Below are 57,671 nucleotides of genomic sequence, written 5' to 3' on the forward strand. Positions count from 1 at the left end.
CCTGAAAAAACTGGCGACATGGCACTGGAGGAACACCAAACCGACAGTGCCATCGCCGGAAAACCATACGAAAAATACAAAAACGGCTTTGAGAGTCATATCTCAAAGCCGTTTTGTCTACGGTCTGAGAAAAGCCGCACAGCGGCTTTTCTTAATATCGTCGTTACGTAAATTTACTTATACCTACTTTGATTTAACTCAATTTCTTATTTTACCCCTTATCCTTCTTTGTAAGAGGCTCCTTTTTCTACACGGATTTGTTCATTTAATTTGTGAATAACCTCTAATACCGCTTCTATAACAACTGTACCTGGATGAAAAATTGTTGTTACCCCCAACTTATTCAAATATGGAACATCTTCATCAGGTATAACTCCACCGACGATCATAAGCATATCCTTTTTCCCTATCTTATTTAAGTGATGAACGAATTGCTGTATCAACTCCCGGTGGCCACCAGCAAGTGTACTCACACCGACACAATCAACATTCTCCCCCACACATAGTTGTGCTGCCTCTTGAGGTGTTTGAAACAATTGCCCCATACGAACATCGAAACCAAAATCAGCAAATCCAGCTGCAATCACTTTGATGCCTCGATCATGGCCGTCCTGACCAAGCTTTGTTAACAAGATTGATGGCTTTTTCCCCACCCTTTCCTTATAATTCTTAATCTCAGTCTCAACCTGTTCCCGTTCATGCTTATACATCCATTCCATTTTATAGATGCCTCTCACATACGAAAGAGTGTCAGTATGTCTGCCCACAACTTGTTCAAGCGCATTAGAAATCTCCCCTAGAGTCGCACGAGCTCTAGCCGCTTCAACCGCCAGCTCAAGTAAGTTGTTCCTTTTTTGTTTCATTTCATTCGTAATCGCTGCTAACCTTGCTTGAACGACCTGATCATCTCTCCCTTTTTTTACAGCTGCAAGCTTCATCATTTGTCGCTCACGAATGTGTTTATTACCTAAATACAGCAGTTTTTCATCTGTTCTTTCTCTATGACTCGTATGCTTATTTAATCCAATGATAGCCTCTTGCTTCGTATCAATCGCTGCCTGACGCTCTGTAGCAGCTAACGCAATCTTTTTTTGCGGAATTCCTGTCAAAATAGCTTTAACCATCCCACCATTACGCTCTATTTCAGAAATATGCTTCCACGCTTTGTTATATAACTGTGTGGTCAATGATTCAACGTAATAAGAACCACCAAATGGATCAATCACATCTGTTAATCCTGTTTCATCAAGTAAAAATTGCTGCGTTTGTCGAGCTAGTTTAGCTGAGTAACGACTTGGCAAAGCTAACGCCTCATCATATGCATTCGTATGAAGTGACTGCGTATGTCCAATAACAGCAGCCATTGCCTCTATTGTTGTTCGGACTAAATTATTATAAGGAGCTTGAGCAGTTAAGCTCCATCCGGATGTTTGTGAATGAGCTCGCAACCGAAATGAATGCTCATTTGTCGGTTGAAATCGCTCCATTACGTTTGACCATAACAATCGCGCTGCTCTGAGCTTTGCAATCTCTTCAAAGAAATTCATGCCAATGCCCCAGAAAAAAGATAGCCGGGGTGCAAATTGATCGACATTTAATCCTGCACCAATTCCAGCCTTCACATATTCCATCCCATTACAAATCGTATAAGCAAGCTCAAGCTCTGCAGGGGCACCTGCTTCTTGCATATGATAGCCTGATACACTTACACTATTGAAGAAAGGGACGTGATGGGCTAAATAGGACATAATATTAGTTGAGATATCCATCGATGCTTTTGGTGGATAAATATACGTATTACGCACAAGGTATTCTTTCAGTATATCGTTTTGAATGGTTCCTTTTAACTTTTTCTTATCCACACCATACTTTTCAGCTGCAACGATGAAAAACGCCATTATCGGCAATACTGCACCATTCATTGTCATGGATACACTTATTTGATCAAGTGGAATGCCCGCAAATAGCTCGATCATATCTTCAACGGTGTCTATCGCTACTCCAGCTTTACCAACATCACTTACAACAGCAGGGTGGTCAGAATCATAACCACGATGTGTAGCTAAATCAAATGCGATTGATAATCCCGTTTGACCATCCTTTAAGCATTCACGATAGAAACGATTGCTATCTGCTACAGTCGAGAAACCGCCATATTGCCTAATTGTCCACGGCTTTTTTTTATACATCGTTGGATAAGGTCCTCGTACAAATGGACGATTCCCAGGATAAGATTCAAGGTGTAGGCAAGCCTCACTTTCGCGATAAAAAAAGGATGTTTCCTCCTGATGAAGCTCCTGCTTATACAGTCGTTCAATTTTCGAAAAAGGTGTCCGTTGAAACGCCTTTCTTATCACCTCAGTCCCTCCCACCACTTCTCTCTTTTAACCTTGGTCACATCATCACATATGCTTTCAACCAACCATTCCTTCTCGCTCGTTCTACCCCGCCTTGTTGCTCGATTCCAATAAATCTTTTCCAAGCCTTTTCCGCTATTTGCTCCGTTAACGATTCAATATAGTAAGAGCCTCCAATACTATCAATAGGAAAATGGAGGAATGCTTCATCTCTCAAGATCATCATAGCGTGACGGGCAAGTCTGTCATTTAAATGCGTATTCGATTCATTCTCGTCAAACGGTCGAACCGATAATTGTTGCACTCCTGATAAAATCGCAGCAATAGCACTTACAGTTACTTTTACTATTGACAGATGTGGATCACCTTTTACTTGTAACAAAGGATCTGCTCTTGCTTCGATCCAGGCCTTTTGAGCAATTGTTTCTGCACAATACTCCTTCATAACGACCGCCCATAATGCGCGAAATGCCCGAATTTTAGCTATTTCTATGCTTAAATAGCTACCCACCGAGAAAGAAAATACCATCGATTTACCGATCACACTTGGTTGAATACGTCCCCTAGCAATTCCTTCAATGTATTCAACTCCGATCGCTAGTGCTAGTGCAACTTCGGTTATCACATTCGCACCTAATTGACGATAACCACCCGTATTAATACCGATCAGACGTATATTCGTAAAAGGAGAATGACGGATAAGCTTAGCTATCGTTTCATACTGTTGACTCTGCTGTTCATACGTCAATTTCTCCTCCATGAATAGCCAAAACGGATCTGCTGTTATGGCACCTTGAATATGCCTCTTTTCATCTTCAGTTGTAAGACTAGCTAATAAATCAATGAAAGCCTGCTGTAATTTTCCTGCTTTTATATGTAACTCTGTTTTTGTAAGTGGTAATACCTTTAGCAATTCTTCTAGCTTATATATGCCATCTTTCTTCCCTGCTTGTGATTCCGAAAATGATAACAAGAGTTCAATGCCATCGACTTCTTCCTCAAGCGCTTCCTTCATACGAGCTTCCGTTACTTCCTTTTCCCTCATTGGAATTGATTGGATAATAAGTGGCTTTGTCAAATTTGCTGTATGTCCCCTCATAAAGGGAAATTGTCCTGGTTCATGGTAAGGGATAGCTTGATTGATATGCGAGACCTTATGATATAAAAGATCGAGAACAATGTCCTCGTCGATCATTGTTTTTTGCTCCTTTGGCGTCAAAATTTGATCCACCGCTCGTTTCCACTTATTATAATTCTCCATAAAGGCTCCTCCATTTTTTATTACTTTATTATCAATGGAGGTACGTTATTCGTCTTTTCTTTAAAGCGATTTCCCCTAAGCTTCGAGCATTGCTGAAAGCGATGATTGCCCAATTTCCATTTGATCAAAGCAAAAGGCAACTGAAAAAGGTTCCATCTTTTTCAGCTGCCTTCTAAACTCCTATAGTTTCTATTCTTCAAATGGTAAGTATACTTGGAACCCATCCTCACTAATTGTTTTTCCTTCCACATGCGCAGCAAGCAACTCTTTATATTCTTTTGAGAAACGTTGAAAGCTGTCTTCATTTCGCTCTACTAATGCTTGATCTATAGCTGCTTCTAATTGCTCTTTTTTATAATGATACATAGAATATTCAAGAATCGCTTGTGCGTAGAGAGAATGAACAGTCCTTTGCGAACGACTTTGTAATGAACTAATTAACTTCAATTGTTTAATCACCTTTTTATCTAATGCATATTGTTTGTCCATTTTCCTTTCCCTCCCTCGCATTTCTATTCTACTAATACCCGATATCCCCTAATTGAAACCTTTTTTACATATCGACATCTTGATTTCAAAAATTAAACGAATCAGCTAGTTGAGAAGGCAACCACTAGTGACTACTGTCTCAATTGAAATAGTTATTTAAAGAGAATGATGTCTTGAAGGATACAATAAGCCTTCAAGACTTTTTTCTTTTTTAGAGAGGTTCGTTGTATTTACAGTAAAATCGGAGTATAATAAGAACATTAGTTCCCTTGAGAGGTGAGAATATTGAAGCTAACAACAGAAGACCAACGCATGATTCGACTATTCATTCTCCTATCTATATCACGGAAAGCATTGGAAAATGATTGGACACAACTAGAAAAAGCTTCTTTACGTTTACAAGCTCCCTATTTAGAGTTAACCCGCTCCACGTTAGATCAAATTAGTAAAGAAATGGCGACCGTTAAACAATATATGTTTCGCCATCATCTGAAAGTAGAAACATACAAAAATGATGGACTATTTACCGAATACCGTTACACATGTCGTGGATATGAAGGTAGCATGAAAATCCTAAATTCCCACTTAAAAAGCCAAGTGTTTGATTACATTACTTCAAGCTTCCTGACAATCAAGCATCCTTCTTAGTGCGTCATTAATGGATTGGACGGTCAATCTTGATTGGTCACCTTCCACCATCACATTTAGTATAGAGCCGAATTTTATAAATTCTAACAACAAGAAAAAACTGGTTGATCAAGCACGAACGCTTAATCAACCAGTTTTCCTTTCGGATTCTTATCCCAACACTTTATTAATTGCATCAAGTACTCGATCTGCCTGGAACGGCTTAACGATAAAGTCTTTTGCGCCTGACTGAATCGCATCAATAACCATTGATTGTTGTCCCATCGCCGAACACATAATCACTTTCGCACCTGAATCGATTTCTCTAATGGCCTTGAGCGCTTGAATACCATCCATTTCAGGCATTGTAATGTCCATTGTTACTAAATCAGGGCTTAATTCCTTAAACTTCTCAACTGCTTCAGCCCCATTTGCTGCTTCACCAGCAATATCAAACCCATTCTTTGATAAAATATCTTTAATCATCATTCGCATAAATGCTGCATCATCTACGATAAGAACAGATGCCATTTCCATCACCTCATTAATCTTTAACAATTATGTTCCTTCAATAACTTTTTCTAAATTTAACAATGTAAATAAACGATTTTCGATTTTTACAACTCCACGTAAATAATCAGCTTCTACACCACCGACGACTTCTGGAGTTGGTTCGATTTTCTCAAATGGAATGTCAATGACATCATTTGCCCCATCGACAATAAAGCCCATCTCCATCTCATCCTTTTGAATGACGAGAATGCGAGTAGATTCATCATATTCCTTCTCAGCCAAATCAAAACGAGCTCGTAAATTTATAATGGGTGTAATCACACCACGTAAATTCATAACACCTGTTACAAATGGAAATGTACGTGGAATCCTCGTGACAGGCTGCATGCGTTCGATTGATTGAATATAATCAACCTCAATCGCATACTCCTCATCTCCTAATTGAAATACAATTAATTTCAAATCTGCTTTAATCGCCGTTTCATACGACAAAAGGATCACCTCCCCTTTCGTTTCTTATTTAATTAACGCATTCGTATCAACGATCAGTGCGACTTGTCCATTTCCTAAAATCGTTGCACCCGAAATGGCAAATACATCTTTCAGATAATTTCCTAGTGATTTTAATACGATATCATGCTGACCAATTAACGAATCGACAACTAAACCTGCCACTTTCTCGCCTTTATGTACAATGACAAGTGAGCAGAAATCATCTTCAATTGTTTCACCAGGTACTTCAAATACGTCCTTCAAATAAACGAGTGGTACAACTTTGCCTCTAAAGTCAATGACCTTTTGTCCATGTGCACTATAAATATCAGATTTATTCACAATTGCAGTTTCAACAATCGAGGATAACGGAACTGCGTATGTCTCCTTTCGCACTTCAACAAGCATTACATCAATAATTGAAAGTGTAAGTGGTAATTGAATAGAGAACACAGATCCTTTCCCTAGCTCCGAATTCACTGTCACAACTCCACCTAATGACTCAAACGTGCTTCTTACGACGTCTAAGCCCACACCTCGGCCTGAAATATCGGTAATTTTTTCCGCTGTGCTAAAGCCAGAAGAGAACAGCAATCCATAGATTTGTTGATCTGTCATCTTTTCAATATCTTCTTCTTTAATCACACCATTTGCGAGAGCACGTTTGATCACTTTTTCTCGATCAATTCCTGCTCCATCGTCCTCAATTTCGATAAAGACATTATTACCTGAGTGATAGGCTTTTAAAACAACCGTACCTTCTTCCGGTTTGCCATTAGCAATACGGACATCAGGGGTTTCAATTCCATGATCAATCGAATTACGTAATAAATGGACAAGCGGGTCACCAATTTCATCAATGATCGTTCGATCTAGCTCCGTTTCCGCACCAATAATTTCTAAATTGACCTTTTTATTAAGGTCCTTCGAAAGACTACGAATCATTCGAGGGAAACGATTAAACACTTGCTCGACTGGCATCATTCTCATGTTCAAGATAATTTCTTGAAGGTCACCAGAAATTCGTGACATACGCTCAACGGTTTCATTAAGTTCTGAGTTTCGCAAGTCTGAAGCTATTTGCTCTAGACGCCCTCGATCAATAACGAGCTCTTCAAATAAGTTCATTAACACATCTAAACGTTCAATATTAACACGAATCGTTTTACTTGCCTCTGCACGCTTCGGTGTATCAGCTGACTTTTCTTGTTTCACATTATTTGCTGCTTTACCTTTAGTTGCAACCGCAGATGCTGCTACTTGTTCGGAAGCCTGCTGTTGCTCTTTGATAGCAGTTGCCGAAGCCTTCAAGTCAACTTTCTGAATATCAACGGCTTCAATTTCCGAAACTTTGAGAATACGATTTTTGACATCCTCGCCGGTTGACTTCGAAATAACGATTAACGTGAATGACTGATCGAATTTCTCTTCCTCCAAGTCCTCAGCAGCAGGATTCGTTTTAATCACTTCACCTATTTGTTCGACGACATCTAACACCATGAAAACGCGAGCAGCCTTCAACATCGCCCTTTCATCTAATGTCACTCTTAACTGATAAGCTTCAAACCCTTGTTCCGCTGACTGTTCAAGAACCGTTCGTTCAAATTCATCAAACGTTTCGATCTCCAATGAAGTTGTGTTTGAATGAGTAGTCTTTGGAGCAGATTCTTGACTTGGTGCTTCACCTTTATCAATTTGTTCCAATTGTGAAACAACTTCGCGAACATCTCGCTTTCCATCGCCACCACTAGCAATATCTTGAACCATTGCTTCCAAATCATCGACAGCAAGGAAAACAACATCCAGCACACCTGAAGTTGCGTCTAGCTTTGATTGACGAATCTTATCCAACACATTTTCCATATTATGAGTCAAGTGGGCAAGATCTTCAAAGCCCATTGTTGCAGCCATACCTTTTAAAGTATGGGCAGAACGAAATACTTCTCCTACAATAGATAAATCTCCAGGTGCTTGCTCTAGCTTTAATAAATTGTCGTTAATCGCTTGGAGATGCTCCTGACTTTCATCTAAAAAGACATCTAAGTACTCTGAATTTACCAAGACTTTATCACCTCGATGTGTTCTAAATAACCGATGAGGTTCACTTAAGAAACGTAAACGACATACGGAGCTTTTGTATCATCATAGCATATTTTAAAGTAAAAAAAGTAGATTATAACTAGTAAAATAGAAATAGTTTTTAAATAAGACCCTTCCATATTTAACAGAAATGATGACCACAAAGTGATTTTTGCTTACATACGATTCTCTCAACATGAAAATAGACCTACAAAAAAAATGAAAGCACAGAATTTTTCAATTGCTATTTCAACTAGGTATGTAGTCATATACTAGTATACCATTTTCTTTCACTCATACAACAAGACAAATAAAAGAAATAAGTAATTTTTCCTATTCTATTAGAAATTCACGTGACTTGGATGAAAAATTCTCAAATCCTCGCCAATCATTTATTAATTCCTTGTAAGTTATGTAAACACCTTGTTAATTATTTGTAAAAAATTCCAATTTTCGTTGATTTGAGACATGCTATCATGCAAAATCACAAATGTACGACACATACTTACATAAAATTAAAAAGGGGTTGAACGAATTGAAAAAATTATTACCTTGGTTACTCGTTCTTATGCTAGCAGTTGTCATGGTAGCTTGCGGAACAGAAGACGCTAATGAAGATGCTGATGACAATTCAGGTACAGAAGAGACAGAAGAAACAAACAATAATGAAGAAAATGACACGAATGAGGCTGATGAAACTGAAGCAGATGTAACAGAGGATCTTCCTAGTGAAATCGTAATGGGCTTTGTACCTTCACAAGATTCGGCGAATATTGCGAGTACAGTTGAGCCACTTGCTGAACGCCTGACAGAAGAGCTTGGTGTAACAGTACGTGGAGAAGTTATGACAAACTATACAGCTCTCGTTGAGGCAATGGGAAATGACCAAGTACACATTGGGTTCATCCCTGCATTCGGTTATGTCCTTGCTACTGACCGTTATGACAACATTGAAGCCATTTTGAAATCAATTCGTCACGGAAGCTCAACATATAAAGCACAATACACGGTTCGTACGGACTCTGATATTGAATCAATTGAAGATTTAGAAGGAAAGATTTGGGCATTCCCAGACCTTGCATCAACGAGTGGTTACTTATATCCAGCAGCACAATTAATGGATGACTATGGTGTGGAGCGTGCTGAGGAATATTTCTCTGATATGATTCAGGCTGGTTCACATGACAATGCTCTTATTACCGTTCTTGAAGGCGATGCAGATGTCTCTACAACATTTGATGATGCTCGTACGGCCATAGAAGAGGATTACCCAGAAGCAATGGATGATTTAAAAGTTTTAGGTTACACAGACGAAATTCCAAATGACACGATCTCCATTAATACGTCACTTCCTCAAAGCTTTATCGATCAAGTGATTTCTGTATTCATGTCATTTAACGATGATGAAGAAATGATCACTATTATGGATGAAGTGTATAACTGGACAGGGATTGACAATGCAAGTGACAGCGATTATGACGTTGTACGTAGTGTTGCTGAGAAGTTTTCAGATGAAGTTACTTTAGACTAAGAAGCGCGCTTTAGGAGGGAGAAAGTTCTTTCTCCCTCCTCTTATGTTTTTTTACGCTAAAAAGCATAAGAGGAGGATGAAACCTTTCTACATTTACACAAAAGAGAAATGAGGGGAATAGCATGATTGAATTTAAGGATATATCACTTACATATCCAAATGGAACGAAGGGATTAAAGAACGTTAACCTTTCGATAAATAAAGGGGAATTTGTTGTCATTGTTGGTTTATCTGGAGCAGGAAAATCAACCTTAATTCGTAGTATGAACCGACTTGTAACTCCTACAGGTGGACAACTTCTTATAAATGATGAAAATATTTTAACGTATAATCAACGAAAGCTCCGGCATTTACGTACAAAAATCGGAATGATCTTTCAAAATTATAATCTTGTCAAGCGTTCCACCGTCATGAAAAATGTTTTGTCAGGTCGGCTAGGACATACCGGAACCATTGCAAGTATTTTAAACCTTTTTCCAAAAGAAACTGTTTCACTCGCTTATCGTAGCTTACAGCGTGTGAACATTGCAGAAAAGGTGCACCAAAGAGCTGATCAATTAAGCGGCGGTCAACAGCAACGTGTTGCGATTGCTCGTGTATTAACACAGCAGCCCGACATCATTTTAGCTGATGAACCTGTTGCTAGCTTAGATCCTCCAACGTCTCATCAAGTTATGACCTATTTACGCAAGATTAATAAGGAAGATCATATTACGACGGTCGTTAACCTGCACTTTATCGATATGGCGATGGAATATGCCGATCGTATTATCGGCATGCGTGCAGGTGAAGTTGTCTTTGATGGCCCTGCAAGTGATGTGTCAAAGGAAACATTTGAAGAAATTTATGGTCGAAAAATTCGAGAGGATGACCTTGTAGGAGGTCAAGAAGATGAGTAATACACCAGACAGCATAACAATCATCCCTTCGAAAACAAAACTGAAAATAACACTTATTTTTCTATTGATCGTTGGAATTTACGCTTATACATCGTGGGCAACTCGCTCCACACCCCTTGACATTATTCGTGGTTGGGGTGGTATTCAGAATATTGCCGTTCATTTATTTCCACCTAATTGGAGCTACGCGCCACAAGTATGGGATAAGTTAATCGAAACGATTCAAATGGCCATTATTGCGACAACCTTTGCTGCTATTGTCAGTGTGCCAATCTTTTTATTATCAGCAGCAAACTTATTTCCGCAGCCTTGGATTCATCAACCTGTCCGATTTTTTATGAACGTATTACGAACCATTCCGGACATTTTGTTAGCGATTATCTTTGTCGGAATCTTTGGAGTTGGTGTATTTCCTGGAATCGTAGCTTTATTTATTTTTTCACTAGGCATATTAGCGAAATTAATGTATGAAACGATCGAATCAATCGATATGAACCCGCTTGAAGCTATTCGTTCATCAGGAGGTAATACCCTTCAAGTCATCTGGTATGCTGTCTTACCACAAGTGCTACCACAATTTGTATCATTTGGCTTATATGTATTTGAAGTAAATGTCCGTGCCTCAACCGTACTAGGTTTTGTTGGAGCAGGGGGGATTGGATTACTATTGCAACAGCAAATTAGCTTCTTTAACTATCCACGAGTCATGACCATTATTATTATTATCTTTATTGCTGTTGTCTTAATCGATTATGCAAGCAATAAAATAAGGGAGAGAATTGTGTAATGGAATTAATGATGCCACCTAAAAGAGAACGATCCACCCTTATCTTAATAAGAAATATCATCATTATTGTTGCGCTAATTACACTATACGTTTGGACTTTTACAACAATTGATGTAAAGTGGGAACGTATTTTTAGTGAACGAACCGTCACAAATTTTGGACGTGTGATCCCCCAACTTTTTTCTCCTGATTGGGGAGCCTTTCAAAATGTTATGTCATTAATGTGGCAAACATTACAAATGGCTTATACCGGGACATTATTAGCGTCCATTTTAGCGATACCATTTGGCTTTGTTGCTGCTAGTAATATGGTTAGAAATAAATGGTTAAATACATTATCAAAATGGATTCTCGATGCCATTCGTGCTTTTCCAGAGCTTGTATTAGCACTTATGTTTGTAGCCGCAATCGGACCACGACCTTTTGCTGGTGTTTTGGCGATCGCTATTGGATCAATCGGAATGCTCGGCAAATTATATTGTGAAGTCATTGAATCAATTGATATGCATGTCGTTGAATCATTGGAAGCAAATGGAGCAAACAAAATTCAAATCTTATTTTACGGAATTATCCCACAAATCATTCCAGAATTTCTTTCTTACGCTATTTACCGTTTCGAAATTGACGTTCGAGCTTCAACCATTCTTGGAATCATCGGAGCGGGTGGAATCGGGACCTTAATTACGATCTCAATCCAGAATCGTAATTGGGATGAAGTCGGTATGATCCTTCTTGTGATCATTGTCGTCGTCACGATCATCGACGTCATTAGCGCCCAAATTAGAAAACGGATTGTATAAGAAAAAACGTGATAGCATCTTTTCTTCAATTGATCGCACGGAGTCCGAATCACTTTCCAAAGCCACAAAAAATATCAGACCGTGGACAAAACCCTCCTCTGAAATGAAAAGCCGGTGAGATTTTACTTGACGTAAAATCTCACCGGCTTCCATTATTTAGGGATCTCCTCACATTTCACGGAATATGTAGCTGCCAAAGGTTCGTTCCATTGCGCTCCAGCCACTCGCTTTCGAGGCCACTGAAAAAGTTTGGTTTTAACTTTTTCAGTGACTTTGAAGTAATGTGCGTAGCCGTTGCCCGATTTTGAAAGCCTTGCAATGAGTGGGCAATGAGTGGGTTTCTCATAGCAAGGCGCGCAACGAGCGGAGCCATTACTCTTCCTTGAGTTACTTGAAAGGGAGCTTTGCCCTCGCTCCCGGGATGGGGGGCACGCTTTCCGCAGGCGGGCATTGAACTAACCGGCTGCGCCGGTGGATTTCAACCTGCCCTTCCCTCCTGCAGGAGTCGGCCCTCCCATCCCGTCCGCTTTGTTGAGAGGTAAGATAGACATTCCCTACTCTTCGACGATAAAAAGAAAATAAGAGAAATAGTCTAAAAAGTTGAGAAATGAGACTCAAAGGCCTTTTATCTACAGTTTGAAGTTTCATTTTATCGAACACTTCCCTGTCATTTTATTTTATCATTTAGGTAGTACATAGATGCAGGTGAATCGAATGATATCAAATAAAGAAACAATAACACTCAGTCCGGCAAAAACAAATAACATGAACCTTGTTTCCAATGGGAACAGCAAAAAGAATATGTAAGAGCGATGCTTTCAGAAGAGAAAATGGGTGCCATCTATCGAAAACGTAAAAACGACGTGAAACCAGTTTTTGGATATTTAAATGCTTCTTTGCGTTTCACTCGATTTTCTGTACGAGGAAAATCGAAGGTAGAAAACGAGAGAAGATAAAAGAATCTACACCCAAAATAGAGAAAGGTGAATTTGAGTTCGCTCAAATTCACTTTTCTTACTATTTGACGCTAGTTATGTCCCGGCCTCTTTTACGTTATTTCCTCTATTTTCTGTCTGAGTGGCCGTTCTCTGAACAGCCACTTCTACTATTTCATTTCACTCATCCGAGCATACTCTTCTCGTCCAGCACCTCTTTGTCTCAGAACAATTAAATTCCTTAGTGCTCTGAATATCTCTTTCTCTTCCTTGTCATGAGGAATCAAAGGGTGAATCGGTTCAACTTCATCTTTGAAAATATAAAGTGAGGCTGTAGCCACTTTTTCGTTCGTTTCCTTTTCATAAGCATATCGATACAAATACAGCTGAGGCTTATAATAGTCGAGCCACTCCCTACTCGTTCGAGTAGAAACTTGATTCGTTTTAAAATCATAAAGATGTATTTGACCATTTTTCTCGACGACTTTATCAATTTCACCGATTATTTCAACACCATCAAAAAATGTCACAAATGACCACTCATTAGCTATTTGAGCTCCTAATGATTGACGAACCTTTTCAGAATATCGTTCCATTATTTGCTCGATCTCTTTTTTATACTTGAGCGCATCCTCCAGTTCGACTTCCTCAACGGCCAATTCAACAGCACGTATAGGTGATAAACCATAATCTCTTAGCTCACATGCACGATGTACAAGCGTCCCTAATCGAGAAGGACTAACATGATTTCCACTTCTGCCCTGTCCACTCTCGATCACTTCCTCACTAAATGGAACACCTACAACAAACTGCTGATAATACTGATTAGGATTGTGAATAAATGTCATTATCTCTGAAACTGTCAATGATAAAGGGGCCTGCCTTTTCTCCTTGAGTACCGGTATAGAGTGGATACTTGACTCCCTTTTTTTCCAATAACGAGGTTCATATGTTTCTGACATCACAACTTCATGCTCCAACTCATGATCTTCAAGCGTTTCGTTAAGGTAAGACATCCAAGTATGGCTTCCATTTGCCTCTTCACCAATGAGATAAAGGTAATCACGAGCACGTGTCGTTGCAACATAAAACAAGCGTTTTGATTCTTCAATCGCTTCAGCATCGGCCATTGACTTAACGATCTCAAAACCAGGAGTATCAATTACTTCTGGCTTTTGCCCCAATTCCATCTGCTCCCTTTGCAAATTTAAAACAAATCCATATTTAGAATGGAAACGAATTCGCCCACTATCTTTTCTTATTGAACGCTCAACCTGAGGTAAAAACACAATCGGAAATTCTAGACCTTTTGATGCGTGAATCGTCATAATTTGAACGACATCGCCTTGTACACGTTCAACCTCAGAATCACCCTCCTTCTCACTCATTTCAATTCGAATATCTAATTCAGTTAAAATTGCTTCTAAATTCACTTCATGGCGATCAACCATCCATTGGATTACCTTTTCCACATTTTTCACTTTTTGCAATCCATTATCTTGAAGCAGTAAAGACGCTCGTAAATCCGTTTCAGCAAAGATCTCCATTAATGAATCGACTAAAGATTCCCCTTCTTTAAACGGAATCCATTTATCCATCCAGCTCTGAATACGCAAACATGCCGTTTGGACCTCATTAGATAGTGAAGACCATTGAGGCGATTGTTCATACACAAGCTCATATAACGCTTGTCCCTCTTCTAAACAGTCATTCATTTGAAAGAAATCTTGAACCTTTAACCCAAGTATTGGACTGCGTAATAGAGCTAACAAATGAATATCCTCAAAAGGACGTGTTAACCAGCGAATCATCGTCAAGTAATCCATCACTTCTTGTCGTTCGAAAAAGCCAATCCCTCCACTAATCACATAAGGGACGTTCTTCTTCGTTAACGCTTGCTCCAGCAAGAGCAAATTCGTTCGTGAAGGAATTAAAATCGCCATATCTCCCCAGGAAGGTTCACGCCAGTTGCTCTCTCCTTCACCAACTAAAGGCTCTCCAGCCTCGATCATCGCAACCATTCGATTGGCAAGCTGATCATACTGGGTCTCCTCTTGCCCATCTACCTTTAACATTTTCATCCATTCTACACGTTTTTCGTTTCTTTCCGTTTGATGCCGGTGAGCAATAAGTGGAGCATACACCGTTTGGAAGTCTTCCGTCCTCTCATGAACCATCATACCTGAAAATAGTTTATTTACTACATGAATGATAGAGGATACTGTACGATAGTTTTCATTCATTAAGATAGCTTGTGCGGTCTCTTCCCTATTAGCCTTTTCCTCCATCTCATTCATTAAACGAACATTCGCGCCGCGGAAGCGATAAATCGACTGCTTTTGATCGCCTACAATAAATTGATAAAGTGGCTTAATTCGGTTTAATACCTCTAGCTGGAGACGGTTCGTGTCTTGAAATTCATCAATCATCATATGCCGAAATTGACGCTGGCAATATAACTGGATGTGAGGGTCCTGCAATAAACGAACTGCTTTTTGTTGAAGATCAGTGAAATCTAACAAAGCCGCTCGCTTCTTTGCACGGTTATAGCTCAAATGAAATTCTTTCACTAGTGAAGCGATCACCTCCAAGATCGTGACGGCTTCCTCTTTTAATTCAACAGGTCCACCTACCTTTTTCCACATCTCCTTCAACGGCTTCCAATGCTCCTCGTACAATTCATACAAAGCAGGAGACTGCTCCGCCCAAGCCTTGTTTGTCCGACTCGGCATCGCCTCTGTCACAACCTCCATATAAGCTTCTGGCTCCTCACTTGATGCAGAAGCAATAGCCTTTTCAATATTCATCATATGTTTTTTTACAGTCGCAGAGAGTTCGTCATGGTCTGGAAATCGCTCAATACAGTTACGTGCGTGATGATGAAAGGAGTGAACGACCTTTTTCCTTTCTTCCACCCTAGCTTCCGATTGAGCCCGTAACATCTCCTCCACTTGTAACTGTTCAATCGTGTCCTCGCCAATGGTTAATTCGGTAATTTCATTATGAAGCTGCTCAATCGTCTCCACTAACTGCTGCTTGCTCATGAATTGAAACAATGGATACACACGTTGAAATCGTTCCTTTTCTTCGAGAAGCTTCAATAGAATATCCCTTTTCATCACTGTACCTTCTACTTCATCCAATATCCTTATACGAGGAGGGAGGTCAGCTTGTAGGGCATATTGCGACAATAACCTTTGACAAAAGCTATGAAAGGTTGAAATCATCGCACTTTCTAGCAACTCTTTCTGCTCCCGCCAAAACGATGCAGCATCATCAGAAGTCGCTTCTTGTTCCTTTTCATTCATTCGTTTTCGAATACGATCCTTCATTTCGCGAGCCGCTTTTTCAGTAAACGTAATTGCCACTATTTCATCAACCGAGGCGCCTAATGGATCATCTGGTTTTAGGTAACGAACCTCACATAAGTAGACGAACCTCTCCGTTAAAACTCTTGTTTTCCCAGACCCAGCACCCGCTGAAATTAACAACAATGGCTTATCACTAAATATGGATGTACTTTGTGCTTCATTAAAATTCATCCTAATTCCCCCTCTCAGCGTGTTCCCTCTCGCTGTTCTGGTGTTGCACGACAAATAGACAAGTAAGAACAAAATGGTGAGCATTCTTGAGGAGCCACATCATAGGATTGAGACATTCCTTTCCACAATAAATGAACTTGCTCGATGACTTGATATTTATCTAAAAAGGACTTTGTTCCAAAGTCATCTTCACGATTTTTGCAATGTGACGTTACTTGATACGGTGAATGTTTTCCAATTAGTTCAGAGCGCCAAATTCCGTTATTTGTTCTCTTACTAGGCTCTTTTAATGAAATATAGGAGGCACCATCTACGATCATCTCTTTGTTTTCCTTTAACGCAAGCTGTTCCCGAATCGCATACGCATATAAAGGAAGTTGTAGCTTTAAGCCCGATTGAACCTCGTCCATTTTAATCGTAGCAGCTCCCGTCTTGTAGTCATAGATCACAATTGATTGACCTTTCTGATCAACACGGTCCACTTTACCAACAAGTATAAGTGATTCTTCTTCGGATATAGGGAGTTCTAAACGAACTGGATATTCAAATGCCATTATCTTCATCTCTTCAAGAGCATGATTATGCCAAAAATGCTTTAATTCAGCTTGCCACCATTGAATTAATCGTTGTTGCCATTGCTCCTTTTTTAACATTAAATCTAATCGAGAAAGCTCATGATTTTGCTGCTCAACGTCTACCCATTTTTCTTCGAATTGTTCCCTTAAACGAACCGGAACTTGCTGTAGCTCAATGTCAGTAGCAGATCCGAACGGACGGTTAACTAATTGACAGTCTCGATAAACACCTTCAATCAAATCGTGGACAACTTGACCAATTGATAGGGGTGATACTTGTTCTTGCTTTGCTTTTAGCTCCCCAACGTTTAATCCTCTCTCCATGGCAAATCGAAAAGAGCAGCGAGCATAGCTTTCAAGCTCCGTTACTGCTACGATATGCTTTTTTTTCTTTGCTGCATACTCTGACGTGAATCGCTCTTTCGCTTCAGCCAAACGGGCTTGTCGTTCTTGTACTTTTAATAGTGATGCAGGTATCTGATCTACCTTATAACCTTCTCCTATTTTCGATGCCACTTGCTCCACAAATGATTGCTTCGTCAAGCTGACAGCTTTTTGCATACGCTTCTGCCATGACCACACCTCATCTATATAAAGATCCATTAAATAAGGAGACGGCAAATGAGGATGTTCAGGGTCAACACCTCGCACATATGTAAAGATAATCGTCTCGACTTGTAAAAGGGCAAGCTGATCAACATACGCTTGCTGCTTCAACTGAAAATGCTCTTGTGTCGGCGCACTATACCGAATAGGTAAATGGGCTAAATCTCGTTCCTGAACGTATCCACCTAAACGGTGAGGAGATGGGAAGCGGCCTTCATTCATTCCTACAACGTATAATCGTTTACCTAAAAAAGAACGAATGTCACGCCACGTATGAATAGCTATCCCTCTCTTGCTTCCACGTATTTTAAAGATACTAGTAGACGAGCCTATTGCACGAAACCATTCGACAAATAACTCAAATGTCACTTTTACATCAACGTTTTTTTCCTTTAATTCTGTTAGCTCGGCTTCTACTTTACTAACGATTAACTCTAATGCCTTGAATTCATCTGCTATTTCTTGTTGCACAGAAAGACGACCCTTTTCCATTAGCTTCTCTTGCCAATATGATAATAAAGGCAACCTCTTCAACCAATCGAGTAAGTTCGTTAAATAATGAATAAATAAGTCTTCATCAGAGCGCTTCCATTCAAACACCATATCGTATAACTGCTTATACCTTTCATCAAGCCACTGTCCATTTTCAAGAAAATCTTTCTTTTGCTTAGCAAAAGATAGCCCCTTGACATCATGTAGCTTCAAAACCTGCTCTACGATCGGCAGCTGCTCCCATTTCGTTAATGGCCTTTGCTCCCATTCAATCACTTGCTTAATAAAGGAGAAAATAGCAGTCGTTTCTATTGTTCGTTTAACTGGAGTTTGTAAAGGAATATGATACATATCAGCATATCGTTGTAATTGTTGTAGCCCGTCCTGTTCATCAGCGAGCAGTATTCCAATTTGCTCTTCAGGCAATGAGGATAAAGAAATCTCCTCCATTACGCCCCTCCACTGCTCCTCTATCGTAGTTGCTGCAATCACTTTTTTCTTATTCTCTTGCTTCGGTCGTTTACTAGGTTGCCAGTGATTGTCAAAGCCCATTTGCTCCAACTCTCTCACGGTCTGCTCGACAATTTCAAAAGATTCATTCGGTAGAATCACTTCGATCTTGGCACCTGTATCTTTTAACGCTTTGATAAACAATGATTGCAAAGGGCTAAAATCAAAAAAACCGTCAATGACAACATGAGAGAGATGAATACCTTTCCCATTCAGTAATGATTGAATAGCGGATAAAATTCGATTCTCTGGATCAAGTAGCTTTTTTTCATTAATAATCACTTGTTCATATTTCATAAAAAGCGGAATTAATGGCTTTAAAGATCCTTCAAGCTCCTGTACGCCAACTCCTAAACGCTTTATTTGTCCATAAGTGTCAGCGTAGCCCCGAGCCTTGGCCATATTCATCTCGCCATCAAACATGCTTTCATCTCTAACGAACTGCTGGAAGAATAGTGTACGCTCCTCTTCTGTTAACGATAAATACGACATTTCCTTTTGATCAAGAATATAAGTTGCCAAATCATCAAACGTACAAACGATTAGCCCTGGTTGCTTCTCTCTTGCTTGCTTCAACCAAGAGGAAGATGGCAACAAATAGAAGGCTCGATTGTTAGTTTCTTGCTGGCGTTTATATGTAGCTTCTAACCTCGATTTATGAGCTACAACATGTATTTCTGCTCCATAAATTATCTGTTTCATGAATATCTATTCACTCCCTCCAACGTAAATCGCTCCTTCAAGTTTACCATCTTTCATTAAACACGAGAAACGCCAGCTCCATTTTGTACAAAAAAATGCTTCAAAAGGTTAAATACCTAATGAAGCATCTCTAGTATTAAAAACTGATTAAAAACGAATCACGCCATACCCCATCAAAATGACGATAAGACTTATTACAACAAGTGCAATCCAATAGACTCCAGCCTTATCTCCTAGCGTGCTCTTCTTCGTACGGACTAGGATCATTTCCATCACATAAATGAGTACAAGTGCAAGAATACCTTTCACTATAAGTACAACTGGAAATTGATACCCTATTAATGTACCAATACCTGACACGAGCATAATCAAATAGAACAACCGGGTAATCATATGTACGATCGTTGCACCTTTGTTCTTCTGTGCTTTATATAAGAAAAAAGCAGCAATGAACAAAATTATCAAGATAGCCCATGAGCCTCGATGTGACTCATAGAAGATATTAATCAAAGTTTGTGACATCTCTACTCCCCCTTTCCTTATTTTCTTCCTTTAAGTATAAGCGACATGAGGAGGATTCTCCAAGTCTAAACCGTATATTTTTGTACGGTATTGACTAAGTTCAATGAAACGTCATTCAATTGTTGCGAAATTGTACCACTTTTATCAAGAAAAAACCGTATAAGTTATAAACTCAATACGGTTATCCCACTTAGACATGTGAATACCATTTCATAATCATCAATTCAAATCGAAATGCTTCCCATTAACTTCATAGATAACCCATTCTGCAATATTTGTTGCATAGTCCGCAATCCGTTCAATAAATCGACCAATAAAAGCGAGTTGGGTAATTTGATTAATTTCAATCGTACCATCTTGTCTTGAAAACAATTCACGAATAAACTGCCCATACATTTGATCGACTCTATCATCCATAGTAGCAATCTTCTGTGCGACTAATATATTCGTTTTTTCATATGATTCTAGAGCAATCAGTAGCATTTCCTGAGCTTTCATCCCTATTTCAAGGATTTGATTCTGAAAAGGAGTAACATGAGTCATTCTTTTTGACTGTTTAGCCAAATCAACAGCTAGATCAGCCACCCTCTCTAAATCACTCGATATTTTTAATGCGACAATTAATTTTCGTAAATCACTGGCAACTGGCTGCTGTTTAGATATAAGCAAAATAATCTCATCATGCATACTCAACTCTAGTTGATTGATTTTATAATCTTCGTTAATGATCTTATCCATCAAAGCTTGGTCGGAAGAATCAAATGCTTTTAAAGCATTATTCAAAATCGTATCAACATCTCTTCCCATTTTAAGTAAATTCATTTTCACAACATCAAGCTGACTATCAAACTGTGATCGTATAGACATAAACAAACCTCACCTTAACCAAAGCGCCCTGTGATATAATCTTCCGTGCGAGAATCATTAGGATTTGAAAAAATAAGATCTGTTTGATCGAATTCAACAACTTCCCCATTCAAAAAGAACGCTGTTTTATCTGAAATACGTGCTGCCTGCTGCATATTATGAGTAACAATAATAATGGAATATGATTCTTTTAACTTTTGAATTAGCTCTTCAACTTTTAATGTTGATTTGGGATCGAGGGCAGAAGTAGGTTCATCCATTAAAATAACATCCGGTTCAATCGCTAAACATCTAGCAATACACAGACGTTGCTGTTGTCCACCAGATAATCCATAAGCATTTTCATTTAACCGATCTTTTACTTCATCCCAAATATAAGCCCCTTGCAAGCTTTTCTCAACAATTTCATCTAAAACCTTTTTATTACGAATCCCATGAATACGTGGTCCATAGGCAATGTTGTCATAGATCGATTTCGGAAAAGGATTAGGCTTTTGAAACACCATTCCAACACGCGTTCTTAAATCTTCTACTTTATAAGAACGATTGAGGATACTTTTTCCGCGATACATAATATCACCTGAAATTTTTACAATTGGAATGAGCTCAACCATGCGATTTAGTGTCTTAATATATGTGGATTTACCACATCCAGAAGGACCAATAATGGCCGTTACTTCCTTCTCATGAATGGCTAGGTTAATATTTTTTAGGGCGTGATCCTTGCCATACCATAAGTTTAATGATTTCGTATCATATACTACACTCTTATTTACCTTCACTTGTGTAGATTGCCTACTGTCTGTATGATTTATCATTTTGTTTTCTTTCGTTGACGCAAGTACCATCATAACTCCCCCTTAAGATTAATACCTTTTTTGATACTTATTACGAATAACAATAGCAGCTGAGTTCATAACAAAGAGAACTAATAGTAATACGACAATCGTCGCAGCAGCTAAATTCGCATACTCTGCAACAAGAGCTGCATCAATCGTCCAATAATAAATTTGCATCGGCAATACAGTAAAACGATCCATAATACCACCAGGAAAAGGAATAAGTAAAGCCGGAATTCCAATAACGACAAGCGGGGCCGTTTCTCCTATCGCACGGGATAACGATAAAATAGCACCTGTTAATATTCCTGGTAATGCAGCTGGCAAAATAATATTTTTGATCGTTTGCCATTTTGTTGCACCCATTCCGTAAGAGGCTTCACTTAAAAATCCTGGAACCGCTCTTATTGCCTCTTGACTAGCAACAACAATAATTGGTAAAACAAGCAATGACATCGTTAAACCACCGGCTAAAATAACATTCCCAAGACCCAATAATCGTACAAAAATAGTCAAACCTAATATCCCAAATACAATGGAAGGAACACCAGCCAAATTGGATATGTTCGTTTGAATAAACGAATGAAATTTCCCTCTTTTCGCATAGCACTCTAAATAAATCGCTGTCCCGACTCCCAAAAACATTGTCACTGGCCCCACTATGAGCATGAGCCAAAGTGTTCCTAAAATAGCTCCCATAATACCAGCTATATCAGCGTTAGTGGATAATCTTCCTGTCAAAAAATTCAAATCAATCCATCCCACACTCTCAGAAACGACTCTCGCAATTAGAACTGCTAATACTGCTAGCCCAAATAAGGTCGAGAGAAAAAAAATCATTTTGCAAACTTTATTAAAAAGTAGCCTCGTATTCATTCTCTTTGCCACTTGCACATGATCTACGTATTTCATAATTAATATTCCTCCCTATACTTACGAGAAATATATTGCGCTAGCAAGTTCATGACAAGTGTAAAAACAAACAATGTCATCGCCACCGCATATAGGCTATAATATATCGTCGAACCAGCAGGAGCATCCCCACTAGAGACTTCAACAATGTATGCAGTCATCGTCTGCATAGATTGAGTAATATCGAAAGTAAAGTTTTTTGAGCTTCCACTTGCAATTGTCACAATCATCGTTTCTCCAATCGCACGAGAAATACCCAAAACAAAGGATGCAATAATACCAGATGTTGCCGCTGGGATAATGACTCGACTCGTTACTTCTAGTTTAGTCGATCCTAATGCAAGTGCCCCTTCCCGCATTGAATTCGGTACAGAACTCATTGCATCTTCAGATAAGGACGCCACCATTGGAATAATCATAATGCCCATGACAATACCTGGACTCAATATATTCGTCAGCTCTAAACCAGGTATAAACGAACGTAAAATCGGTGTTACAAATGTAAAAGCAAAGAATCCATAAACAATCGTAGGAATACCTGCTAATACTTCAAGCAAAGGCTTTAACGTTTTTCTTATTCTTTCTGATGCATATTCGCTTAAATAGACAGCTGTCATTAACCCAATTGGAATAGCCACAAACATGGCAATGATGGAAGACAATAACGTTCCCATTATGAGTGGTAGTACACCAAATTGAGGTTCCTGACTTAAAGGTCTTAATACAGTCCCTGTAAAGAAATCTAACAAAGGAACTCTACGGAAGAATTCAAACGTTTCAGTTAATAATGTAAATAAAATGCCAATTGTCGTTAAGATTGAAACCGTTGCAATGAGTAATAACAATTTTGGAATCAGTTTTTCAAAGACACTTAAAAAGTTTCTTGAACTCTTTTTTTCAGCAATTAATTGTTGCACATTCACCGTTTTCCCCATTTTCATTTCCACTTCAAAATTCCCCCCTTCACCCAGTTCCTTCAAACGACTAACGATTATGAAAGCAGAGAAGATGAGCGCAATCATGCCTCATCTTCTACCACTATTTTTGGCTTAATTTAACCCATCAAGGACTTCAATATAAGATTGAATTTCTTCTTCTGGAAGTGGTGCAAAGCCTGTTTCACCAGCGAACTTGTTTACATTATTGACTACGTAATAGGCAAAATCGAGAACTTGCGGCTTTTCTTTTGCCATATCAACATTCAAATAAGTGAATACTGGACGTGTAAATGGAGCATAATCACCAGATTCATCAATTGTATCTAAGCTTGGGGCAACGGGGCCGCTACCAAAATCAACATGTACTGCTTGAAGCTGGTCTTGGTTGTTCACATAATAACCAAAGCCAAAGAATGCAATTCCGTTTACATCTTCTGATACTAGATTAACTAATGTAGAATATTCCTGTTGAAGATTAACAGAGTCAACTAAATCTTCTTTTTCCAAAATGACTTCATAAAAGAACTCGTATGTTCCGTGGTTTTCATTCGGTCCCATTGGCTTAATTTCATCATCTGGAAAACTCGGGTCAAGATCAGACCATTTTGTTACGCCACCATCATGCTTAAAAATACTAATAAGCTGTTCATCTGTTAATTCAGTCGCCCAATCATTGTCAGGGTGAATAACAAATGTTAATCCATCTAATGCAACTTTAAACTCTTGAACTTCGATTCCTAGTTCGTCAGCAAGCTCTAATTCTTCCTCTTTAATTGCACGTGATGCATCGTTAAAATCAGTTCCACCCTCTGCTAAGAAACGTTGAAACCCAGCACTTGTTCCTGCACGGCTCACTTCAACCGATACACCTTGCTGACCATTTAACATGTAATCTTCAGCAATAACTGACATTAACGGATAAACCGTTCCAGAACCGTCTACAACAACACTTCCACTTAATTCTTCAGATGTACCTTCTGATGAATCACTATCTTCTGTATCATCAGTTGTTTCTTCTGTTTCTGTACCACCTGTGTTTTCCTCAGGAGCATCTGTTTCATCCGCAGATCCACATGCTACTGCAACAAGCATTAGAACGGCCATCATTAATAGCATTAATAGTTTCTTCATTTCATTGTCCTCCCTTTTTCTTTAACGAGAATGTGTGTAATAGGTTTCCCTCTCACATTTGCTAGTATAGTCTCGCATTATTAAGAGAGTATGGTTACAATGTAAAGGTTTTGTAAATGAATGTTGAAATCTATCTATATTGGGCATTTGACCTATCAAATAATGTCTAAATTTAAGAAAACTATTCTTATTAATGAGGTACATTGACAACTTTCACCGTAGCAAAGGAACTACTAAAAAAGCACTTAGACATTCGTCCAAGTGCTCTAAATTCATATAATTTATTTCACTATTAATACTGGTTTATCAACCCGCTTAGCAATCTTATGACTCACACTTCCTAATACAAAGGTTTGAAACTTGTTTAATCCACGGCTACCTACCACGACATAATCATAGTCGCCATCATTGGCAAACTTCACAATCGCTGGTCCTGGTTCTCCATGAATAATATGAACTTCATGGTCAATCTGTTTTTCTTCGATTAATTGAATAATCGGGGCTAGCATCTCCTTACGCTTACGAGCGACTTCATACTTACTTGAATGGGCTAAGATATCCGCCTTTGAGGTTGCACCATCAACCGCATAGACGACATCTATCCTTCCACTATTTAACTCTACGAGCTCGATAGCCTTCTCTGCTGAACGAACAGAATGATCAGAACCATCTGCAGCTAACAAAACACGTTTAAACATTGCAACCCCTCCCTCTTTCTATTGTAAACGGTTTCACTCAGAGAGTGAATGGTAAAGTTTATTATTTTTTAGGGCATTTCCATTCATATAGAATACAACCTTCAATTTCACTTATTCCCTTCTCGCGTATGTTCCAAACATCCGATCAGAAGTCTTCATTTATGTTCATTCTATAACTTAAAAACGTTTCTTAATCAAAAAGACAAGCTACATTGAACGATTTGCTCACTATAGCTTGCCTTATTAACCTTAGTGACCTGACGCCTTCGACAACCCACCAATTTTATCTTTTAATTGTTCACTTTCGTTGTTTAAACCAACATAGGTGACCTTAATACCATTCTGTTCAAACTTACCTTCAATTTTATCAAGTGCTCCTATTGCAGAGTCATCCCAAAGATGAGCATTCGTTAAATCTATTACTACCTGTTTCACTGGAGGCTTGAAGTCAAATTGATTAACAAAATCGGTCACAGATGCGAAGAATACTTGACCAGAAACGCGGTAAACCTGCTTGTCTACTTCATTGACATTCACTTTCTCAACGTCTACCTTTGAAATCTTAGCCGCAAAGAAAATCATACTTAATAGCACACCCGCAAATACACCGATCGCTAAATTATGCGTAACAACAACCGTTACGACTGTTACGATCATGACAAGTGCGTCCGTACGCGGGAGCTTATGAATATTACGAACAGAGCTCCAATCAAATGTACTAAATGCAACCATGAACATAACACCGACTAAAGCAGCCATAGGTATTTGTATAACAAGGTTTCCTAACACTAAAATTAAAAACATTAAAAATACACCAGCAACTAATGCCGACAGACGTCCACGACCACCAGACTTCACATTAATAACCGATTGACCAATCATCGCACAGCCTGCCATCCCACCGAAGAAACCTGATACAATGTTAGCAATCCCTTGGCCACGGCTCTCTTTGTTCTTATCGCTTTCTGTATCTGTCATATCATCGACAATGTTAGCCGTTAATAAAGACTCAAGAAGACCAACAATTGCTAACGCTAATGAATATGGCAAAATAATCATTATTGTTTCAAGGGTTAAAGGAATACTTGGAATTAAGAACATAGGTAATGCTTGCGTTAAGTTCCCCATATCTCCGACTGTTGACACATTAAACCCACCAAATATTGCAATGGCCGTAATAACAACAATCGCAGCTAGCGCTGAAGGGAAAGCTTTCGTAATACGTGGGAGTCCATAAATAATAAATAACGTTGCCGCAACTAACACATACATCAACCATGTTGCGCCTTCAAATTGCTCTAGCTGTGCCATGAAGATTAAAATCGCAAGTGCATTAACAAATCCAACCATAACGGAGCGTGGAACAAATTTCATAATGCGTGCTAGCTTAAATACACCGAATAAAATTTGTAAAATCCCCGTTAAAATTGTAGCAGCCAATAAATACTGTAAGCCATGATCTGCAACTAATGTAACCATTAAAAGTGCCATTGCACCCGTTGCAGCTGAAATCATCCCAGGTCGTCCACCGACAAAAGCAATGACGACGGCAATACAAAAAGAAGCATACAACCCTACCATTGGATCGACACCTGCAATAATGGAAAAGGCAATCGCTTCTGGAATCAATGCAAGCGCCACGACAAGACCAGCGAGTACATCTCCCCTAACATTGCTAAACCATTCCTGTTTAATTGTTTGTAAATTCAATTCTACATCTCTCCTATTCTATTGTTGTATAGTGACTTTTGACTCTCACAAAAGTCGGGTCCGTTGTTCACAAGCTGTATCATAACATCCTTTATAAAAATATCAAACTACGATGTAAGCGTATATCATAGATTAAATACTCTTAAATACTCAACGATTCATAGATTTTCATACAAAATCATAAAGTTGTCACATTTTCTACATTACACCCTTCCTTTTTTATCATAAAAAATGTGCAATTTTTTTCTTTACATGTCTTTCCTATTCCCTTGATTGGACTTCTAAATATTTATAAATTAAATTTATGCAAGTAAAAATGCCATAGGCTAGCTCCCCTATGGCATTTCATAATATTACTATTACTAACAGATGTTTATTTCCCTTCCTCTGCAAAGCGTTTGATTCGATCACCAATTTCATCACGTACACGTTGGAAGAAAGCCCATTTTTCTTCATCTGTTCCTTCTGCCTTCGCAGGATCATCAAACCCCCAATGTACACGCTCTTTATTCGGTGGTGTTGCTGGACAAACATCGTTTGCATGGCCACATAGTGTCACAACAAGATCAGCTTCATCTAATAATTCGCGATCAATCGTATCAGACGTTTGCTGCGAAATATCGATATCAGCTTCTTTCATTGCCTTCACTGCATTTGGATTCACACCATGTGCTTCAATTCCTGCAGAATAAACCTCGTATTGATCACTTAAATAATGCTTTCCCCAGCCTTCAGCCATTTGGCTTCTGCATGAATTTCCTGTACATAAAAAGTAAATAATTTTCTTAGACATACTCGATCCACTCCTAGTTTTTTTATAAGAACCTATTGCTTCGAGGTTGTTCAAAGAAGGATAAAACACTCTTTTTGAACAACTCTATAATAGTATATTTAACCATAAATAAAGGCCTACTAATGTTATGAATAAAGTAGGAATCGTCAAAATAATTCCAACCTTAAAGTAATAACCCCATGTTATTTTCATCCCTTTTTGCTTAAGAACGTGAAGCCATAAAAGAGTCGCTAATGAACCGATCGGTGTTATTTTCGGTCCAAGGTCCGAGCCAATAATATTGGCGTAAATTAAAGCTTCTCGCATTGCTCCGACCGTATTCGTATCAGCAATGGCTAGTGCATTAATCATAACAGTTGGCATATTGTTCATCACTGAAGATAAGATTGCGGCAATAAAGCCCATTGAAATCGTACCAACAAATAAACCTTGATCTGCTGTTACTTCAATTAATGAAGCAAGAGCATCTGTAAGCCCCACATTTCTTAGCCCGTATACAACGACGTACATCCCAATAGAGAATACGACAATTTCCCACGGAGCTCCCTTAATAATTCCTGCTGAACTAAGCTCTTCATTCTTTGCACTTCCATTTCGAAAAATGAAATAAAAGATAAGAGCAACTGGCATCGCAATAAATGAAACAGGAATTTCAAGAAACTCACTCGTAAAGTAACCTACTAATAGAACAGTTAGAATGACCCAAGAAAGATTGAATAGCCGTTTATCTTTAATCGCTTCGACAGGCTTTTTCAATTGTGACATGTCATATTGCTTTGGTATATCTTTGCGAAAGTATAAATATAGAACAAGAATACTTGCCCCTAATGCAAAGAAATTCGGCACAACCATCCGTGATGCATATTCAACAAAGCCAATTTCAAAGAAGTCAGCTGAAACGATATTCACCAAGTTACTAACAAGCAATGGCAATGACGTCGTATCAGCGATAAACCCACTTGCCATAATAAATGGTAATACCATCACATCTTTAAAGCGTAATGCTCTTACCATCGCGAGTACAATCGGCGTTAAAATAAGAGCTGCACCATCATTAGCAAATAAAGCAGCAACAACCGCCCCTAAAATAGAAACGTAGATAAACATTTTCAAGCCGTTTCCTTTTGCAAAGCGAGCCATATGTAGGGCAGACCATTCAAAGAAACCAATTTCATCTAAAATTAATGAAATAATAATGATAGCGACAAAAGTCAATGTTGCATTCCATACAATATCCGTAACAGCTAATACATCAGCAAAGCTAACGATTCCAGCGATTAACGCTAAAATCGCCCCAATCGTTGCCGACCAACCGATGGACAAGTTTTTCGGTTGCCAAATAACGAGTACAAGTGTAAATAGAAAGATCACTGATGCTAAAACGATATCCATGTTTCCCCACTCCTATCCTCTACTCACAGCAAACACGTAAGCCGCGTTTCTCTAAGTCTAGTAGTCTTTCTTTTTGATTAGGCAAATGCACCAATAATGATTGAATAAGTGGATAACCTTCGTGGGAAAAGTTGATTCGATAGAAAATCCATTGTCCTTTACGCTTTTCCTCCACTAATCCAACATCTCGTAATTTCCGTAAATGCTGACTGACAGAGGGCTGACTCATATTAAACAGCTCAACGAATTCACATACACAGCACTCATCCTCGTGAAGCATAGCCATCATCGATAAGCGTGTTTTATCACCTAGTAGCTTTAGCCATTTAGCAGCCGTCTCAATTTCAACTTCAGTATAAACATTTTCCATAGCCTCTCCTCCTTTTTTGATTATATAATTATATGCTTATATATGCAATTATTTTATTTATTATTTTCGTTTATCCTTCTTCTTTCCATTTCTAGAATCAATTCCGTTAATAATCTTCTCTGTTCTCTATCATTTGCATAGCATAGTTGATTCCGTAAATCCTGAATGCGATCTTTTTCCTTTTGCTTCAACATAAACGCCCCTTCATACCAATCCTAAACTTCATTATACATGTGTTAGTATTGACGAAATTATATATACTAAACAAAAGGATCGCTTTCAAAGCTTTATGGAAGCTTCGAATAAATTTAAGCTTAGCGTGCTTTCATACGAATTGACCTTACTCTTCAGCAACACTTTTCACTCCACACGAAAAAAAGCTAACAAAAGGTTTCCCCTTTGTTAGCCTATTCTTCTTTATTGAGCAGCTGGATATACACTTACTTGCTTACGGTCACGACCGACACGCTCGAATTTTACAACGCCGTCTACCTTTGCAAATAAAGTATCGTCTCCACCTTTTCCTACGTTCACACCAGGATAGATACGCGTACCGCGTTGACGAACTAGAATCGAACCACCTGACACTGCTTGGCCGTCTGCTCGCTTAGCTCCAAGTCGCTTAGATTCAGAGTCACGTCCGTTCTTTGTACTACCTACTCCTTTTTTCGATGCAAAAAATTGAAGATTCATTTTCAACATGGAATTCACCTCCCAAGTTTATCATTTATTTTAATAAATGCGCGGTATTCCTCAGCAATCGATTGTAAAGAGACAAGCATCCCCTCTAAAAGAAGCTGAATCTTCTCAAATGCTGCTTCATCTACATCAGATGGTACACAACAGCGGAGAAATCCACCTTCTTCCTTTGATTCTACATCTAACTCAATGTCACACAAAGTAGCAATTGCATTAAGTGTACCAATTGAGACTGCTGAAGCTCCTGCACAAACGAGATCTTGACCATATGGACCAGATTCGGCATGACCACTCATCGTAAAACATTCAATCATCAGATCATGATTACGACTAACGTCAACGATAATCATCTTACGCGTTAATCTTTTCGATTACGACTTTCGTGTATGGTTGACGATGACCTTGCTTACGACGATAGTTTTTCTTCGCCTTCATTTTCCAAACAATAATTTTCTTTTGGCGACCGTGCTTTTCAACCTTAGCTGTTACAGAAGCACCTTCTACGTATGGAGCGCCAACTTTGACATTGTCTCCACCTACGAATAAGATGTTATCGAAGCTCACTGTTTCACCAGCTTCTGCATCTACCTTCTCAATGTAGATTTCTTGTCCTTCTTCAACTTTAACTTGTTTACCACCAGTTTCAATAATTGCGTACATTCTCTGCACCTCCTCATAGACTCAGACTCGCCATCCTAGGTAGGAAGAATAATTCCTTTAAAAAACCTATTCTGTGCGGTTGTAGTTGTTTGGGTGCGACCAAATAACTAACAAGCGAAATTGTATCATAATGAATAGACTTATGTCAATTGGTCTTTAAGTGTTCCAATCGCTTACCTGCCTCTTCTAACGTCCCTAGAAAGCGGATAAGCGCTCCCGTTACTAGCCGTTTATTCGGATACAGAAGAATCCTTACACCTAACGCACTCTCTAAGTGCTTTACATGTTTACCGTTCGAACCAGAGAAAACAGATAAGATTGATGCAGGAAGTTCAACAACAATTGCTTCATGCTCTGTTCCTTTGTACTCCCAGAGCTGTCGTTCTAACTCAAAAGCCTGAGCTTCATTAGAGAGAACTACACCTTTACCTTGGCATGTTGGGCATGGCTTAGACAACGTATCCTGTAAGTTTTGTCTCACTTTTTTTCGAGTCATCTCCACTAGTCCTAAGCCGGTAATACCGACGACATTTGTTTTCGTGCGATCCTTCTTTAATTCATTTCGTAACAATCGCACGATCAAATCTCGATCTTCTTCACGACGCATATCGATAAAATCAATGATTACCATACCGGCAATATCTCGTAAGCGCAATTGTCTAACAATTTCCCTTGCCGCCTCTTTATTCGTTTGCCATATCGTTTCATTAAAGTCATTCTTCCCTGTGAATTTCCCTGTATTTACATCAATTACTGTTAAAGCCTCCGTTTGATCAATCGTAATGTATGCTCCACTTTTCATCCACACTTGCCTTTTTAAAGCTTTTTGAAGTTCTTTTTCAATGTGATAGGCTGTGAAAATCGCTTCTTTCTTTTTATAGAGTGTTATTTGGCTCTCACCATTTGAGTAGGAGGACAACCATTCCTTCATTCGCTGGTATTCATCAAAATCATCTAGAACGATCTCTTGAAGACCTTCAAACATATGATCACGAACGATACGTTCCGTTAATGTAACATCCTGATAAAGGAGGCGATTAGACGGTTTTTCTTCGATTCTTTTCTGTAATTGTGCCCATTTCCGTCGTTGATAATGTAATTCTTGCGTAACTTCAGTAGCTGAACGTCCCTCACACGATGTGCGAATAATTAAGCCTTCTTGATCTATGGTTAGTTCTTCCCCAAACGTACGCCACCTTTCGCGCTCCGTTTCTGATGAAAAACGTCTAGAAACACCTATGTAATTTCCATTTGGCATATAAATCATATAGTGTCCTGGAAAGGAAATAATTCCAGTTAACCGTGGCCCTTTAGAACCAAATGCTTCTTTTGTCACTTGAACGACTAATTCTTCTCCTTCATGTACAAATTGAGAAACAGAGCACTGCTTTTTCTTTTCTTCATCTTCAGCATCTGAATGATATGAAAGAAGGTCATCTCGATACAAAAAACCATGTTTGTCACGTCCAATATCAACAAATGCTGCTTGCATACCAGGTAACACTTTCACGACTCGGCCAAGATACACATTATGGACAATTCGCTCCTCGCCTGTTCGCTCAATCATCAACTCAGTCACACGACCATCTTCAATCAGTGCTGCCCGCTTTTCCCTTGTGGCTAAATTAAATACAATCTTTTTCACGATGAAACAAGCCCCTTTTCTACTTCCTTACCTTATTGTACACGATTGTTGGACAAAGAGGGAGCTATAGTCAGAATTGGGTCGGTTTAAGGTCACAAATCCGATGATAAATTCGTTTCCGATCTAAATAAGCTATTCTAATGATCTCTTCATGTAATTGAACATGCTTTCCAATCGCCGGATCAAAATAGTTATATGTAAGCGAAGACCCTCGCTTACAAAACTTAACCGCTTCTTTTACCGTTATCGAATTCGATACGTGCACATTCGCTGACTTCGTAAATATAGGACTCGATTGTTTCCCTAATATGAATTTCATAAATGTGTAATAGCGCTGCTTCCAGTCTAAATAATGAATAATAAGAAGAAAAGTAATTATCATCCATAAATGAAGTGAGAAATAGATAACCGATGCAATGAAACACAGAACAAATAAAAAGAACAGTGATACATTTCTCATAACTGTAATCGCTTTTGCATATGGAAAACGATACATGAACAATAACTGCAAGAGCCTTCCTCCATCTAGAGGTAATATAGGCAATACGTTAAAGAGCAATATCATTATATTATGCCAAATAAATAATTGATGATCATACGTTGACCAAAAGGGGAAGGCTATAAAGTAATAGGACAGGGCCATCATCCAAAGATGCTGGATCGGCCCAGCCAAAATAACGATCAACTCTTCATGAAACGGTTTATTCGACGTATCCTCAACTTCTGCCACTCCACCAAAAGGAAGCAATTCAATTTTATAAATCGTCCATTTGAAAGAGCGGGCAGCCACAGCATGACCAAGCTCATGAATAAATACAATCGTGAATATCATAATCATCTCTTTAAAGTAACCAGTAATGAAGGCTGAGGCAATAACGATCCAAAAGAAAGGGTTGATTTTCACCTTTGTAAATAATTCTATTACAGCCCTAATCAAATGTGAGCACTTCACTTGGATTAATATATTCGTTCTCATTTTTCAATGCAAAGTAAAAAATTCCCCTCTCCGCCCCATCGATTGATTGCGCCGAACCAATTTCCGTCCCTGATTGAACATGGTCATATAATTGAACTTCAATTTCGTCAAGCATACCATAAATCGCTTCAGTTCCATCGTAATGTTCAATGACTACTTCTTTTTCTAATGAGCTACCATCAGTTTGTCCAATCGATCGTACGACTCCACTTTTGACCGACTCGATCCTAGCATGAATATCGGTTTCAATTAAAATACCTTGTCCGCTCTCTTCAAAATCCTCACGAATCGTCCCACTAGCAGGTAATGCATAAACGAACTCCACCTGTTCTTCAGGATCTCCTTGAGCAACATTTGCATCAATAGGAAGCAGTGCTAAAGGTCGGCCAAACTGTTTCTCATACCAGCTAGCAATAGCAGCAAATTGATATTCATTTTCAAATGTATGACGAACAAAATGTTCCACTCTCTCAGACTGAGGAAACTTAGATTGAAAAGCAATGCCAATTAGTAGAAAGAGAAGTCCTGCGACTAAACATCGAAAAATAAAAATATGAACCATATTTGTAGAAGGTTTGGTTTTATTTGGTCGATCAGACGATACAACGTCAACACTTTCTTGACCAAAATCATCATGCTTAGGGCTAGTCATGAACGTTTTACCACGTCGTCGTACTGTATCATCAATTACTCTTCTTCTTGACTCAATTTGTCTACGCACTTTATTCAGGTTCTTCGCCATTTTACCCCGTCCTTTTAGCACATTCTATATTGAACTATATGACTTGTCCTCTTAAGATATTCTCGAATCACAAAAAGAAACTCCGTATTGAAATAAATGTGACCTCCATTTTGCAAAGGAAACTGTTCGCTTTCTCGTTCAATACTCTGATAAGATAAAAGAATACCAATCAAATAAGAGGATACTAAAAAAGTTTGGTTTTTAACTTTTTTGGTGCCCTTATCAAGTAATGGAGGGGTTTCATGGAGAAGCGTAGACTCGGCCAATCCAATTTAATCGTTAGTGAGATTGGTTTAGGCTGTATGAGCATTGGCACCAACATCACTGCAGCAAAGAAAGTGATCGAAGAGGCAATAGATCGAGGAGTCAATTACCTCGACACAGCTGATCTATATGATCAAGGTGCCAACGAAGAGATTATTGGCGAATTAATAAAAGATAATCGAAAAGATCTTATTCTTGCTACAAAAGCAGGCAATCGCTTTGAAAAAGGGAAGGATCGCTGGATGTGGGATCCTTCAAAATCACACATAAAAAGGGCGATCAAAGACAGTCTTCAACGTTTAAAGACAGACTATATTGATTTGTATCAGTTACATGGAGGAACTATTGATGATCCTATCGATGAAACAATCGAAGCTTTTGAGGAGCTAAAACAAGAAGGTCTTATAAGGGAATATGGCCTTTCGTCCATACGTCCAAATGTAATCAAGGAATATGTAAAACGTTCGTCTATTGTCAGTATTATGATGCAGTATAGCTTACTTGACCGACGTCCAGAGGAATGGTTTCCATTATTAGAGCAACATGATGTCAGCGTAGTCGTTCGTGGTGCCGTGGCAAAAGGAATATTAACACCACGACCATTTTCGACATTACCTTCTAAAATACAAGCAAACGGTTATTTGTCCTACACAGCCAATGAGCTAAAGCTATTACGTGAACAGTTAGCCGATTATCCCACTTATTCAATTAATGAATTAGCCTTAAACTACGTTCTTTCGTCAAACGTAATCGCTTCAGTCGTTGCAGGTGCTAGCCGTAAGGAACAAGTAAAAGAGAATGTACAAGCCATTCGTGCAGATCTCTTACCTGCTCACATACTAGACGAATTAAAGCAGATCACAAAAAAAGACCTATACGAGCAACACCGATAACAATAATAACTCAAGTAAGGGCACTGAATAAGTTGATAAGTACTTATTCAGTGCCCTCCTCAGAGCCTCTTATTCCTAGATCTGAGCTATTAGTGCATGATATTTAATTTGTATTTTTGTTTTATAATGATGTACTTGTTACTCTCGCTTGATCAAGTAATATTTCACGGACTACTTGACTAATTTCGGGCATAATAATACGTTCCATTGCCAACTTCACAGCTCCTGTTGCACCAGGCATCGAGAAAATAGCCTTACCATCTCTCACACCAGCAACAGCTCGGCTAAGAATCGCTGCCGTCCCTACTTCTTCAGCAAAGCTTAAATGACGAAAAAGCTCGCCAAATCCCGGCATTTCTTTGTCTAAACTATCACGAACCGCTTCATGTGTCGTATCATTTAGACCAATTCCTGTACCACCCGTAATGAGAATGGCATCAATATCAGCGCGAATAGCAGCTATCTTGATCCAATGCTGAATATGACTGTAATCATAGCCGACCATTTGATACTCCGTAACAGAATGACCTTCTTTTTCTAACATCGAGCGAATAAGCTGACCATTCTGATCATCCTCATACGCTGAAACATTTGATACTGTTAAAACCATACAACGAATTGATTTAGTTGATTCATCCAGGTGCTCATCAAGAGTCATAGATTAATGTTCCTCCCTCACATTTCTTTCTACACATAAGCATATCATAGCTTTTTTAGACTTTGGTTTAAATGACTGAGATAATGCTTCTCATGTTCAAAAAGCGAAGAATATTAAGTCGTAGTCAGCTGACGATCATATAGACGAATTATTCAATCATAATCTAGAAAATTGCGAACAAATGAACATTTTTATACTTTAACAACCTTTCTTTTAGCCAGTTTCGGCTCACCACTCCATCAGAGAGTAACTTTAAGAAAAACACACTGCTTTTCTTGGTTTCATCGTGCCGTTTTACAAGTCCATTAAAAAAGTGAAAATCGGAGGCCACTGAAAAAGTTTGGTTTTAACTTTTTCAGTGGCTTTGAAGTAATGTGCGTAGCCGTTGCCCGATTTTGAAAGCCTTGCAATGAGTGGGTTTCTCATAGCAAGGCGCGCAACGAGCGGAGCCATTACTCTTCCTTGAGTTACTAGAAAGGACTTTTTCAGTGACCTCGAAAATCGCACTTGTTCAGTGGCCTCATGAAAAACAAAGGTGAGACCCCGCAGTGCGTAGCACAAGGAGTCTCACCAGCTTCCCGTGGAAAGCGAAGTATATTTCAGGAGCGTTATTTGTACCACTGTGTATTTGTTCGGTTTCTCATTTAAAAAACACTTTTGACCCAACCTCTAGCAACGAGCGAAGCCATTGCTAGTCAAATACTTCATTTTAGGTTATCTCACACTAAAAAATTGCTTAAGCTTCGCCATTACTCCTTTTGAGTCATCTAGAGACATAAGTGGGACGGTCTCACCAAGAATTCTCCGTGCAATGTTTCGGTAAGCAATCGATGCCTTACTTGTTGTTTGAAGTGCGATCGGTTCGCCTTTATTCGAACACTTTATGACTTCATCATCATCAACAACGATACCTATCAAATCAATGGATAGGATCGAGGCAATTTCATCAACATCGAGCATCTCACCATTTTTCATCATATGGGAGCGAATACGGTTGACAATCAGACGAGGGGGTTCAATATCCTCTTCTTTTTCTAATAAACCTATAATTCGATCCGCATCTCGTACAGCAGATAGCTCTGGTGTTGTTACAACAATAGCACGATCAGCCCCAGAAATTGCATTACGAAACCCTTGTTCAATTCCTGCAGGACAGTCGATAATGACATAATCATATTCTTGCTTTAGTTCCAGTATGACCTTCTTTAATTGTTCAGGCTCAATGTCTGTTTTATCTTTTGTTTGAGCAGCTGGCAGTAATGATAAACAATCAAAACGCTTGTCCTTAATTAAAGCCTGCTTCAACTTACAACGCTCTTCAATGACATCAACCAAGTCATAAATAATGCGGTTTTCTAAGCCCATAATAACATCCAAATTCCGAAGGCCAATATCTGTATCTACTAAACAAACCTTCTTACCTGTTAGTGCAAGAGCAGTTCCTAAATTTGCGGATGTCGTTGTCTTTCCAACTCCACCTTTACCACTTGTAATGACGATCGCCTCTCCCACGTTCATAACCCCTTTCTTCCTATTCCATTACCTGATCTACATACTTGCTTAGATGCCGGTGTGTATGAACAAGTTGCTGCACCCTACCAATTTGTAAAGACTGTGTCTTGTGGTCAATATATGCAGATGACATAATCGCTTCCTCTGCTGATTCGAATAGTTTGATTTTGTCTGCAATTTTTAACTGAGAAGGATTAAGAACAGCCGCAGAAATAACTGCATCCTCATTTCCGTTTACTCCCGCATGTGCTATTCCACGAAGTGCTCCCATTATATAAATACTACCAGATGCTTGTAGCTTCCCGCCAGGATTTACATCACCAATGAGTAGAATGTCTCCATCAACATTAATAACTTGTCCTGAACGAACAATACTTGTGAGAGTTATCGTTTGATTTTTACGTTGAATCGTCTGAGCGTCTTCATTGGACAAAACGTGTGAATAAAATCCTTCAATTGCCAATTTACGTCCATTCGTAATAATCGATTCTATTTCTCCCTTTTGCTCTTGTTGTAAATAACGGTATCCACTTTCAACCTTTACGAGCAAATCAGGTCCGTCTGAAAGTTGGTAATGCTTCGATGAAAGCTTGTCCTTTAACTCCTCTATTAAAAGGTCATAGGAACAGAGATCATCTAACAAAAATACCAACCCTTCTTTTGTTCCTTTAATCGTAACATGTTGCTTCTTCGGAACCATTACTGTGTTCACCTCTGTCTCACTCACCTTTTGTCACTATTCACCATTATGAGTTTTATATATAAGAGAGATACGAAATTGTGCTAATGAAAGGGTCGTTCCCCACACAACAACGCAATGATATAAATGTCAATAATGATACATTCCACATAAAATGAGAATTTTCCTCTTTTCTTTCAGACTTTCTTTTTTGCTACTTATTTCAACGATTTCTAACCATCTCCTGCTTTAGTACATATTGCATAAGCTTCAGAAATGGAAAATAAATTAAAATAGCAAAAGCTGTATTTAATACAACGCTGGTTAACACGCGCTCTTGCAGAAATACGCGATGTTCTATATCAGCTAGTCCAATTAATGCATACAAGCCATATTGATAATATTCAAAGAACACTAAAGCGGCAATAATGATCGCCAATTGTACGAGAAACATATCTTGAACTCTTTTATATGGAAATACAAAAAAGTATCCAATTAAAGCAAAACCGAATAAATAGGCCCCCAATAATTGGGTGTAGACGACATCGTATATAGCTCCAACAATAAGTCCATATACTAAGCTAACAGGTCGAGTAAAATGAATCCCAATTAAAATAATAAATACGATCATAAAGCGCGGTACAAACACATACGACCATTCATGATGATGAGGAACAAATAATTGAAAGAGTGTACCTTCGATCACAAAGAAAAAAAACACAATGAGAGGGATATAAGCTCGACTCACTCGTTTTCCTCCTCTAACAATTCAGTATCAAGAGTTCTACTAGTCCGTTCAACGACATAGACATAATCTAGTGAATAGAAATCAGCAGTCGGTTTAATATAGGCATTTTGTGTTAAACCATATTCATCTGGTTCTACACTAACCACTTCGCCAATTAATAGCCCGCTTGGATATACCCCACCCTTACCAGTAGTCGTCACCATTTCCTCTTCCTCAATCTCTGCTTCTAAATCAATCTTACGCATGATTAACAGACCTCGATCTTCATCGTACCCTTCAATAAAACCGTTAATCGTTTGATCTGAGGAAATCATTGCAGATACACGATTTGTTCGGTCATTATCACTTAACAATTGGACTCGTGAGGAGAATTCACTTACTTGTTGAACCTTTCCAATTAATCCGCCGGTTGAATCAATCACACCCATATTCGCTTCGATACCATGCTCTGAACCTTTGTTCAATCCGATGAATTCGGTCCAACGATCTGGGTTTCGATGAATGACAACAGCTGAACGAATTAAATAGTCATCTAAACTTTCCTCAAGCTCTAACATATCCTTTAACGTTTCGTTTTCATTCCGTAATGTATTGCGTTCAATGGAAATTTGCGCATACTCATCTAATCTAGCTTTCAATAATTTGTTTTCTTCATAGACTTGTCTCATATCTTGAACATTTTCAAAGAAACCCGCAATCATGTATGCGGGTTTCATGAAAGCTGTCTGTACCCAAGCAACAGAGTCTCTTATCACTTGCTCCGGACCGGATACGGCTTCGCGATCGCGCATAGAGTATCCAATCAAACCAACTAAAATAATAATACTGACAAGAAGGACAATGAGCTTTTTATTTGAGAAGAAGGAGGACATCCCTGTCACCTACTTACAATTTTCGATCTGATCGTGATGTAATGCCATTCTTCGAGCGGAACAAGTGTATATTTTCCAACGCTCGACCTGTACCAATAGCCACACAATCAAGCGGGTTTTCAGCAACTACAACTGGCATATTGGTCTCTTCACTTAACGCACGATCTAAATTACGCAATAACGCACCACCGCCTGTTAGTACGATGCCACGATCCATAATATCGGCAGCAAGCTCAGGTGGTGATTGTTCTAATGTGTTCTTAACCGATTCAATAATCGTTGTAACTGTATCCGATAATGCTGCAGAGATTTCGTCCGCTGTCACTGTAATTGTTTTCGGTAAACCCGTTAATAAATCACGACCACGAATGTCCATATCATCTACACCTTCAGAATCACCAGCTGAACCAACCTCGACTTTTAGTGATTCTGCCGTTCGTTCACCAATCATTAAATTATACGTTTTCTTAACGTATTGGATAATAGCATCATCCATTTCGTCACCAGCAACTCGAATGGATTGACTTGTCACAATACCACCTAATGAAATGATCGCTACTTCAGTAGTACCTCCACCAATATCAACAACCATACTGCCCGTCGGCTCCCAAACAGGCAGCTCAGCACCAATTGCAGCAGCAAAAGGCTCTTCTAATGTATATGCTTCTTTCGCTCCCGCTTGCTTCGTTGCATCTTCAACCGCACGCTTTTCGACGGCTGTAATACCTGATGGAACACAAACCATCACAGATGGTTTACGAGTAAATAGTGAACGAGTTTTCAATGCTTGACGAATAAAATACTTCAGCATCGTTGCCGTCGTATCGAAATCAGCAATAACCCCATCCTTCATTGGTCGAACCGCTACAATATTACCAGGCGTACGTCCGATCATATTCTTTGCATCATTTCCAACTGCCTCAATTGATCCAGTATCTGTGCGCAGAGCAACAACAGACGGCTCCCTCACAACAATTCCCTTACCTTTTGCATAAACAAGTGTATTAGCTGTCCCTAAATCTATACCTATATCTCTTGAAAAACCACCAAACATCTATGTATCTCCCTTCAATCATATCCAAAATCGTACGATTCATTATATCGAATGTTTACGAAAAAAAATAGCTTCAGTTCCCCGAGTTCTAAAAAAAGTCATAAGCTTACACTTACCATTCTCTATGTTACCACTCTTATCTCTCCTGCGCTATCCTCAAAACGGACGATATTTCAATTATTTTAAACGTAACCCTTCTCCTTAAGACTGATAAATCGTTGATCACCGATAATAATATGATCTAACAATTCAATCCCTAATACTTTTCCCGAATCGGCCAACCTCTTTGTTACATCAATATCTTCACGGCTTGGTGTTGGATCGTAGGGTCGATTATATGCGCCTTGAGAAAGAAGCAACACAGGTTTCATCAATCTCCCTCAGAACCGTACGTACACCTTTCAATGTATACGGCTCGCCGATTGATTCTATTCACATTTTCATTAAAGGTCTCTAAGTTTCAAAAATGTATATCCAACTTCTGTCCCATCCTTCTGTTTGTCCCAAATCATCAATCGACCTTGGCCATTCCTCTTCATTCTTAATGCAACCTTTCTTGAAGTACTTCTCCTTTTGCAGGCGATTGTCTTAACGAAACTTCCCTCAGCATAATAATACAGCAGTCGTAGCAGCGATCGATTAGAAGCAAGCTTGTAATAAGAAGTCATACGAAGCAATTCAGCATTAAAGATTTGAATAATACTTGATTCTGATTTGTTAAGAAGGCTAGGTCGATGAAAAATTTTCTTCTGTTCAACATCTCCATATCCTATTTTCCGAATCATTTGTTTCATCTCAATATAAGGAATTTGTAACGAAATAAAAGTCTGATCTCTACTAGCATCTCTCTTTACAACAATATCATACTGAAGAAATCTCGATAAGTTGCTCATATGACTAATATTCGTCTCAATACCCTTACTTACTGAATACAATTGGTTCATATGTTTTACTATGGTTAGCGCATCAAACTTCCTCCCAGAAACACCCATTCTAAAATGCTCGTTATAGCGAACATAATAGATCGCCCTTTTCATGCTTGTCCAAATTTGCTGAACAGCAAAATCAACCTGTTTCAGAAATATGCTTATACATATGCTTCGAACCATTTTTTTATCCGTAAAATCGTTCGTATGCTCCTTTTCCCATCGTTGCTCAATCGCTATAAGATCAATGATGAATGTAATAAAGCGTTCATCATCAATCTTACGAGAAAGGAAATTTGTTAATTGCGTGCTAAGCTCGACATCATTTAATCGAATAGCTCCTTCCACACACCACGTTACTTTCACAAATGTTTTTTGCAAATAAGACAATGCATCATGCTCATGTTCTGCTACAAACATATTTTTTTGCTCCAATGATGGATAAATATGAACCAAAATGAGTTTTAGGACATCTGCTAGTAACGGATAAATCGAATGAATATACTTACTATTTGTCAATTTCCCTTGTTTTAAAGTATTGATAAGCTCGTCCAGCATATGTGTCGATATGTGATGCTTGTATCGTTTTTGTGAAAGGACTTCTTCCCATAGTGAACGCTTATACAATAATCTATAGCAATCAACAATTTTACGACCTTTTCGTGAAGCATTGTGAATGACGTCTAGCTGTTGCAATGGATCTTTTGCCAACTTCATGACTCCTTCCATTTAGACGTTTATCATCAACCTTTCTCCCTTTCCCATGCCAAACTCATTACAAGCAGACTTTGAGTACTACGGAGAATCCGTTACCTTATGCTAGTATTAAAGCACTTAGGCAATCCCTGAATTATATGCTACATTAGTTTCGTAATGGTTAGGTATCCTGTTCGACGTTTTTCTCGACTCGAGAATAGTAAGATAGACTTTGCTATAGCTCATGTTCAGGTGATACATGGCTATTCCATCTTCATTGCCATATAACGATCGTAGACAATGGTGCACCCTACACCCTTCCGTCTAGGATTCAAGCAGTCTAGCCTTTACCATACATTACTTGGCCTGAAGAACGGACTCGACTAGATCGTTTTGCCGTCTCTTCTCCTTTTCCCATCATGCTATTGTCCCTTATTTCGTTTCCTCATAAGGTGAGAGGGTAGCCATAGAATCACGCAAAGAATTCTAAATCAATAGATTACTAATGAGGCATATCGTACAGGCGCACACCTGATGGGTGGTTATGCAAGCATATTATAGAAGCTGCTGAGCGTTTAAACGCTTCTTTGAACACCTCTCTTGGGTGCACAATGCTTGCATTCAAGCTACCAATGAAGACCGTTTTACGGAGGAGTACTTCGTTCTTAGTATTAAGGTAGAGACAATCAAAATGCTCTTGTTGAAGAAATCGCATATCTTCCATGACATAATTAGCGACATCTTCAGGAGAACGAATGACATATCGCTCTTCAGTCTTTAAGCAATGAATTCGTCGTCCAAGCTCGATGGCAGCTGCTAGTTCCACTGCCTTCACTTCACCAATTCCATTAATAAGGCAAAGTTCTTCAATAGCAGCATCTTTTAATTGGACGAGACCATCAAATGAAGTAAGAACTCGCTGTGCTAATTGGAGTACGGATTCATTCTTCGTACCATTACGTAATAATATCGCAATAATCTCTTGATTAGATAGTGAACAAGGACCTAACTTTATCATTCGTTCTCGAGGTCTTTCTTGCCGAGGAACATCTTTGATTAGTAAGGTTGATGGGGGCAAATGGGAACACTCCTCTCAAATATTAGGCTGTCCCTTTGAAGGATGCGTTCGATTATTTTTTTAGGAGGGGAGTGATCGAAAAGGATTGTAATGCGCGTATCGTTTTGGCTAGCGGTAACCCCATTACTGTATAATAGTCACCTTCTATACGTTGCACAAAATAAGCTCCTAAACCTTGAATTCCGTAAGCGCCTGCTTTGTCAAATGGTTCACCACTTGTGATATACCACTCGATTTCTTTTCGGTTCAGCGGATAAAATGTCACATCGGTCTTATCAAAAAACGTCGTCACCATATCACGAGAATATATTGATACACCTGTATAGACTTGATGAGTTATTCCTGATAATTGAGTAAGCATTCTCTTAGCATCTTCTGCACTAGTTGGTTTACCCAGTATGCTTCCTCTGTCAGAAACAACCGTGTCAGCTCCTAATACAACATCTTGCTCGTATCGCCTCCAAACATCTTCTGCTTTTTGTTCGGCCAATTGCATCACAAATTCATGTGGTGGCAATGGATCTACAACTTTCTCTTCTTTTTCACTTGCTTTCACAATAAATGAAAGCTTCATCTGCTCTAGGAGTTCTTGTCGCCTCGGGGAACGTGAGGCTAAAATGAATGGCTTCATGAAGGGTCACCTCGACAATTGTTTTACTCTATTGTACAAGGTATTAATAAGAATACCAAATTATGTGAGAACAAACAATAAAAAATCGCTGATGAGTAACTGATTTCTTTCATAAAATAAAACACGCAGTAGCTTCCTATCTAAGCACTACGTGTTAACAATTTTATGATGTTATTATCTTCATATAATATTATATCCTAGATTAGTATCATCTATCTCATTGCTTGAATAAGTTCCTCATACGTTGTAATTGACTCTAGCAACGTTTGTTGGCCCTTCCATAGTTTCTCTTCATCGGCAGCATTTGTAAAATCCTTCAAATGATCCTTCGCTGTTATTAACTGATCACCGATCGTTAAAGCTAAAGGCTGTACCTCCTCGTTTAATTGAGCAAAAGCTTGATTCCGTTCCTCTTGTAGCGAATCAATTGATGCTGATAACTGCTCTATTCTCTCATTCGTAATCATCGTTCCCCCGTTCAGACCATCAATCGATAACTGCACCATATCGTAATAAAGGGTCAATGCATTTGTAAACCATTCATACACCTCTTGTGCTTGTCCGGTTATATGATCTCCTTCTACCCGATATGATTTCAAATACGTATCTTGACCATATCCTTCATAAATTTCGTTTATTTTCGTTGCTTGAGCACGATCTCCTGCAACCCCAATAAACATATAGATAGGATCAGTACTAGTCGTTATCGTTGCAGCAAATCCTTGTTCTTGAATGGATTGCACACTTTTTTCAGCTTGGTCCAATTCCGTAAATGCTGCGCCTTGTACCACTTCAATCGCTAAATTAGGCATTCCTTCTTTCTCCTCAGAGAAGGTTGGAACAGCACCTGTTGACTGTTCTGACATCTGTGAAACATTCATATCATTTCCCGTAAACATATTTAAAATGACAAGACCGAGGCTTACACCAACGATGATCGCAGATCCTAGTGCAGCAACTAGCATATAAGGGAACGTTTGGGATTGAGAGTGGGGCTTTTTCTTTCTTTTATATGGAATTTTCGGACTTTTCTCGCGATTCCCATCATCCCAATAAGGCTGCTCATTTCGCTGACGTACCTCCTGCTTTTCTCCAAAATCAATGACATTATCTGGGGGCGGAATAAAGGCATATTGGTTATCTTCTTTTTCGTTTGTAGCTGCGACTGTCCTTTCTTGAACATGACGTTCTTTACCGTTTAGACGTACAGAGATTGACCGCTTCTTTTGCTCCAACTTTCTTGCACCCCTTCCTATCATTTGATTAACAGTTATAATTCATTCTATTAATATAATCGAATTGATAGAACTATAATTTAAAATATTTATTGTGATCAGAGAAATATATCGTATGCTTATCGTTTATGTTAAGAGTTTTTTACACAAACAGAGCTAAAACGGATAATCCAAAATAATTGATATACAATTCTAATAGTGAAGAACCGTAAAAATAAGCTAAGATTGTTCCGATTACAATGAATGGTCCAAATGGAAAAGGCTGTCCTTTTTTCACCTTTCCTACTAACATTCCTATTATACCAATGATTGCCCCGATTAAACACGAAAAGAAAAAAGCTACTAATACTTGCTGCCAGCCAAGGACCATACCTATAACACCAAAAAGTTTCACATCCCCTCCTCCCATTCCACCTCTACTAGCGATTGCAATAATCCAAAGCAATAGGAAACCTATTATCCCACCTAAAAGAGGACTCCAACCCGAAGTCAGCGGAGCAATCGTATATCGCAAAATAATGAAAAGAGGAAAGAAAAATAGAAGCACATGATCTGGAATAATCATATAGCTAATATCACTTACTACTACAATCATGAGAAGGGAAATAAATAAAAGAGCCACAAAAAATTCAGGAGTTAAATGAAAATTCCAATAAGCCAATACAAACAAGAAGCCCGTTAATCCTTCAATAATTGGATAAAGCGATGATATACGTTGCCTACACATTCGGCAACGTCCTTTCGTAAACAAAAAGGAAAACAGAGGAATTAAATCAACAATGATTAAAGGACGTTCACACGTTGGACAATGTGAACGAGGGCTTATGATCGATTCCTTCTTCGGAACACGTAATCCAACAACATTAACAAACGACCCTACCACCATTCCTAGCAGAATCAAGTAGCTCATTATTACGATATTCATAGTGTATGTACCTCAAATAATTTTAATTAGGAAACTTTTTACTTGTTACTCTAAAATATTTGTTTGAATTATTACTAAAAAGGAAAAGAGTTAGTCATTCTTTACGAATGGGAGGAATGGAAAAACGCGAGTTGTATACAATACAGATTCATTTCACGTCACAAAGTGTGACCATTACTGAGGATTCAATTGATGTGATGCTCATACGTTTACATTTAACTTACTATTTTTATTTTATTCTATTATAGAAAGTAATTACAAGCAATATGAGGCCCGATCATATTAGTTATAGAGAGCTTTTTCAACTTTAAGAAGAGGCTGGGACAAAGTGGTTTAACTAAAAGACACGCCGAACAATGATAGATGGTGGACGTAAACCGCTCCTGAAATATACTTCGCTTTCCGCGGGAAGCCGGTGAGCCTCCTCGCGCTTCGCACTGCGGGGTCTCACCCTTGTCTTTTCATCCCGCAGGAGTCTACGTATATTTCATCCGCTACGTTCATCTTTTGTTCGGGTTTCCAGATAGACACTTTAGTTATGTCCCAGCCTCTGTCCCTTCACCTTTCCATTAACCATTTTCTTACTTCAGCTATGAAGTACAATGAACCACATATGATTAATAAGCTGTTATTATCTACGTCTTTTTCTCTTTCTAGAATGGCTTTTTTCCAATCGTCTTCAGCACGCACATCTCTGCCCATTAATGCAAATGGCTCGTACAAATCCTCTGAACTCGACGCACGAGGAAAAGGAAACGTTGTGAACGTCACATGCATTTGTTCATGAATGAATGGCTTCATTAACGATGTAACATCCTTTTCCTTTGTCATAGCAACAACCATATAACATGTATAGCCTGCATAGTGCTGTTTTAGCGTCTCTGCCAAAGCACGAAATCCTTCTTGATTATGTGCTCCATCCAATATAATCGTTGGATTCTGTTGAATGACCTCGAACCTGCCAATCCATGAGGCCGACCTCATCCCGTCCATGATTTCTTGTTCACCAACCGGAAATCCTTTGTCCATTAATCGTTCAATGACTTGTATGGCAACAGCAGCATTATCACGCTGATGAGGACCTTTTAACTGAATCGTGATATCACGTTGACTTTTTCCACTATATTGGATCTGTTGATCGACTGGTGAGCTGTTAATCATCGCAACTGTAAAATGCTCTCCTAGCTCATAATACTTCGCGTCCTTGTCTTTTGCGATTCTTTTTATGACCTTTTTCGCTTCTTCCTGTTTCACACCTGAAACGATCATTCCTGCTTTTTTAATAATTCCTGCTTTTTCTGCAGCGATTTCTTCTAACGTATGACCAAGTACGTGCATATGATCATATCCAATGGATGTGATCACTGAGATGAGTGGTTTCACAACGTTCGTAGAGTCGAGCCTTCCACCTAACCCTACTTCTAGTAATACAAGATCCGTATGAACTCGTTCAGCAAAATAGACAAAGGCTATTAATGTAATCACTTCAAATTCAGTTGGTTGATCATCTGTTTTTGTGACTAACTCTTCGACAAAAGCTTTTACTTTATTCGTACAATAAACAAGATCTTCTTCAGATATCGGCTTCCCATTCATGGTAATTCGCTCTTCAAACCGTTCAATGAATGGCGAAGTGAATGTTCCAACGTTATATCCAGCCTTTTCATACACATGACGCATGAAACTAACGGTTGATCCTTTCCCGTTCGTTCCAGCGACATGAACGATTTGAAGATTTCTTTCTGGATGATCTAACTTCTCCAATAGCCATTCCATCCGCTCTAACCCTGGCCGAACACCAAATTGTAACAGCCTATGTATCCACTTAATCGCTTCTTCTCCTGTTTTCATTCAAGTCATCCTCCCAATGGCGCCTAGCAGAAAGCTTCCTGATCGTTAATATCTTTTTTAGAAAAAGGGATCGCACAACTATACTAGCTAAGACAAAGAGAGCATTGAAAACGTTCGTTTCTTCCTCTTTTTTGAAATCCTTTAAGCAGTGTGCGAAACCGTCATCCATTTTAAAAAGCTTGATACGATTGAGTTTCTCGTATCAAGCGGGTAACGAGTGAAGCCATTGCTAGTAACTCAAAGGCACTGAAAAAGATCGTTTTAACTCTTTCAGTGGCCTCATGACATCACCTTCTCACCTTAAATGATGATTAATCCTTCAATTCCGAAATACGTAATCGCACAGCAGCACGCCTTGCTTCATAATCTTCCTTCTTAGCCTTTTCCTCTTCAATCACTTTCTCAGGTGCTTTAGCTAAAAAGCCTTGGTTGTTCAATTTCTTTTCTACTCGTTCAACTTCTTTATCGAGTTTTTGCAGCTCTTTTTCTAAACGAGCGATTTCGGCATCCAAGTCAAGTAAACCAGCTAACGGCAGGTACAATTCTACCCCCGTTAACACTTGTGACATAGATTTCTCTGGAGCAGATAAGCCAACAGCCATCGTTAATGTTTCAGGATTACAGAACTTCTCAATATAGCTCTTTCCACGATTTAGTTGGTCCATCACTTCATCTGTTGAAGCATGAATAAGAAGCTCGATTTGCTTACTCATTGGAACATTTAGTTCCGCTCGTGTATTACGTACAGAACGGATAATATCTTTTAATAAGTCCATATCCTTTACAGCTTCATCAAAGATCCATTCATCCTTCTTAACAGGCCAAGAACTAACGGTTATAGATTTACCTTTGTGTGGTAGATGTTGCCATATTTCCTCGGTAATAAATGGCATCATCGGATGTAATAATCGCATCGTCTCATCTAAAACATACGCTAATACGGAACGAGTCGTATGCTTGGCTGCTTCATCCTCTCCGTATAATGGTAGCTTCGCCATTTCAATATACCAGTCACAGAAATCATCCCAAATAAAGTTGTAGAGAATTCGGCCCACTTCACCAAATTCATACGCGTCCATTAAACGAGTCACGTCACCAATCGTATGTTGAAGTCGAGTTAGAATCCATTTATCAGCAATTGATTTTTCACCTGTTAGATCAATATCCTCAACTTTTAACCCTTCCATATTCATTAAAGCAAAGCGAGAGGCGTTCCATATTTTGTTGCCGAAATTCCACGTTGATTCAACCTTTTCCCAATAAAAACGCAAATCATTTCCCGGGGAACTGCCTGTCGATAGGAAAAACCTTAATGAATCAGCCCCGTATTTTTCGATAACGTCCATCGGATCGACACCATTCCCTAACGACTTACTCATCTTTCGCCCTTCTGAATCTCGTACAAGCCCATGGATTAATACATTCTCAAATGGTTTCTTATCCGTAAATTCTAACCCTTGGAAGATCATACGAGAGACCCAAAAGAAAATAATATCGTAGCCTGTCACTAGGGCGTTGGTTGAATAATAACGGTTATAGTCATTTGAGTCTTCATCAGGCCAACCCATTGTCGAGAATGGCCAGAGCGCAGAGCTGAACCATGTATCTAATACATCTTCATCTTGATCCCAATTTTCACTATCCTCAGGTGCTTCATGTCCAACGTGCACCTCTCCTGTTTCTTTGTGATACCAAGCCGGAATTCGATGCCCCCACCAAAGTTGACGTGAAATACACCAATCACGAATATTTTCCATCCAACGTAAGTACGTTTTCTCAAAACGATTTGGGACAAAGTTCACTTTGTCCTCTTCAGACTGTTGCAAATCGATTGCAGCATCAGCTAATGGTTGCATTTTCACAAACCATTGCGTCGACAAATACGGCTCAACAACCGCACCGCTTCGCTCTGAATGGCCAACCGAATGCATATGCTCTTCAATTTTGAAAAGAACGCCTTGCTCCTGCAAATCACGAACAAGCTGCTTACGACATTCAAAGCGGTCAAGACCTTGATACTGACCAGCATTTTCATTCATCGTTCCATCTTCATTCATGACGAGAATACGTTCTAAGTCATGACGATTGCCAATTTCAAAGTCATTCGGATCATGAGCGGGTGTAATTTTCACTGCACCAGAGCCAAATTCCATATCGACATAATCATCGGCGACAATTGGAATCTCCCTACCTGTAATCGGAAGCGTCGCCGTCTGACCAATAAGGTGTTTATAACGTTCATCTTCTGGATGAACAGCAACTGCTGTATCACCAAGCATCGTTTCAGGTCGTGTCGTCGCTACCTCAATCGAACCTGACCCGTCTGTTAATGGATAACTCATATGATAGAAGGCACCTTGAACATCTTTATAAATAACTTCAATATCTGATAAGGCGGTTCTCGTTTGCGGATCCCAGTTAATAATATATTCTCCACGATAGATTAACCCTTTTTCGTACAATGAAACGAAAACTTCTCGGACAGCCTTGGAAAGTCCTTCATCAAGCGTAAAACGTTCACGTGAATAATCAAGTGAAAGACCTAGCTTCGCCCACTGATTACGGATAAACGTCGCATATTCTTCCTTCCATTCCCATGATTTCTCTAAAAAGGCTTCACGACCAAGCTCATAACGGCTTGTCCCTTGTTCCTTTAGCTTCGCTTCAACCTTTGCCTGTGTGGCAATCCCCGCATGATCCATTCCAGGTAACCATAACGTATCATAGCCTTGCATTCGCTTCATACGAACTAATATATCTTGTAAAGTCGTATCCCATGCATGTCCTAAGTGTAGCTTACCTGTTACATTCGGTGGAGGAATGACAATTGAGTAAGATTCCTTATCTTCTCCTCCTGTTGCTTCAAAGAATTCCCCTTCAAGCCAATAAGAATACCATTTCGCTTCGGTTTCCTGTGGATTGTATTTCGTCGGCATTGAATGTTCTTGATTTTCCATATACACTTACCTCCAACCTTTTTCTATGTAGCTTATACTGAGAAAGCAAAGTGAGCTGAATCAGCATAAAAAAACTCCCTCATCCAAAGGACGAAGAGAGTTTGATTTCGCGGTACCACCTTTGTTTGTAGTCAAAAAACTACACACCTCAAACTGTTAACGGTCAGCTCCGGCTAGCCTACATTTACTTTCAGCATAGCAGCTCCTAGGCGACATTCAACTCATACATCTTAAGAAATCTCACAGCTATTGATTTCTCTCTCTGAAAGGTTCTGAGCTTACTCTTCCTATTCTTCGCAATCATTATATGTGATTATATTTTAGTTGATCTGTTTGTCTACGTCAAGAACAGCTCGATCCACATTATTACTTTCCTATACATCTTAATCACCCAAAGGAAACAAACCACATAATGTAGTAGTATGAGAAAGCTAGAAAGTGGGATGACCATGTTCAATAAACGATACCAACCGTATAAGCCTCCTTACCCTGGACGACCGAATTGGTGGTTAAAATGCAAGCTCATGTTTATGCAAATATTAGTTCCACTCATTATTTTCCAGCTCATTCGAACCTTATTATTTCCAACAACATTCGATGTCATTTTACTAACAATGATGATTGTCTTTTATTGTTCATTAAAGCTGAAATTATTTTAGCATAACGCAAATAACGATAGACACAGAAAAGATCACCTTCTTTTCTGTGCCATTTTGTTAAATGAATCACTGCTTTTCTTCATCTGGAACGATGATCAACTTTTGTGTGATTCGCTGCACTCGGCGCATCGACATTAATCGTTTTTCTAAACGTTGAACGTGTTCTAGCTCTTTCATCGATCGATGTGAATGCACATAAGCTTCCACTGCAAAAGCAATCGGCTCTGGAAAGTTCAAATAGGCACACGTTAAGTATTTTTCTTCTTCAAGTAAAGGTAAATGTCCCTCATATCTCATAAACCAGGTCAAAATATCATCATCTGACCAGTACCCCTTTGAAAAGCTATATCGGCAAAAGCTCGCTAATTCTCGTGCTGGTGTGTCAATCGCTGCCCGTTCAAAATTCAATAACAATGGCTCATTTTCATTATTAAAAATCGCATGGGAGCGTTGCATTCTTCCATGACAAAGCACGGTTCGATACGTTTCCTTTTCTAAACATAGTTCATACCATTTCTTTAAGTGCTCCTTCGCTGTTTCAGCCATTTGATCTAACATATATGCATGCGTTAAAAACGTTAATTCAAATGGTGACATATAGGTTCTCTTTTCTGCTTGATCAGCAAATCGAGTTAATTCTAGTCTCCTAAGCTCCCATCGTTGTAATAGTTGATTATATGACTGTTCCACATTCTCTTTTAAAAAGGGCTGTGTTTTCACTGTTAGACGATGAATCGCTCCAAGCTGACTAGCTAGCCTTTCTTCCTTCGATTCTCGTGCTGTATATTCAACAGGCTCAATCCAAGGCATAACATAATAGGTGTGCTGATGTGTTGATACAGTGTATTCTCCATATTTTGTTGGTAAAACAGGAACAAGCTTGTTATAACCATGCTTCGTTAGCTTCTTTAAGGAATGTATAAATTCATCTGCCTGATGCCTTGAAATGTTTGATTCCTTTAAAGCGAACACTCCACGATTTGTAGTCACTTTTTTTATTTTTCCTAGCTCTTCAATTTCTTGTGGATATAAATCATAATAATACAAAATTGATTCGTAGCTCATGTTACAGACACCTTCTTTTTATCGATCATCTTACTCATCATACGAACTAGCTGTTTCGAAATATCCCATTCCTTCTTTACAAGCTGAAACCTTTCCTCCAACGTTTCTCGATCGATCGCTCCATCTCCCACATTTATTTGCCAGTCGTTTAATTCATACGGTTTGAGCATTTCTGCAAGCATTTGAATCGATTGCTCTCTCTCAAGCTGATTGACTATTCCCTGCATTAGTTTCTTACAGGATTGCTCACCCTCTTCGACATACCAATTACGGAGGAATCGAGCTATATGTTCATATCCAACAACAGGTACTTCCATCGTACCAACCCAATATAGAACCTGGGCAACAGACCTCATTTGATCGGTGGACATCATTGGATCAAGATAAGGCAATGGGGTTGAATCTGTTAGTTCCATTAAGGCATTCGCTTTTTTCTCTCTCATTTCTCCTTCTCGGATGAGGAATTCACACTCCATTCGCCTATTTTCCTCTAAATGAGGAACATAGGAATCCCCATTTTCATAGAAGCATTTTGATACCGGTTGAGGAATAATGTTCGTCTCTGTTCTTAATCCATATTGAATGAATGAAACAATGGCTTTTGCAATGATTGGTTCTTGTCCGCTTATCGGATAGCGAGCAACCACTTCATCATGAGCCGTTATATAACCGTCTTCATGCTCAGCATATGGCTTGTGATTCCTCGTTCTTAGCATTCGATCCATTAGAATATAAGGCGTGTCACTGCAGTGATCACGCCAAGAAATATGCCATTCTAATAGTTGTTTATCTTCCCAATATCGAATTCGTTTTAAGCCTTTATCTGTTTTAATAAGCTCGTTATTAATGTACGAGACGTCTCCCCAGTTATAGTTTTCTTGTAAAAAGTCGATCAGCATGTTAAACGACCCCTTTATGATTCAACCGATATCGGAATATACAGAATCTGTCCTTCCTCTACTTGCTCTCCTTGAAGACGATTCATTCGAATCAATTGACTCATACTAATATCATAGCGTTGGGCAATCATTTCCAACGATTCATTTTCTTGAATGATACACATCTTCCACTTTGAAAATCGCTCCTCTCCCTTAGATAACATTTTCGTTAAGTAAAGAGCATTTTCCTCACGAGGCTTTTTTTCGTCGACTTCCTCAACATGACCATGATCTAATTCTTGCTCATTACTCGAAGTTGGTTGGTCGACCGTTTTTGGTTTCGCCAGCTCTTTCAATGGCGAGATGTGAATATTCATTTCCTTCTCTTGTTCAACCTCTTGCCATTCTTCTACAGGTTCTTCTAATTCATCATTAGAACGATCCACTTCTTCCACTTCTGCTTCACTAGCCAACTTGAGGTCATTTTCTGATTCACCCACGACTGAGCTGTTACTTTCTGAAGACGTTTCTTCTTCCTCCTGTAACTCATTGCCTTCCTCTTGATAAGCTTGCTCTGCAACCTGTTGTCTCACTTCCATTTCCTTTTCGATGCTTTGCTCCTTTTTCGCTTCAAACGAAAAAGCAGTCGTTGTCGCTTCCTCTTTTTTTTGCTCATCTTCCTTGACTCTATCAACTGCATCATCTTGTTTATACGTCATACCACTAATAGCAATATCAGCTGTTAACTGGATGCAACTCGGCTCAGGTAAATCGTAATCAAATGATTCAACTTGAACATAAACATCATCTAAATTTTGAATTCGATTACTTGGAATCGTTACGTCTATTGGGAAATAATGTTTAATTTCACCAACTCCGTTAGAAGACACCCTCACATCTCCTACTGATCGAAACGAAACCTGCTCTTCTAACGAACCTTGCTCAAGATCTACCTGTTCCTTTTCCGAAGAACGATATTCACCTAGCAGGCGTAACCCCCCTCGAATATAAACATGGGCATCGCGCTCTTCAATCATAATTTCGGGTTCTAATGACATCCCAATCACTTCTTCTACTTCTTCCCCTTTATTCAACCAAACGGATTCCTCAATTGAAAACGATAGTTTAGATGGATGTTCTAATGACACGCTTCATTCCTCCTTGTCATAATCATCTCGTGCACAGTATGATTCGTTCCCAGTCAGTACAATACCACTCTATGACAAGTCCCTTTCGTTTATGCTAACAAACGATATTTTTTATGAATAACCTTTTCAGAATGAAGCATTTCCAAGAAATTAATAAGCAGGTTTCTTACAGACAAACGTGTAACATACGAAGCCGATGGTACCCACAAATCCATTTCCAAATCCCATGTCTAAGCACCCATCTTATAAATTCTGAATCAAAAAAAAAGCGCATAAAAAGACCATTCATCTTTTCATGCACTCTTCTCATCTAGTTATTTTTTCAATAAAGCAAATGCCTTTCTTGCAGCTTCGATCGTCTGATCAATATCTGCTTCCGTATGCTTCGTTGATAAGAACATTCCTTCAAATTGTGAAGGTGGAAGGGAAATTCCTTGCTTCAGCATTTCTTGAAAGTAAGCAGTAAAATAGTCTAAATTAGACGTTGATGCTTTTTCGAAATTCGTAACTTCTTCATCCGTAAAGAAAAAGCCAACCATCGAGCCAGCTCGATTAATCGTATGCGGTATCTCAGAGGCAGTCGCAGCTTCTGATAGACCGTCAGCTAGTCGTTTCCCCAATCGATCAAATTGAACGTAATCATCCTCCGTTAATTGCGATAGCGTTTCATAGCCCGCACACATCGCCAATGGATTCCCAGACAAGGTTCCCGCTTGATAAATCGGACCGCTCGGAGCAATCCGCTCCATTATTTCTCGTTTACCACCATAGGCACCAACAGGTAATCCACCACCGATCACTTTTCCAAGACACGTTAAGTCTGGTGTAATACCAAAGCGACCTTGAGCGCAATGATAACCGACTCGAAAGCCAGTCATCACTTCATCAAAAATTAGCAGCGTTCCATTTTCTTCTGTCATTTTTCTTAACTCTTCTAAAAATCCTTGCTGCGGAGGAACGACACCCATATTACCTGCTACAGGCTCAATAATGACACCAGCTAAATCGTCGCCAAATTGCCCAAATACATAACGAACACTTTCAAGATCATTATACGGGACGGTAATTGTATTTTTCGCTACCTCTTCTGGGACACCAGGACTATCTGGTAGCCCTAACGTCGCTACACCGGAGCCAGCCTTAATTAATAACGAATCACCATGACCATGGTAGCAGCCTTCAAATTTCAAAATTTTACTTCTCCCTGTATAACCACGAGCTAATCTTAATGCACTCATCGTCGCTTCTGTACCTGAATTCACCATTCGAACGACTTCAATAGAAGGGACTCGTTCAATGACTAACTTCGCAAGCTTCGTTTCAAGCTCACTCGGTGCTCCAAAGCTTGTCCCTTTCTCAGCCGTTTCTTTTAATGCTGAAATGACTTGAGGGTCGGCATGACCAAGTATTAACGGACCCCATGATAACACATAATCAATGTATTCATTTCCATCCACATCATAAATACGAGTACCTTCACCTTTTTCCATAAAAACAGGATCCATTTTGACCGATTTAAAAGCCCGGACAGGACTGTTTACCCCTCCTGGCATTAACGGCTTCGCTTCTTCAAACGCTTGCTTTGATTTTTCAAAACTAGGCATGTTCATGACCTCCTCGCTCTTCACGCAACCAATGAGCTACATCTTTCGCATGATACGTTAAAATTAAGTCCGCTCCAGCTCTCTTCATACTAACGAGCTTCTCTAATACAATCTCTTTCTCATTAATCCAGCCTTGCTTGCTGGCTGCTTTTACCATCGAATATTCACCACTTACATTATAGGCAACGACAGGTGCACCAACATGATTCTTCACTTCTCGGATAATATCCAAATAAGATAAAGCCGGCTTCACAATGAAGAAGTCTGCCCCCTCTTCCAAATCTGATTGTGCTTCACGAATCGCTTCAAGACGGTTAGCAGGGTCCATTTGATACGTTTTACGGTCACCAAACTTCGGTGAACTATGTGCAGCATCACGGAAAGGGCCGTAGAAAGCAGATGAATACTTAACAGCATACGACATAATCGGAATGTCTTCGTATCCAGCTTGATCAAGACCTGTTCGAATGGCCACAACGAAACCATCCATCATATTAGAAGGTGCGATAATATCCGCTCCTGCCTTAGCTTGTGAAATCGCTGTTTTCGCTAATAAATCTAATGTTGTATCATTCAAAACGTTTCCATCTTCAATGACTCCACAATGGCCATGGTCCGTAAACTGACAAAGACATGTATCAGCTATAACCGTCAGTTCAGGATGATTTTGTTTGATTTGGCGGATCGCACGCTGAACAATGCCTTCCTCATGGTAAGCAGATGAACCGACATCATCCTTCTCATTTGGAACACCAAAGACAATAATCGCTTCAATTTGTAGATTCACAGCTGACTGTACTTCCTCATCAAGTAAATCCAATGACCATTGGAATACATTCGGCATTGATGGGACTTCATTTTTTACATTTGTACCTTCTGTTACAAAAATCGGATAAATAAGATCTTCGGTATGCAAATGGGTTTCTCTTACTAAATTGCGAATCGCTTTCGATTTCCGTAAACGGCGATGACGTTTAAATGATAAATCCATTGTTTTTCTCCTCCTTTACGTGAGCAATAATCGCTTCGACTAGTGCATCAATCGTATAGTTAGTTGGCATGATATCGACTTTCATCCCTTCCATAAGCGCTGTCTGTTTCGCAATCGGACCAATACAAGCAATTTGACTACTCATGTTTGGTAGGTCAATATACCGTTCTTGACATAATTGACTAAAATGACGAACAGTAGAAGAGCTTGTAAACGTTAAAATCGTTGGTGACTTTTGTAAGGCCCTTTCTACGTC

At 39.1% G+C, this 57,671-nt stretch carries 51 protein-coding genes, 3 pseudogenes and 2 other annotated features (1 of these 56 running past the window's edge); of the genes and pseudogenes, 8 read left to right on the top strand and 46 right to left on the bottom strand.

What is annotated here, in order from left to right; translation table 11 throughout:
• Positions 1-218: 218 nt before the first annotated feature.
• The 3 genes from scpA to MW695_RS19365 all read right to left on the bottom strand — a co-directional run bounded on the left by scpA (position 219) and on the right by MW695_RS19365 (position 4,107).
• Positions 219-2,357, bottom strand: a complete 2,139-nt coding sequence (gene scpA, locus MW695_RS19355) for a methylmalonyl-CoA mutase (protein ID WP_247107145.1) — start codon at positions 2,355-2,357, stop codon at positions 219-221.
• 37 nt (positions 2,358-2,394) lie between these two features.
• Complete coding sequence (locus tag MW695_RS19360) at positions 2,395-3,618, bottom strand: methylmalonyl-CoA mutase family protein (protein ID WP_247107146.1); 1,224 nt, start codon at positions 3,616-3,618, stop codon at positions 2,395-2,397.
• A gap of 189 nt (positions 3,619-3,807) precedes the next feature.
• Positions 3,808-4,107 carry an IDEAL domain-containing protein gene (locus MW695_RS19365; RefSeq protein ID WP_247107147.1) on the bottom strand — a complete coding sequence of 100 codons (300 nt, stop codon included), beginning with the start codon at positions 4,105-4,107 and terminating at the stop codon, positions 3,808-3,810.
• A gap of 285 nt (positions 4,108-4,392) precedes the next feature.
• On the opposite strand from MW695_RS19365, the gene MW695_RS19370 reads away from it, so the two are divergent.
• Complete coding sequence (locus tag MW695_RS19370; RefSeq protein ID WP_247107148.1) at positions 4,393-4,755, top strand: YhjD family protein; 363 nt, start codon at positions 4,393-4,395, stop codon at positions 4,753-4,755.
• Between the two features lie 150 nt (positions 4,756-4,905).
• Here the strand turns inward: MW695_RS19370 and MW695_RS19375 are convergent, their stop codons facing one another.
• The 3 genes from MW695_RS19375 to MW695_RS19385 are packed head-to-tail and all read right to left on the bottom strand — an operon-like array spanning position 4,906 to position 7,800.
• Positions 4,906-5,265: a response regulator gene (locus tag MW695_RS19375; RefSeq protein WP_035344610.1), complete on the bottom strand. Its 360-nt coding sequence runs from the start codon at positions 5,263-5,265 to the stop codon at positions 4,906-4,908.
• A gap of 27 nt (positions 5,266-5,292) precedes the next feature.
• Positions 5,293-5,739 (bottom strand): chemotaxis protein CheW, encoded by a 447-nt coding sequence (locus tag MW695_RS19380; protein WP_247107149.1) that lies wholly within the window; start codon positions 5,737-5,739, stop codon positions 5,293-5,295.
• A 24-nt stretch (positions 5,740-5,763) separates the two neighbouring features.
• The gene (locus tag MW695_RS19385; RefSeq protein ID WP_247107150.1) at positions 5,764-7,800 is read right to left on the bottom strand and encodes a chemotaxis protein CheA; all 2,037 of its coding nucleotides are present in this window, start codon (positions 7,798-7,800) and stop codon (positions 5,764-5,766) included.
• Positions 7,801-8,353: 553 nt separating this feature from the next.
• On the opposite strand from MW695_RS19385, the gene MW695_RS19390 reads away from it, so the two are divergent.
• The 4 genes from MW695_RS19390 (at position 8,354) to phnE (MW695_RS19405) (ending at position 11,835) form a co-directional block, all read left to right on the top strand.
• Positions 8,354-9,349: a phosphate/phosphite/phosphonate ABC transporter substrate-binding protein gene (locus MW695_RS19390; RefSeq protein WP_247107151.1), complete on the top strand. Its 996-nt coding sequence runs from the start codon at positions 8,354-8,356 to the stop codon at positions 9,347-9,349.
• Between the two features lie 122 nt (positions 9,350-9,471).
• Complete coding sequence (gene phnC, locus MW695_RS19395; protein ID WP_247107152.1) at positions 9,472-10,248, top strand: phosphonate ABC transporter ATP-binding protein; 777 nt, start codon at positions 9,472-9,474, stop codon at positions 10,246-10,248.
• The gene (gene phnE / locus MW695_RS19400; protein WP_247107153.1) at positions 10,241-11,035 is read left to right on the top strand and encodes a phosphonate ABC transporter, permease protein PhnE; all 795 of its coding nucleotides are present in this window, start codon (positions 10,241-10,243) and stop codon (positions 11,033-11,035) included. Before phnC ends, phnE (MW695_RS19400) begins: the two co-directional genes overlap by 8 nt.
• Positions 11,035-11,835, top strand: a complete 801-nt coding sequence (gene phnE, locus MW695_RS19405) for a phosphonate ABC transporter, permease protein PhnE (RefSeq protein WP_247107154.1) — start codon at positions 11,035-11,037, stop codon at positions 11,833-11,835. The genes phnE (MW695_RS19400) and phnE (MW695_RS19405) overlap by 1 nt, the downstream gene beginning before the upstream one ends.
• Before the next feature lie 175 nt (positions 11,836-12,010).
• Here phnE (MW695_RS19405) and MW695_RS19410 read toward each other — a convergent pair whose 3' ends face one another.
• Positions 12,011-12,208 carry a hypothetical protein gene (locus MW695_RS19410; protein ID WP_247107155.1) on the bottom strand — a complete coding sequence of 66 codons (198 nt, stop codon included), beginning with the start codon at positions 12,206-12,208 and terminating at the stop codon, positions 12,011-12,013.
• A gap of 406 nt (positions 12,209-12,614) precedes the next feature.
• Between MW695_RS19410 and MW695_RS19415 the strand changes: the two are divergent.
• Positions 12,615-12,791: pseudogene (locus tag MW695_RS19415) on the top strand (transposase); the annotation flags it as partial.
• A 149-nt stretch (positions 12,792-12,940) separates the two neighbouring features.
• Here MW695_RS19415 and MW695_RS19420 read toward each other — a convergent pair.
• The 19 genes from MW695_RS19420 to MW695_RS19510 form a co-directional block, all read right to left on the bottom strand.
• Complete coding sequence (locus MW695_RS19420) at positions 12,941-16,312, bottom strand: UvrD-helicase domain-containing protein (protein WP_247107156.1); 3,372 nt, start codon at positions 16,310-16,312, stop codon at positions 12,941-12,943.
• 14 nt (positions 16,313-16,326) lie between these two features.
• The gene (locus MW695_RS19425; protein ID WP_247107157.1) at positions 16,327-19,197 is read right to left on the bottom strand and encodes a PD-(D/E)XK nuclease family protein; all 2,871 of its coding nucleotides are present in this window, start codon (positions 19,195-19,197) and stop codon (positions 16,327-16,329) included.
• A gap of 147 nt (positions 19,198-19,344) precedes the next feature.
• Positions 19,345-19,719: a DUF1516 family protein gene (locus tag MW695_RS19430; protein WP_247107158.1), complete on the bottom strand. Its 375-nt coding sequence runs from the start codon at positions 19,717-19,719 to the stop codon at positions 19,345-19,347.
• A 219-nt stretch (positions 19,720-19,938) separates the two neighbouring features.
• The gene (phoU, locus tag MW695_RS19435; RefSeq protein WP_247107159.1) at positions 19,939-20,586 is read right to left on the bottom strand and encodes a phosphate signaling complex protein PhoU; all 648 of its coding nucleotides are present in this window, start codon (positions 20,584-20,586) and stop codon (positions 19,939-19,941) included.
• Between the two features lie 14 nt (positions 20,587-20,600).
• Complete coding sequence (pstB, locus tag MW695_RS19440) at positions 20,601-21,404, bottom strand: phosphate ABC transporter ATP-binding protein PstB (RefSeq protein ID WP_247107224.1); 804 nt, start codon at positions 21,402-21,404, stop codon at positions 20,601-20,603.
• Positions 21,405-21,452: 48 nt separating this feature from the next.
• Positions 21,453-22,337, bottom strand: a complete 885-nt coding sequence (gene pstA / locus MW695_RS19445) for a phosphate ABC transporter permease PstA (protein ID WP_247107160.1) — start codon at positions 22,335-22,337, stop codon at positions 21,453-21,455.
• Positions 22,338-22,339: 2 nt separating this feature from the next.
• Positions 22,340-23,278, bottom strand: coding sequence for a phosphate ABC transporter permease subunit PstC (gene pstC, locus MW695_RS19450; RefSeq protein WP_373648658.1), 939 nt, complete (start codon positions 23,276-23,278; stop codon positions 22,340-22,342).
• Positions 23,279-23,386: 108 nt separating this feature from the next.
• Positions 23,387-24,406, bottom strand: a complete 1,020-nt coding sequence (locus MW695_RS19455; protein ID WP_247107161.1) for a PstS family phosphate ABC transporter substrate-binding protein — start codon at positions 24,404-24,406, stop codon at positions 23,387-23,389.
• A 281-nt stretch (positions 24,407-24,687) separates the two neighbouring features.
• Positions 24,688-25,104 carry a universal stress protein gene (locus MW695_RS19460; protein ID WP_247107162.1) on the bottom strand — a complete coding sequence of 139 codons (417 nt, stop codon included), beginning with the start codon at positions 25,102-25,104 and terminating at the stop codon, positions 24,688-24,690.
• A 249-nt stretch (positions 25,105-25,353) separates the two neighbouring features.
• Positions 25,354-26,814: a SulP family inorganic anion transporter gene (locus MW695_RS19465; protein ID WP_247107163.1), complete on the bottom strand. Its 1,461-nt coding sequence runs from the start codon at positions 26,812-26,814 to the stop codon at positions 25,354-25,356.
• A 373-nt stretch (positions 26,815-27,187) separates the two neighbouring features.
• Positions 27,188-27,607 (bottom strand): arsenate reductase (thioredoxin), encoded by a 420-nt coding sequence (gene arsC / locus MW695_RS19470; RefSeq protein WP_247107164.1) that lies wholly within the window; start codon positions 27,605-27,607, stop codon positions 27,188-27,190.
• Positions 27,608-27,691: 84 nt separating this feature from the next.
• Complete coding sequence (locus MW695_RS19475; RefSeq protein WP_252120828.1) at positions 27,692-28,999, bottom strand: arsenic transporter; 1,308 nt, start codon at positions 28,997-28,999, stop codon at positions 27,692-27,694.
• Between the two features lie 19 nt (positions 29,000-29,018).
• Complete coding sequence (locus tag MW695_RS19480; protein WP_247107165.1) at positions 29,019-29,369, bottom strand: ArsR/SmtB family transcription factor; 351 nt, start codon at positions 29,367-29,369, stop codon at positions 29,019-29,021.
• A gap of 417 nt (positions 29,370-29,786) precedes the next feature.
• Entirely contained in the window at positions 29,787-30,071 is a 285-nt protein-coding gene (rpmA, locus tag MW695_RS19485) for a 50S ribosomal protein L27 (RefSeq protein ID WP_247107166.1), read from the bottom strand.
• Positions 30,072-30,076: 5 nt separating this feature from the next.
• Positions 30,077-30,418 (bottom strand): ribosomal-processing cysteine protease Prp, encoded by a 342-nt coding sequence (locus MW695_RS19490; protein WP_247107167.1) that lies wholly within the window; start codon positions 30,416-30,418, stop codon positions 30,077-30,079.
• A 1-nt stretch (position 30,419) separates the two neighbouring features.
• Complete coding sequence (gene rplU, locus MW695_RS19495; protein ID WP_247107168.1) at positions 30,420-30,728, bottom strand: 50S ribosomal protein L21; 309 nt, start codon at positions 30,726-30,728, stop codon at positions 30,420-30,422.
• 13 nt (positions 30,729-30,741) lie between these two features.
• Positions 30,742-30,819 (bottom strand) — a sequence feature (ribosomal protein L21 leader region).
• Between the two features lie 54 nt (positions 30,820-30,873).
• A complete protein-coding gene (locus MW695_RS19500; protein ID WP_247107169.1) occupies positions 30,874-32,373 on the bottom strand; it encodes an Rne/Rng family ribonuclease in 1,500 nt (499 codons plus the stop codon).
• A 70-nt stretch (positions 32,374-32,443) separates the two neighbouring features.
• Positions 32,444-33,349, bottom strand: a complete 906-nt coding sequence (locus MW695_RS19505; protein WP_247107170.1) for a M50 family metallopeptidase — start codon at positions 33,347-33,349, stop codon at positions 32,444-32,446.
• The gene (locus MW695_RS19510) at positions 33,303-34,091 is read right to left on the bottom strand and encodes a M23 family metallopeptidase (RefSeq protein ID WP_247107171.1); all 789 of its coding nucleotides are present in this window, start codon (positions 34,089-34,091) and stop codon (positions 33,303-33,305) included. The genes MW695_RS19505 and MW695_RS19510 overlap by 47 nt, the downstream gene beginning before the upstream one ends.
• A gap of 242 nt (positions 34,092-34,333) precedes the next feature.
• Here MW695_RS19510 and MW695_RS19515 point away from each other — a divergent pair, with 242 nt between their 5' ends.
• The gene (locus tag MW695_RS19515; protein WP_247107172.1) at positions 34,334-35,248 is read left to right on the top strand and encodes an aldo/keto reductase; all 915 of its coding nucleotides are present in this window, start codon (positions 34,334-34,336) and stop codon (positions 35,246-35,248) included.
• Positions 35,249-35,369: 121 nt separating this feature from the next.
• Here the strand turns inward: MW695_RS19515 and MW695_RS19520 are convergent, their stop codons facing one another.
• The 14 genes and pseudogenes from MW695_RS19520 to MW695_RS19585 all read right to left on the bottom strand — a co-directional run bounded on the left by MW695_RS19520 (position 35,370) and on the right by MW695_RS19585 (position 51,070).
• Positions 35,370-35,906 carry a MogA/MoaB family molybdenum cofactor biosynthesis protein gene (locus MW695_RS19520; RefSeq protein ID WP_247107173.1) on the bottom strand — a complete coding sequence of 179 codons (537 nt, stop codon included), beginning with the start codon at positions 35,904-35,906 and terminating at the stop codon, positions 35,370-35,372.
• Positions 35,907-36,620: 714 nt separating this feature from the next.
• Positions 36,621-37,418, bottom strand: a complete 798-nt coding sequence (gene minD, locus MW695_RS19525; RefSeq protein WP_247107174.1) for a septum site-determining protein MinD — start codon at positions 37,416-37,418, stop codon at positions 36,621-36,623.
• 19 nt (positions 37,419-37,437) lie between these two features.
• Positions 37,438-38,130 (bottom strand): septum site-determining protein MinC, encoded by a 693-nt coding sequence (gene minC / locus MW695_RS19530; protein WP_247107175.1) that lies wholly within the window; start codon positions 38,128-38,130, stop codon positions 37,438-37,440.
• 190 nt (positions 38,131-38,320) lie between these two features.
• Positions 38,321-38,845 (bottom strand): rod shape-determining protein MreD, encoded by a 525-nt coding sequence (mreD, locus tag MW695_RS19535; RefSeq protein WP_247107176.1) that lies wholly within the window; start codon positions 38,843-38,845, stop codon positions 38,321-38,323.
• Positions 38,842-39,717: a rod shape-determining protein MreC gene (mreC, locus tag MW695_RS19540; protein WP_247107177.1), complete on the bottom strand. Its 876-nt coding sequence runs from the start codon at positions 39,715-39,717 to the stop codon at positions 38,842-38,844. Before mreC ends, mreD begins: the two co-directional genes overlap by 4 nt.
• 13 nt (positions 39,718-39,730) lie before the next feature.
• Positions 39,731-40,771 carry a rod shape-determining protein gene (locus tag MW695_RS19545; protein WP_247107178.1) on the bottom strand — a complete coding sequence of 347 codons (1,041 nt, stop codon included), beginning with the start codon at positions 40,769-40,771 and terminating at the stop codon, positions 39,731-39,733.
• 182 nt (positions 40,772-40,953) lie between these two features.
• Positions 40,954-41,109: pseudogene (locus tag MW695_RS19550) on the bottom strand (JAB domain-containing protein); the annotation flags it as partial.
• Positions 41,110-41,214: 105 nt separating this feature from the next.
• A complete protein-coding gene (locus MW695_RS19555) occupies positions 41,215-42,408 on the bottom strand; it encodes a group II intron reverse transcriptase/maturase (RefSeq protein ID WP_247107179.1) in 1,194 nt (397 codons plus the stop codon).
• Positions 42,409-42,922: 514 nt separating this feature from the next.
• Positions 42,923-43,471 (bottom strand): annotated as a pseudogene (gene radC / locus MW695_RS19560) (RadC family protein); the annotation flags it as partial.
• A gap of 52 nt (positions 43,472-43,523) precedes the next feature.
• Positions 43,524-44,102: a Maf family protein gene (locus tag MW695_RS19565; RefSeq protein ID WP_247107180.1), complete on the bottom strand. Its 579-nt coding sequence runs from the start codon at positions 44,100-44,102 to the stop codon at positions 43,524-43,526.
• Between the two features lie 212 nt (positions 44,103-44,314).
• Positions 44,315-45,337 (bottom strand): SPOR domain-containing protein, encoded by a 1,023-nt coding sequence (locus MW695_RS19570; protein WP_247107181.1) that lies wholly within the window; start codon positions 45,335-45,337, stop codon positions 44,315-44,317.
• Between the two features lie 142 nt (positions 45,338-45,479).
• Positions 45,480-46,262: a prepilin peptidase gene (locus MW695_RS19575; RefSeq protein WP_247107182.1), complete on the bottom strand. Its 783-nt coding sequence runs from the start codon at positions 46,260-46,262 to the stop codon at positions 45,480-45,482.
• Positions 46,263-46,820: 558 nt separating this feature from the next.
• A complete protein-coding gene (locus tag MW695_RS19580; RefSeq protein WP_247107183.1) occupies positions 46,821-48,113 on the bottom strand; it encodes a bifunctional folylpolyglutamate synthase/dihydrofolate synthase in 1,293 nt (430 codons plus the stop codon).
• A gap of 311 nt (positions 48,114-48,424) precedes the next feature.
• The gene (locus tag MW695_RS19585; protein ID WP_247107184.1) at positions 48,425-51,070 is read right to left on the bottom strand and encodes a valine--tRNA ligase; all 2,646 of its coding nucleotides are present in this window, start codon (positions 51,068-51,070) and stop codon (positions 48,425-48,427) included.
• An 83-nt stretch (positions 51,071-51,153) separates the two neighbouring features.
• Positions 51,154-51,374 (bottom strand) — a binding site (T-box leader).
• Between the two features lie 118 nt (positions 51,375-51,492).
• Between MW695_RS19585 and MW695_RS19590 the strand changes: the two genes are divergently transcribed.
• The gene (locus MW695_RS19590; protein ID WP_247107185.1) at positions 51,493-51,729 is read left to right on the top strand and encodes a hypothetical protein; all 237 of its coding nucleotides are present in this window, start codon (positions 51,493-51,495) and stop codon (positions 51,727-51,729) included.
• 66 nt (positions 51,730-51,795) lie between these two features.
• Here the strand turns inward: MW695_RS19590 and ysxE are convergent, their stop codons facing one another.
• The 6 genes from ysxE to MW695_RS19620 form a co-directional block, all read right to left on the bottom strand.
• Positions 51,796-52,794 carry a spore coat protein YsxE gene (gene ysxE, locus MW695_RS19595; protein WP_247107186.1) on the bottom strand — a complete coding sequence of 333 codons (999 nt, stop codon included), beginning with the start codon at positions 52,792-52,794 and terminating at the stop codon, positions 51,796-51,798.
• Complete coding sequence (locus MW695_RS19600; RefSeq protein ID WP_247107187.1) at positions 52,791-53,693, bottom strand: hypothetical protein; 903 nt, start codon at positions 53,691-53,693, stop codon at positions 52,791-52,793. The genes ysxE and MW695_RS19600 overlap by 4 nt, the downstream gene beginning before the upstream one ends.
• Positions 53,694-53,707: 14 nt before the next feature.
• Positions 53,708-54,820, bottom strand: coding sequence for a stage VI sporulation protein D (gene spoVID / locus MW695_RS19605; protein ID WP_247107188.1), 1,113 nt, complete (start codon positions 54,818-54,820; stop codon positions 53,708-53,710).
• Positions 54,821-55,134: 314 nt separating this feature from the next.
• Complete coding sequence (hemL, locus tag MW695_RS19610; protein ID WP_247107189.1) at positions 55,135-56,424, bottom strand: glutamate-1-semialdehyde 2,1-aminomutase; 1,290 nt, start codon at positions 56,422-56,424, stop codon at positions 55,135-55,137.
• The gene (gene hemB / locus MW695_RS19615) at positions 56,417-57,415 is read right to left on the bottom strand and encodes a porphobilinogen synthase (RefSeq protein WP_247107190.1); all 999 of its coding nucleotides are present in this window, start codon (positions 57,413-57,415) and stop codon (positions 56,417-56,419) included. The genes hemL and hemB overlap by 8 nt, the downstream gene beginning before the upstream one ends.
• Positions 57,399-57,671, bottom strand: the 3' end of a protein-coding gene (locus MW695_RS19620; RefSeq protein WP_247107191.1) for a uroporphyrinogen-III synthase. The gene runs 519 nt beyond the window's last position; 273 of the gene's 792 nt are visible here — the last part of the coding sequence; its start codon lies beyond the right edge, outside the window; it ends in the stop codon at positions 57,399-57,401. The genes hemB and MW695_RS19620 overlap by 17 nt, the downstream gene beginning before the upstream one ends.

It is taken from the genome of Halalkalibacter sp. APA_J-10(15) (genome assembly GCF_023017105.1).
Taxonomy (GTDB): Bacteria; Bacillota; Bacilli; order Bacillales; family Bacillaceae_D; genus Halalkalibacter.

Excerpts from the sequence above, each read along its gene's own strand:
- mreC (WP_247107177.1), bottom strand. The coding sequence starts at position 39,717 with ATGTCCTCCTTCTTCTCAAATAAAAAGCTCATTGTCCTTCTTGTCAGT.
- MW695_RS19460 (WP_247107162.1), bottom strand. The coding sequence starts at position 25,104 with ATGTTTAAACGTGTTTTGTTAGCTGCAGATGGTTCTGATCATTCTGTT.
- MW695_RS19590 (WP_247107185.1), top strand. The coding sequence starts at position 51,493 with ATGAGAAAGCTAGAAAGTGGGATGACCATGTTCAATAAACGATACCAA.
- MW695_RS19600 (WP_247107187.1), bottom strand. The coding sequence starts at position 53,693 with ATGCTGATCGACTTTTTACAAGAAAACTATAACTGGGGAGACGTCTCG.
- MW695_RS19515 (WP_247107172.1), top strand. The coding sequence starts at position 34,334 with ATGGAGAAGCGTAGACTCGGCCAATCCAATTTAATCGTTAGTGAGATT.
- MW695_RS19585 (WP_247107184.1), bottom strand. The coding sequence starts at position 51,070 with ATGGAAAATCAAGAACATTCAATGCCGACGAAATACAATCCACAGGAA.
- MW695_RS19510 (WP_247107171.1), bottom strand. The coding sequence starts at position 34,091 with ATGGCGAAGAACCTGAATAAAGTGCGTAGACAAATTGAGTCAAGAAGA.
- MW695_RS19365 (WP_247107147.1), bottom strand. The coding sequence starts at position 4,107 with ATGGACAAACAATATGCATTAGATAAAAAGGTGATTAAACAATTGAAG.
- MW695_RS19490 (WP_247107167.1), bottom strand. The coding sequence starts at position 30,418 with ATGATTATCGTTGACGTTAGTCGTAATCATGATCTGATGATTGAATGT.
- MW695_RS19580 (WP_247107183.1), bottom strand. The coding sequence starts at position 48,113 with ATGAAAACAGGAGAAGAAGCGATTAAGTGGATACATAGGCTGTTACAA.
- pstC (WP_373648658.1), bottom strand. The coding sequence starts at position 23,278 with ATGAAAATGGGGAAAACGGTGAATGTGCAACAATTAATTGCTGAAAAA.
- hemL (WP_247107189.1), bottom strand. The coding sequence starts at position 56,424 with ATGCCTAGTTTTGAAAAATCAAAGCAAGCGTTTGAAGAAGCGAAGCCG.
- hemB (WP_247107190.1), bottom strand. The coding sequence starts at position 57,415 with ATGGATTTATCATTTAAACGTCATCGCCGTTTACGGAAATCGAAAGCG.
- ysxE (WP_247107186.1), bottom strand. The coding sequence starts at position 52,794 with ATGAGCTACGAATCAATTTTGTATTATTATGATTTATATCCACAAGAA.
- pstB (WP_247107224.1), bottom strand. The coding sequence starts at position 21,404 with ATGATAAATCATACAGACAGTAGGCAATCTACACAAGTGAAGGTAAAT.
- MW695_RS19545 (WP_247107178.1), bottom strand. The coding sequence starts at position 40,771 with ATGTTTGGTGGTTTTTCAAGAGATATAGGTATAGATTTAGGGACAGCT.
- MW695_RS19475 (WP_252120828.1), bottom strand. The coding sequence starts at position 28,999 with ATGGATATCGTTTTAGCATCAGTGATCTTTCTATTTACACTTGTACTC.
- phnE (WP_247107153.1), top strand. The coding sequence starts at position 10,241 with ATGAGTAATACACCAGACAGCATAACAATCATCCCTTCGAAAACAAAA.
- pstA (WP_247107160.1), bottom strand. The coding sequence starts at position 22,337 with ATGAAATACGTAGATCATGTGCAAGTGGCAAAGAGAATGAATACGAGG.
- phoU (WP_247107159.1), bottom strand. The coding sequence starts at position 20,586 with ATGTCTATACGATCACAGTTTGATAGTCAGCTTGATGTTGTGAAAATG.
- MW695_RS19375 (WP_035344610.1), bottom strand. The coding sequence starts at position 5,265 with ATGGCATCTGTTCTTATCGTAGATGATGCAGCATTTATGCGAATGATG.
- phnE (WP_247107154.1), top strand. The coding sequence starts at position 11,035 with ATGGAATTAATGATGCCACCTAAAAGAGAACGATCCACCCTTATCTTA.
- MW695_RS19420 (WP_247107156.1), bottom strand. The coding sequence starts at position 16,312 with ATGAATTTTAATGAAGCACAAAGTACATCCATATTTAGTGATAAGCCA.
- rpmA (WP_247107166.1), bottom strand. The coding sequence starts at position 30,071 with ATGTTGAAAATGAATCTTCAATTTTTTGCATCGAAAAAAGGAGTAGGT.
- arsC (WP_247107164.1), bottom strand. The coding sequence starts at position 27,607 with ATGTCTAAGAAAATTATTTACTTTTTATGTACAGGAAATTCATGCAGA.
- MW695_RS19425 (WP_247107157.1), bottom strand. The coding sequence starts at position 19,197 with ATGAAACAGATAATTTATGGAGCAGAAATACATGTTGTAGCTCATAAA.
- MW695_RS19520 (WP_247107173.1), bottom strand. The coding sequence starts at position 35,906 with ATGACTCTTGATGAGCACCTGGATGAATCAACTAAATCAATTCGTTGT.
- MW695_RS19360 (WP_247107146.1), bottom strand. The coding sequence starts at position 3,618 with ATGGAGAATTATAATAAGTGGAAACGAGCGGTGGATCAAATTTTGACG.
- MW695_RS19575 (WP_247107182.1), bottom strand. The coding sequence starts at position 46,262 with ATGAATATCGTAATAATGAGCTACTTGATTCTGCTAGGAATGGTGGTA.
- MW695_RS19480 (WP_247107165.1), bottom strand. The coding sequence starts at position 29,369 with ATGGAAAATGTTTATACTGAAGTTGAAATTGAGACGGCTGCTAAATGG.
- MW695_RS19410 (WP_247107155.1), bottom strand. The coding sequence starts at position 12,208 with ATGGCTCCGCTCGTTGCGCGCCTTGCTATGAGAAACCCACTCATTGCC.
- MW695_RS19505 (WP_247107170.1), bottom strand. The coding sequence starts at position 33,349 with ATGAGAACGAATATATTAATCCAAGTGAAGTGCTCACATTTGATTAGG.
- MW695_RS19565 (WP_247107180.1), bottom strand. The coding sequence starts at position 44,102 with ATGAAGCCATTCATTTTAGCCTCACGTTCCCCGAGGCGACAAGAACTC.
- MW695_RS19430 (WP_247107158.1), bottom strand. The coding sequence starts at position 19,719 with ATGTCACAAACTTTGATTAATATCTTCTATGAGTCACATCGAGGCTCA.
- MW695_RS19455 (WP_247107161.1), bottom strand. The coding sequence starts at position 24,406 with ATGAAGAAACTATTAATGCTATTAATGATGGCCGTTCTAATGCTTGTT.
- rplU (WP_247107168.1), bottom strand. The coding sequence starts at position 30,728 with ATGTACGCAATTATTGAAACTGGTGGTAAACAAGTTAAAGTTGAAGAA.
- phnC (WP_247107152.1), top strand. The coding sequence starts at position 9,472 with ATGATTGAATTTAAGGATATATCACTTACATATCCAAATGGAACGAAG.